Raw genomic sequence first — 52,261 nt, 5'->3', positions numbered from 1 at the left:
GGGGGGGGGGGGGGGGGGGGGGGGGGGGGGGGGGGGGGGGGGGGGGGGGGGGGGTGGGGGGGGGGGGGGGGGGGGGGGGGGGGGTTGTGGGGGGGGGGGGGGGGGGGGGGGGGGGGGGGGGGGGGGGGCGGGGGCCCCCCCCCCCCCCCCACGGGGACGCCGTGAGGGTTACGGCGCCCCGAAGGTCAGCACCAGCTGCGGGGTGTTCTCCGCGGCCGACGCCTCCCTGGACCACAACCACAGCGCGTCCGTCCCGGTGCTCGTGAGCGCCAGGTCGTAGCTGCCCCCCAGAGCGGGAGAGAGCGCCGAGGTGTCGAGCGTCGCCGAGTAGACCGTCGACAGGTCGGTGGCCCCGCTGAGGGTGCCGACCGAGGTCGAGGACAGGGCGGGCTTGGAGACGAAGGTGGTCCCCGCCTCCGTCCAGCTTCCGGTCACCGGCCGTACGGCGAAGTCGTCCGTGCTGCCCGCACTGCTCAGCGTGGTCGTCTTCACCGCGAGCCGCGCGCTCTTGAGCACGGTCCCGGCCGGGGCCGCAGGCAGGTCGAAGCGCAGATACGTCTCGTACGCCGCGCTGCCGCGCACCGCCAGCGAGGTGGAGGTGCCGTAGTTGGTGCTCGCGGCACCGGCGTTGACGTACGTGTCGGCCGTTGCGCGGACGGTCTGCACGCTGTCGGCCGGGGCCGTGGCCAGGGTGTAATGGCTCTGCACCTGGGTCGCGCTCAGCACCGACGGGTAGATCGCGGTCTCGTCGATCTGCCCGGCGAAGTAGTTGCTGGACGGCTGGTTCGGCCAGCCGTTGAGGTTGTCGCCGCCGACGTGCCAGTAGCCGCTGTAGACCTGGCTGTTGGACTCGGCGAGGGTGCCGATCTGGGTGCCGTCCACGTACAGCGCCATCCCGGAGGAGCCCTGGGTGGCGACGACGTGGTGCCAGGCGCCGTTGTTGTAGCTGTTGGGCGTGGTGATGGTGCGGGCCGTGCCCGTCCACACGCCGAAGACCAGCCGGCCGTCGTTGCGCATGTAGACGTGCTTGTCGTAATTACCGCTGGCCCGCGTGGTGTTGTCGCCGAACCCGACGAGCTTGCCGCCACTGGTCGTGGTCGTCTTGAACCAGGTCTCGATCGAGTACTGACTCGGCACCGTGGTGCGCTTGTCGCTGTAGACGATCTGGTCGCTGCCGTTGAAACCGATGGCGGTGGAAGGACCGGTCACGGCGGCCGGAGTCTGGCGCAGCGAGGGCCCGTTGACGTGGATGCCGCTCTGGTCGCCGGGCGAGGTGTCGCCGACGAACGGAGTGGCGGACTCGTCATAGCGCCAGTACAGGTTCGCGCCGTCGTCGAGCACCTTCGCCGGGTACTTCTGGGCGGAGGTCGGCACTGTCACAGAGGTCGTGGCGGACAGCGCGGAGGCGTTGCCCGCCCCGTCGGTCGCGGTCACCCGGTAGCTGTAGGTGGAGCCGGCCGTGACGTTGGTGTCGGTGAACGACAGCTGCGGACGCGACCACTCCACGGAGTCGCCGTCGACCGTGTACACCGGCGTGGAACCACCGTTGCGGTACACCTTGTACGTCAGCTTGGTGTCGTCCGTGTCGAGGCTCGCGCGCCAGCGTATGTGGGCCTCGGTCGGCTTGACCGACTCCGCGCTGACCGAGGGCACCGTCGGCGCACCGACGTCCGGGGTCGCCGCGAAGTGCGTCAGGCCCTGGGCCGCCGAGCCGTTGACGGTGGTGAACTCGCCGCCGACCCACATGTACTTGTTGTCGGACGTCTCGGAGACTGCCATGGCGCGCGGGCCGATGCCCTCGCCCAGACCGTCGTTGGTGTCCGGGAACCAGCCCAGCTTGTTGGTGCCGGTGGTCGGCTCCGCGAGCAGGTGGCGACGGCGCCCGTCGGGGTATTCGCCGACACTGGAGCAGTCGTGCGCGTGCGAGGCGCTGTACACCACGTTCTGGTACGACTTGACGGCCTGGGTGGCGCCCAGACAGGTGTCGCGCCAGCGCTGGTTCAGCGTGGACAGGTCCAGCGCGATGCGGCCGTCGAAGACGCCGCCGCCGGTGCCCTCGTTGCCGGTGTAGAAGCCGGTGGCGTCCGTGTCGAGCGCCTTGACCACCGAGTTGTTCTCGATGAACCCCGGGTAGGTGCGGACGTTGGCGCCCGTAGCGGAGTCGACGACGGCCAGGGCGTGCGAGGTCGCGCCGTTGACGGTGAAGAAGTCACCGCCGAGGATCACGTTGTTGCCGTCGGGGGTGACCGCGACGGCACGTCCGGGCGCGTCGACGTCCGCCTGGAAGGGCTTGACGGCGCCGCTGGTGGCGTCCACCGCCGCGTACCGCGCGTGCGCGCTGCCGCCGACCGAGGTGAAGTCGCCGCCCAGGTACACGGTGTCGTCGGTGACCGCGAGCGCCCGCACGGTGGCGGAGACGCTCGGGTGGAAGTTCGCCTTGGGCGTGCAGGTGGCGATGTCGATCGCGGCGAGGCTGCTGACCGGCGTGCCGTTGACCGCGCCGAAGTAGCCGCCCGCGTATAGCGTCTTCTTGTCCGGCGACACGGCGAGCGCGCGCACCGTCGCGCTGCCGCTGCCGATCGTGAAGGACAGGTTGCAGGACGTCGGGTTGCCGGTCGCCGCGTTCAGCGCGACGAAGTTCACCGCGTTCTGCGTGGTCCCGCCGCCCCCCTGGGGCGGACGCACCTGCGAGAAGGTGCCGCCGGCGAAGATCGTGCCGCCCGCCTCCGCCAGGGCCCACACGATGCCGTTGGTCTGCCAGGTCGGCAGGTCGTCGGCGGTGAAGGCGACGGGCGGGGTCAGCGCGGCAGCCGGCTGCGGCAGGGCCACAAGGCCCAGGCCCGCCGCGGTGGACAGGACGAGGGCGGCGCTGAGCCCTCTGGATCTTTGCATGTACCCCCCGGCTTCCGGGCCCGGTCGCGGGCCCTCTGCCTCATCGAGCCCGCCGGTGTCCCTCGGATCCGAACGGGCCGCTCGAATATGTTTGTTTGCGAACCATACGAGTACATGACACGCAATGGAACGCACTTGGCTCATCTAGTAGGAAATTTCAACGTGTTCACCCCGACCCCGTGCGTCCCGGACGTCCGTGTCGGGTATGCGCAGGCCATCACGGACGCACCCGGCGTCAGCGGTCTATGCGCACCGCGGCACCCGCGAGTTGGTCCTCCACCTGCCGCACATCGGCGTCGACCATGATCCGCGCGAGCTCGTCCACCAGGACGGTGGGTCTCCAGCCCAGCGTCTCGCGTGCCTTGGACGCGTCCCCTATCAGTGCGTCGACCTCGCTCGGCCGTTCGTACTTGGGGTCGTAGCGCACGTGCTCGCTCCAGTCGAGGTCGGCGTGGGCGAACGCGGTCTCCACGAACTGCCGGACGGTGGCCGGGACTCCGGTGGCGACCACGTAGTCCGTCGGCTCGTCGTGTTGGAGCATCCGCCACATCGCCTCGACGTAGTCGGGCGCGTACCCCCAGTCGCGGACCGCGTCCAGGTTGCCGAGGTAGAGACGGTCCTGGAGGCCGGCCTTGATCCGCGCGACGGCTCGGGTGATCTTGCGGGTCACGAAGGTCTCACCGCGGCGCGGGGACTCGTGGTTGAACAGGATGCCGTTGACCGCGAACATCCCATATGCCTCACGGTAGTTGACGGTGGTCCAGTACGCGAAGACCTTCGCGGTGCCGTACGGGCTGCGTGGGTGGAAGGGGGTGCCCTCGTTCTGCGGGGGAGGCGTGGACCCGAACATTTCCGAGGACGACGCCTGGTAGACGCGGGTCTCCACCCCGCTCGCCCGGACGGCTTCCAGCAGCCGCAGTGTGCTCAGGCCGGTCACGTCGCCGGTGTAGAGCGGCGCGTCGAAGGAGACCCGCACATGGGACTGGGCGCCCAGGTTGTACACCTCGTCCGGTTGGATGTCGCGCAGCAGGTTCACCAGAGCCACCCCGTCGGAGAGGTCGGCGTGATGCAGCACGAAGTGCCGCTCGGCCTCCTGGGGCCCCTGGTAGATGTGGTCGATGCGCTCGGTGTTGAAACTGGACGACCGCCGCAGCAGGCCGTGCACCCGATATCCTTTCGACAGCAGCAACTCCGCCAGGTACGAGCCGTCCTGTCCGGTCACGCCGGTGATCAGTGCGGTCTTGGTCATGCGGTGTTCCCCTCCCCGCCGGACCCGTCACCGGGACGGATCCGGCCCGTACGCCCGCCGAGTGCGGGTTGAATGTCGTGAACTACGGGAAATTTCGGCAAAGTTGATGGTCCGGGCGTTCCGATCACGCGGCTCCTGGCATGATCCGGCCCATGACCGCATCGCTGCTGCCCGAACGTGCCCGTGTCTTCGTCGCCGGCCACCGTGGCCTCGTGGGCTCCGCCGTGGCTCGCCGGCTCGCCGCCGACGGGCACGAGGTGCTTACCCGTAGCCGCGCCGAACTGGATCTGCGTGACGCCGCGCGCACCGCGGCCGAACTCGCCGCCCTGCGCCCCGACGCGGTGGTGCTCGCCGCCGCGAAGGTCGGCGGGATCATGGCCAACAGTACTCAGCCGGTGCAGTTCCTGGAGGAGAACCTCCAGATCCAGCTCAGCGTGATAGCCGGGGCCCACGCCGCCGGGGTGGGCCGCCTGCTCTTCCTGGGCTCGTCGTGCATCTACCCCAAGCACGCCGGCCAGCCGATCTCCGAGGACGCACTGCTGACCGGTCCGCTGGAGCCCACCAACGAGGCATACGCCCTCGCGAAGATCGCGGGCATCGTCCAGGTGCAGTCGTACCGGCGTCAGTACGGCGCGTCGTACATCAGCGCCATGCCTACCAATCTCTACGGCCCCGGTGACAACTTCGACCTGGAGACGTCGCACGTCCTGCCCGCCCTGATCCGCCGCTTCCACGAGGCGGTGGCCGAGGGGCGGGAGGAGGTCGTCCTGTGGGGCAGCGGCACCCCGCGCCGGGAGTTCCTGCATGTGGATGATCTCGCCGCCGCCTGCGCCGTGCTGCTGCGCTCCTACGACGGCGACGAGCCGGTCAATGTCGGCTGCGGCAGCGACCTCACCATCCGTGAGCTCGCCGGGACGGTCGCCGGGGTCACCGGGTTTTCCGGCCGTATCGCCTGGGACGCGACGCGGCCCGACGGCACCCCGCGCAAGCTGCTCGACATCTCCCGGATCGCGCGGCTCGGCTGGAAGCCGGCGATCCCGCTGCGCGACGGCATCGCCGCCACCTACGCCCACTGGCGCGGCGGGCTCGACGGCTGACGGGCCTCGCTCGTGTACGGGCCTCGGCGTGCGGCGCGCGCCGAGGCACTGTGCGGCCACGGGCGGCGCTCTCAGTACGCTCCGCGGCCGTCGACGACGGCGCGGAACGTGCGGGCCACGACATCGACATCACTGGTGAACGACCAGTTGTCGACATAGCTGAGATCGAGCTGGACGGTCTCGTCCCAGGACAGTTCGGAGCGTCCGCTGATCTGCCACAGCCCCGTCATGCCCGGCCGTACGGTGAGCCGCCGCCACTCGACGGACGTGTAGTGCGCCACCTCTTCCGCCAGTGGAGGCCGCGGGCCCACCAGGGACATGTCACCCTTGAGGACGTTCACCAGCTGGGGCAGTTCGTCGAGCGACGTACGGCGCAGCCAGCGACCGACCCGGGTGACCCGGGGATCGCGGCGCATCTTGAACATCAGGCCGTCGTTCTCGTTCTCATGGGCCAGGGCGGCCTTCTGGCGGTCGGCGCCCACCCGCATGGTGCGGAACTTCCACATCACGAAGGGGCGTCCGGCCCGGCCGATGCGCTCGTGGAGATAGAGGACCGGTCCGGGCGAGGACAGTTTCACAGCGGCCGAGACCAGCAGCAGCAGCGGTGCCAGCACAAGCAGGCCCAGCAGGGCGGTGCAGCGGTCCAGGACCCCCTTGAGCAGAGGCTGCATGCCCTCCCGCACCGGCGGGGCCACGCGCAGCAGCGACATCCCGCCGGCAGACCCGGTTTCCAGACGCTTGACGGACACCTCCACCAGGCCGGGCGCCACGAACAACTCGATATCGGCGTCGTGCAGGCCCCAGGAGAGGCGGCGCAGCCGTTCCCCGGACAGCGCGGTGCCGGGGACGACGAGCGCCAGGTCGGCGCGGAGCCGGTGCACCGCGCTGATGACGAGGCTGGCGTCCTCCGTGGGGGACTCCGGGGCGGTGGCGGCGAGCCGTTCCCCGGTCCGGACCCCTGACGCGAACGGGCCCCGTCCCGCGGGAACGGCGCCCACCGCCACGTACGGGTGGTCGGTGCGCGCGGCGAGATGTGCGGTGACCCGGTCCACCGCGGTGGGCTCACCCACCACCAGGACCCTGATCACCGCCTGCGCCCTGCGGCGCACCGCCGTGAGATGCCGGTGTACCGCCTTGCGGCACACCAAGGTCAGCGGCAGGGCGGGCAGCAGCGCGGCCAGGCACAGCGGCGCGCGCAGCCGTATCCCGGCCCCGGCGTGTACCACGGCGAGCACCCCCAGCAGGATGAACCAGTCGTGGAGCACCGGCAGCGTGCCCCGGCTCTCGCCGATGGCGCGTGCCGCATAGCGCGAGCGGAACAACTGGACCCCCGCCCAGGCGAGTCCCGCAACGATGCCGCTCGGCATCGCCCACGGCTGGTGGGCGGCGGAGAGCACCAGAGCGACCGGCACCCCGGCACCGACGAGGTCGGTGATCAGGGAAGCCGGAAGATACCAACGGGACTTGCGTCCCATCCACGGTGAGGTGCGCGCCCGCGAGCGCGCCTTGCGCGATCTGTCGGATTCAGCGGCCTGAACATCCCACATGTACCCCCCCAGGCACGTTTCGCGACACGAGCGGCTTCATGTCGCGAACATCCGTCCGTCGAACATGAGGCACGATGGTGAACAGTACGGCAAACTTGTGCTCGCATGGGAGCGTTTACGTGAACGCCGCGAGAAGTGCCGATCCGTACGAAATCCCGCTCGGGGTCCTCTGGTTGGTCCGGCGGGGTCGATGGACTGGCGGAAAGCGATGCGAACGTCGAACGTGCTGGCTACAGTGTGCGCCCGGTGCGGAAGGGGCCGTACCGCGTCGATGTGGGGGGTTGTGTGGTGGGAGACAAGAACACGGCCGAGGCCGAAGCCACCGGTCGGGACGACGTGGTAGGGCGGGAGGAAGGGGCGGGCAGAGCCGGTCCGGCGGGCCCGGACCCGGTCGCCGACGTTTACGATTCCTCAACGGGTCCTTCACAAACGGAGGTTGACACTTCCGGAGTTGCGCCGACTCGATCCCCGCGCCGCAGGAGCCGTGCGCGTCGGGTGCTCCTCGGGGCGTTCGCGCTGCTCGCGGTGGGGCTGCTCATGGTGGGCGGGGTCACCTGGTGGGCCGTCGAGCACTACACGGGGAAGGTCGACCGTCTCTCCGGTGTCTTCCCGACACAGGTCCCCGCGGCGGCACAGCCGGCACCTTCCCGCGGCGGGCAGACCTTCCTCCTTGTCGGCGTCGACAGCCGCTCCGAGCTGCCGACCACGGGCCGTGACGCCAAAGCCCCCGAGTGGAAGTACGGGGCCCAGCGCAGTGACACGATGATGCTGGTCCACCTCCCCGCGGACCATTCCGGCGCTTACGTCGTCTCGCTGCCGCGCGACGCGTGGGTGGACATCCCGGGACACGGCAAGGCCAAGCTCAACGCCGCCTTCTCCTGGGGCGGCCCGCCACTGCTCATCGACACCGTGCAGCGGCTGACGAAGGTGCGCGTCGACCATCTTGCCGTCATCGACTGGGACGGCTTCAAGAAGCTCACCGACTCCGTGGGCGGAGTGGACCTCGTCGTGAACGGCGCCAGCCGCCGGATGAACGGCACCCAGGCCCTGGCCTATGTGCGTGAGCGCTACCACCTCGCCCGCGGCGACTTCGACCGCACGCACCGTCAGCAGTACTTCCTGCGCACGCTGCTGGCGAAGGTCATGCGACCCTCGACCTTCTCCAACCCCTTCAAGGCCGCCGAGGTGCTGGACGACCTCACCGCCGCCGTGAGTGTCGACGACCAGCTAGACGACGCCGACCTGCGTGCCCTTTTGTGGGACAGCAAGAAGGTCCGTCCCGGGAACATGGTGTTCATGAACGCGCCCGCCAGGGGGACCGGAACGATCTCCGGGCAGTCCGTGGTCCTCCTGGATCCCGGCGCCGGCGCCGAGTTGTGGCGAGCCATGCGCGAGGACGCCGTCGATATCTACCTGCAGTCGCACGACGCCGACCGGCTCGGGGCCACGACCCCCTGACGGGACGTCGGCGATCGCCGGAGATGTCTGGCTGATGATGGTTTGCCGGACAACGGGCCACTCGTGCAGTAGAGTTCGCACCAGCGGCCCCTCGGCGTCCGCGGAGGACACCCATGACGGATCATCCCGCTCGTCCGACGCACGGGCACCGAAGGTCGCCGGGCCGACGGCGTGCCGTGGTCGGTGCCCTGTTCGGCCTGCTGCTGATCGGACTGATCACCGGTGTCGGACTGGCCCGCGACCGCGAGGACGTCGCGCCCCGCGCAGCGCGGGCGAGCGCGACGCTTCCCTTCGACCTGCCGGCCGCCGGCGTGTTGCGCGACAGCCCGCATCTGGTCTTCGCGCACTACTTCCCGCCGTATCCGCCCTCCCTCGACAACCAGTCCGCCGCGCACGACTACTACGCCCGTAACTACCTCACGCCGCAAGGCGAGCGGGGCAAGCACGCGGCCTACGGCGGACTGCTGCGCGACCGGCCCCTGCCCGTGCCGCCGTCCAGGGGCGACTGGCAACTCGCCAACCTCGAACGGGAGGTGAGAACCGCACGGGACGCCGGGCTCGACGGGTTCACCGTCGACATCCTCTCCCTCGACGGCAACAACCGTCAGCGCGTCGACCTGCTGCTGCGCGCGGCGCAGCGCGTCGACCCGGGCTTCCGGATTGTGCTGATGCCGGACATGACGTCCCTGCACACCGACCCGCGCACCCTCGCCGATCAGTTGGCCCGGCTCGCCGCGTCCCCGTCCGCATACCGGCTGGCCGACGGTCGCCTCGTGGTCTCCCCGTTCAAGGCCGAGGCCCAGGACCCCGCCTGGTGGAGCCAGGTCATCGCCCGGCTGCGCGACCACGGCATCGGCACCGCGCTCGTCCCGGTCTTCCTGGACTTCCGCGCCAACGCCGAGAGGTTCGCGCCGGTCAGCCATGCCTTCTCGTCCTGGGGCAATCGGAGCTACACCCGCCAGGAAAACGTTCCCGGCGACATCCGGCTCGCCCACTCCCTGGGAAGGAAATGGATGCAGGCCGTGTCCGTGCAGGACGCCCGGCCCAACCAGGGTGTCTACGACGAGGCGGGCAACACCGCCACCCTGCGGTCGACCTGGAACCACGCGATCTCCGACGGTGCGGACTGGGTGCAACTCACCACCTGGAACGACTACTCGGAAGGCAGCCAGTTCGCCCCCTCACTCCACAACGGCCACGCCTACCTGGACATCTCCTCGTACTACCTCACCCGCTTCAAGACCGGGGCCTGGCCGCGGATCGTCCGCGACACCGTGTACGTCACCTCCCGCGTCCAGTTCGCCGAGGCCGGCGGTGCCCCGCTCCAGCCCCGGCTGATGCGCCCGCGGCCGGGCACCGCGCCCCCGCGCGACCAGGTGGAAGTGCTCACCTTCCTGACCGCGCCCGCCACGGTCTCGGCCCGCGTGGGCACCGTGCCCCACACCTACCGTGCCCCCGTCGGCGCGTACGCCCAGGACCTGCCTCTGTCCCCCGGCCGCAGCGAGGCAGTGGTCCGCCGCGCGGGGGCCACCGTCGCCGCCGTCACCACCCGCTATCCGGCGCGGCGGACGGTCACCGTGCAGGACCTTCAGTACTACGCGGTCTCCAGCGGCCGCCGGTGAACCGGACGCGCCCCGCAGCCGTCTGGAGGCCGCCCTCGCGGACATCTGGGCCGACGTCTTCGGCCTCGACGAGGTCGGTGTCCACGACGACTTCCACGATCTCGGCGGTCACTCGCTGCTGGCCGTGCGGATCACCAACCGGGTCAGGGACGAACTCGGCTTCCCGCTCACCGTCCGCGGGCTCTTCGAGCATCCGACGATCGAGGAGCTCAGCCGGCTGATCGACGGGACCGGCGCGGAGCACTGACCTGTCTGGGAGAGATCACTCGGGGCGCGGCATCTCTTCGGTCCGCGGGGCCTGCCGTACCACGGGAAGCGCGGTGACGACAGCGGCCAGCACGACCATGAAGACGGCGTACGCCACCAGCGTGCCCCGCGCCCCCAGCGACTGGAGCAGGCCCCCGGCGGCCAGTGAGGCGAGATCGATGATGACGAGGGCCGGCGGCTGCTGCGGATCATCCGCAGGGGGAACCGTAGCGACCGCGCCTCCCGCCGCAGCATCGAAGGGGAGGGCCGGACAGTCCAGCCCTCCCCCCCGTGTACCGGGAGTTACTCGGTGACCTCGTGGTCGTGGCCCTCGTGCAGGCCACCGCCGCTGCCCGCCGAACCCTGGGTGTTCTGCGGCGCCACCGGCTTACTCAGAAGGCTGGTGTCCCAGGCGTACTGGCCCACCGCGTTGGCGATGACGTCGACATTGACGTCGAACGCCTTCATGTTGATGTTCTTCAGTGTGTCGCAAGCGGCGTGGTAGCAGGCGTCGTACGCGACACCGGCCTTACCGCCGTACACCTTTGCCTGCTGGGCCGTCTTGATGCCCTCGGCGCCGGTGAAGGTGCCGCCCGAGGGGATGCCCACCTCGATGAACGGCCCGTAGTCCGACCGGCCGGTGAAGTCGGTGCCCTCGTGCGGGACGCCCCGGCTGTCCAGGTAGTCGGTGATCTGCCGCTCCAGCTGCGCCGAGCCCTCCGGGCCGGGACCGGCACCGACCTGGTCGGAGTCGTCGCCGTCGTAGACGAACTGGGCGTAGTTCGGCGAGGCGATCATGTCGAAGTTCAGGTACATCTTGACCTTGGCAAGGTCCGCCGCCGAGAGGCTGTTGACGTACGCCTCCGAGCCCAGCAGGCCGAACTCCTCAGCCGACCACCAGGCGAAGCGCACCTTGTTCTTGACGTTCTCGTGGGCAGAGTTCAGGGCCACGTCGAGGATGCCGGCGGAGCCGGAGCCGTTGTCATTGATGCCCGGGCCGGCCGCCACCGAGTCCAGGTGGGCGCCGAACATCACCACGTTGTCGGCGTCGCCGCCCTTGGTCTCGGCGATCACGTTGTAGGTGTGCCGGGTCTCCGCGAAGGTGCGGATCTCCAGGTTGACGGTCACTGCGCCGGCGGCGGCCTTGGCCGCGAGCGCCTCGCCGTCCGCCTGCGTGACGCCGCCGGCCGGGATCTTGGCGACGGACGGGTCTCCCAGGGTGCCGTTGAGCGCGCCCTCGGTGTTGTTGTAGATGATCGCGCCGACCGCGCCCGCACCGGCGGCGGTCTCCTGCTTCTGCGCAAAGGAGCAGCCGCCGCGCTTGATCAGCGCGATCTTGCCGGTGAACGTCCCGGGGGCGTAGTCCTTCGGCTCGCAGCCGGTGGTGGCGTTGACCGGCACCACCGCGACCGGGGCGGTGATGCCGCCGACCGGGCTGCTGGCGGAGTACGTCATGGCGATCAACGGGACGTCCTGCTGCTGCGGCGACACCACCCGCAGGCTCTGCGCCAGCGTCTCGGTGAACGGGTAGTCGAACTCGTTCCGGGTCACCGAGTACCCGGCCTTCCTCAGCAGGCCTTCGACGTACTCGGCCGACTGCCGGTGCCCCTCCGACCCGGCCACCCGGGTGTTCCCGTTCTTGTCAGCGATCCGCTGGAACTGCTTCAGATGCTCGTAGGCATCCTCGGCGTTGCTCTTCTTGACGAGCTTCTTTGCGAGCTTGGCACCCTCCTTGGCAGGGTCGCTGTGGGCGGAGGCGGTGCCCGATCCGATCAGCAGCAGCGGCGCTATGAGCCCTGCGACGGATACGGCGGCTACCGTGGTGCGGCGGTTCCGAGCGTTCAAAACGCTTCCTTCCGGCGGTCCATGAGAAATAGGCGTAATGGCCGAAAATGGGCCGAACGACGTACGGCGGTACTCCGGGGCAGGCAGGGACGGCTGGATCGCTCCGCCCCCTGCCACCGGCAAGGAGAAAGGTATCTGCTCAGTAAACGATTGGTAATGGGTTGACGGGAATCTTTGGCGCCGGCGCCGTCCGTGCGCGGTACCGAGCACATCGATCGGCCGCTGACCCAACCGAAGTTGGCTGGAAGTCACCGGTGCCCGGTGCGGCCGCCCCTCGCATGAGGTCCCTGGCGACTCGGGTGGCTTACCGCAGGAGCAGTCCAGATCCGTGCCGACGATCGGCAGGCCGCGTTCCGGGTCCGACAGCAGATTGGTGACCTGCGGTTGCATCAGCCTCCGTTCAGGCCGCCCTTTCAACTCGGCGAAGCGCGCGCCGTTATGGAGATGCGGGCAGCTCCTGTACTCAGTGCCGCAGAGGTAGGGCGGAAGGGCGGCCCGCGCTTAGCGGTCGAGTGGCTGATGGGTCCGCCCCTCGATCACGCCACTGACGTGCCCGGCCTGAATCGCGGACAGCAGCTTCAGATCCTCGGGAACGGCGTTGTGCCGCAACAGGCGACAGCCGCGTTCGCGGCGCTCGTCGACTCGGGGATGTAGTGCCGAACTGGGCTTCTTCCAGTAACCGGACAGCAGGGTTGTGAGTTCAGGTGGGTACGCGAGATCGTTTGAGGCGATACTGCCGGTGTCGTCTTTTGGAGGACCTCCGTGACCGATCTTGCGCCCGCGTCGCTGCCCGCCCCGCCCTACTACGCCGTGGTGTTCACCGCCGTGCGGACCGCTGGCGACAACGGCTATGCGGAGAGAGACGAGCGGCTGCTGAAACTGGCTGCCGACCAGCCGGGATTCCTCGGTGTCGATTCCGCTCGCGGTGCGGACGGCCTGGGGATCACGGTGTCGTACTGGAGGGACGAGGAGTCGATTGCCGCTTGGCGGGATCGCGCAGAGCACGCCCTGGCCCGTGCGCACGGACGCGAGCACTGGTATGCCTCGTTCGCGCTCCACGTGGCCAAGGTCGAGCGCGCCTACGGGTTTACCCGCCCGGCAGATCTGTAGGTGCCACCGCCGCATGGGCACTGGAGGCGGTGAGGCGCGTGTGCTGCGCGGCCCGCTGGACCGGGAGAGCCTGCGGCTCGGTGGTGTCCAGCTGCCGGATGCCGCGGAAGATTTCAAGTCCAATGAGACGTTCGTGACGCTATGAAGTTTGTGGTGCGGGTTCTCTGCGCTTGGCTGGGTCGTTGATCCACGCCTGCTGGGGTATTTCGGGTGGTCTGGGGCGGCGGCCGAAGCGTTCGGGGTACCGGGCGTATGCCTCGGTGAGAGTGACGGCCCGCTGGTCGCGGACCTCTTCGGCGGTGCCGAAGTGGACGCTGGCCGGCGTGTGCCATCCGATGCCCGAATGCCTGTGCTCGTGGTTGTAGTACGAGGTGAACGCGTCAAACCATTCGCGGGCATGGGCCAGGGAATCGAACCGTTCGGGATAGTCGGCCATGTACTTGGTGGTCTTGAACTGGGCCTCGCTGTAGGGGTTGTCGTTGGAGACCTTGGGGCGTGAGTGACTGCGGGTGATGCCGAGGTCGATCAGGAGCTGGGAGACCTTCTTGCTGGTCATGGAGGTTCCACGGTCGGCGTGCACGGTCTCGGGCACGATGCCGTTGCGCTCGATGGTTTCCCGGATCAGCTCCTCTGCCCGTTCAGCTGATTCGGCGCGCTCGACGGTGTGGCCGACGATGTAGCGGCTGAAGATGTCGATGATGACGTAGGCGTGGTACCAGATGCCCCTGGCCGGTCCGGCCAGCTTGGTGATGTCCCAGGTGAAGACTTGAGAGGGTGCGGTGGCGACCAGTTCGGGCACGGCCTTGGCCGGGTGGGTGGCCTGACGGCGCCGCTCGCCGGACTGGCCCTTTTCGCGCAGGATCCGGTACATCGTGGAGACGGAGCAGTGATAGCGGCCCGCGTCCAGCTCACGGGCCCAGATCTGTGCGGGCGGCAGCTCCGCGTACTCGGCGCTGTTCATCAACTCCAGTACCGCCGCCCGCTCTTCGCTTGTCAGAGCCGACGGTTGCACCTGAACACTGGAGCGGGGTGTGCGGGGCGGTGGGGGCTTCAACCTGCGGTAGTGGGTGGCCCTGGAGCGGCCGGTCAGCCGGCACGCGGCCGTGATGCCCAGCTGGTCCTCGACGCCGGTGAACGCGGTGTCCACCACGGGGTCGGCCGCGTGCTTCAGTCCGCGCTCTCGGAGATCATTCCCAAGAGCGCGGAAGCTTTTCCCATCACCTCGAGTGCGGCCTTGTTCCGGGTCAGATCCTTCTGCAGCCGCTCCACCTGCTGCCGCAGCTTCTCGTTCTCCACCTCCGCGGCGGACTTCTTCGCACGGGCCGGACTCGTCCGGCGGTCGACCAGGCTTTCCAGGGCCCCGGCATCCCGGGCGGCCCGCCACTCCTTGACATGCGAGTGGTAGAGCCGTTCCCGGCGCAGGACTGCGCCCTTCTCGTTCCTGGGCGCGGCGTCGTACTCGGCGACGATCCGCAGTTTGTACTCCGAGGTGAAGGTACGGCGCTTCGGCCTCGGCGCCGGATCGGACCCGACGGGCTCAGTGCTTGGCATAGGGGCGATTCTCCTGTCGTGCCCTCTCAGGCTAACCCCGCAGAACGGGACGTCTCACCCAAGGCTGACAGAGAGGGACTCGCTCTGGTCCATTACTTGCTGGTGGAGCTCAGCGAAGTGGAGGAGATTCGACATCGCGGTGTAGCTCCCCGAGCCTCCGTGAGGCGTCGAACCGGGCTGATTCGAGGCCTCACACGCGTGTCCGGGGGATTGTGGTCAGCCGCCAAGGTGCGGTGATGGTGAGGTGAACGGTGACGGCAGGGCAGCCGAGACACGGGGCGCCGTGGTGTGACGAAGGAGAGATCGCGCGCCTCGCTGCTGGGCTGCGGGCCGCTTGTGTGACGGTCGGCGGTACGGCGATTGCCCGGACGTCGGCCGGTCAACCGTGTCCTCGAAAGCGTGGGACGGTCTCCCGGCTGTGAGGCGATCGGAATTTTCCTATATGATTTTTGGTTGTTGAGGGGATGTCAAGATGTGGGGCAGAAGGGATTCGGGCACCCGGAGGCAGTTGAAGCCCGTCGCCCTGCACAGGTCCCGGCGCGTGGACCGCGTCAGGCGCCCTCGCCGTAGCGGCTGCGGTAGCGCCCGATGCTGAGATCCAGATGCTCGCGCATGGCCTCTGCGGCGCGGTCTGGACTGCGCCGCAGTACCGCCCGCAGGATGCGGCTGTGTTCCATGACCGTCGACGGGCTCCCGCCGGTCACCGCGCTCAGGCGGAAGAGATGGAGATGTGAGTGGAGCCGCTCCACGGCGCCGGCGAGCATGCTGCGTCCGGTGGCGGCGGCGAGCCCCTCGTGGAACTGCTGGTCCAGTGCCACGAACCGGCCGTACACCGCGTAGCTGTCACCCCCCTCGGGTAGGCCCTGCATCTCCTCGACCAGCGTTTCCAGTCGGTCCAGTTGGGATTCCTGCGCGTGCTCGGCCGCCAGCGCGACGGCCTTCGGCTCAAGTAGTAGCCGCATCTCGAAGAGCTCCTCGACGCCCTGGCGCGAGAGGAGTTCGGTGGCGCGATATCCGGAGAGCGAGCGTTTCACCACCAGGCCGTCGGCCTCCAGTCGGGCAAGGGCCTCACGTACAGGGGTGGGGGAGACGCCGAGCGAGCGCGACAGTGCCTCGATGCCGACGCGAGCTCCTGGTTGGATCTCGTGATCCATGACCATGGCTTTGACGGCTTCGTACACACTGTCGGCCAGCGCCTGCCGCCTGGGAAGTCCGGGGGCTGCCAAGGGCGTTCGGTCCGGCCTCCTGGGTGCCGGGCGTACCTCCGGCGGCATGCTCACCCCTCCCTTCGGTCGTGAATCCTATGTGATTGTACGAAAGCATGTGCTTCTTGCTGGAGGAGTGGATCGGTTCCCCGCGTGACTGAGGGGCGGGTCGCCCAAGGCGGTGTTTCCTATGTGATCCAAAGCGCCTGATGCTGGTCACCCTACACAGCAGCTCCGCCATCGGCCCGGCGTTTCATAGCTGCCCGCTGGCGCCGGCCGCCCCCGGATGCTGCCGCAGGTCAATCGAACAGGCACGTCAGACGTAGTCCTGATCAGCTGGCGGCGGTGTGGGACGAAACTTCTGCACGGAGCGGCTGCGCAGGTCAACTCACCGAACCCTGCCAGCAGCCCGTCGACGAGACCGGGCCCGGCGAGTGGTGGGCCTCCATGGAACAGGTCTTCCTCATGGAATAAGAGCCGCACCACCAGTCCGTCCCCGCACACGAACCACTCCCGCGAAGCGCCCCGAGGTCGCTGCGGTGAGCGGCCAGCAGGGCAAGGTCAGCAGCCAGTTGCGCGGGCACATCGACCACAAGGTCGCGCCGGTCTCGTCGACCACCGCCGCCCAGTGATGGCCTTGCCCGCGTCGATCCCGGCCCACACCTGGGCCCGTTGCTCGCTCGCTCTCCCCTCCTCAGCTCCAACCGCATGCCGTCGACCGAGGAAAACCCCGCTTTCATCTCCGTGATCAGCGACCGAAGCGCACATCCCGATCACCAGCAAGGGCGCCCCGGAGAGCCGGACGGCCACTCCTCGGGAGCCGCTGAAGGCAAGACCCCATAAGCCACATCCGGCCCTCCCGGGCCACCCGACAACTTACGGAGAACCCCCATGAAACTGATGCGCCTCGGCGCCCCGGGCGAAGAGCGCCCCGCTGTCCTCGCCCATGACGGACGCACCCACGACCTGTCCGGGATCACCGGCGACATCGACGGGCACTTCCTCGCGGGCGGTGGTGTCGAACGTGTCCGAACGGCGCTGGGTTCGGCGGCCCTGCCCGTCCTCGACCCCACCGGCATGCGCGTCGGGGCGCCGGTGGCCCGTCCCGGCAAAGTGGTGTGCATCGGCCTCAACTACCGCGACCACGCCGAAGAGACCGGGGCCGCGGTCCCGGCCAGGCCCGTGGTGTTCATGAAGGACCCCGGCACCGTTGTCGGTCCCTACGACACCGTGCTCATACCGCGCGGATCCGCCAAGACCGACTGGGAGGTCGAACTGGCGGTGGTGATCGGCAGAAGGGCCCGCTATCTGGCCGGTCCCTCGGACGCCGTCGGAGTGATCGCAGGCTTCGCGGTCAGCAACGACGTCTCGGAGCGCGCCTTCCAGCTCGAGCTCTCCCACCAGTGGGACCTCGGCAAGTCGTGCGAGACGTTCAACCCGCTCGGTCCCTGGCTCGTCACCGCGGACGAGGTGCCCGACCCGCAGGCCCTCGGCCTACGTCTGGCCGTCAACGGGGTGCCCCGGCAGAACGGCACCACCGGGAACATGGTCTTCGACGTCGCGTACATCGTCTGGTATCTGAGTCAGTACATGGTGCTGGAGCCCGGCGATGTCATCAACACCGGCACCCCCGCCGGCGTCGCCCTCGGTCTTCCGAACACGCCCTACCTCCGCGCAGGTGACACGGTCGAGCTCGCCATCGACGAACTCGGCAGCCAGCGGCAGACATTCGAGAATGCGTGAATGGCCCGATATGAAAAGACCTGTGGCGCGTATCACGGACGTCGATGTGGCCGACGTCTGTTGCCCCACCTCGCGCGAGCTCGATGGCTCTGACGCGATGAACCGCGCCCTCGACCACACCGCCGCGTACGTCATCCCGCGGACCGAGGATCCGGATGGCGTGGTGGGCCTCGCCCGTACCTTCATCACCGGACATGGCAACGGCGCCGCAGCGTGTGAGGCGGAGCTGCCGGCACACGACTGTCCCACCAGCCCCGACGACGCCGGTTCCTTGTGGACGGCCGGCCGTTCCTACCGTTTCCACCGCGAGGAGACCCACCGATGAGCGAACTGTCCGGCCTCAAAGCTCTGGTCACTGGAGGTGCCTCCGGCATCGGACTGGCCACGGCTCTCCTCCTGGCCGAACGCGGCGCGGAGGTCGCTGTGCTCGACCTCGATCCGACGGCGGTGGACAAGCCGCTGCGCGGGTACGTCGCGGACGTGTCCGACGACGCCTCGGTGCGGGCCGCCGTCACCGCTGCCGCCGAGGACCTCGGCGGGCTGGACCTCCTCGTCAACAACGCCGGCATCGGAGCTGTCGGCACGGTCGAGGACAACGACGACGCCCAGTGGCACAGGGTGTTCGATGTGAACGTCGTGGGCATGGTCCGTACGACCCGCGCCGCCCTGCCGCATCTGCGGTCGTCCCCGCACGCCGCCGTCGTCAACACCTGCTCCATCGCGGCCACCGCAGGGCTGCCTCAGCGTGCCCTGTACAGCGCGAGCAAGGGAGCGGTCCTGTCGCTGACGCTGGCCATGGCGGCAGACCACGTCCATGAGGGCATCCGGGTCAATTGCGTGAACCCCGGCACGGCGGACACCCCCTGGGTGGGGCGCCTCCTGGATCAGGCGGCGGACCCGGCCGCCGAACGGGCGGCGCTGGACACCCGGCAGCCCATGGGCCGTCTGGTCACGGCCGGCGAAGTCGCCGCTGCCATCGTCTACCTGGCCAGTCCTGTCGCGGCCTCCGTCACCGGCACCGCCATCGCCGTGGACGGCGGGATGCAGGGACTGCGACTGCGAGCGGAGGCGCGGTGAGGGACAACAAGGAGAGCGGCGGCGATACGGTGCTGCGGTGCCGCACCCTCGGGCGGAGCTCAGTTCAGGTCACCGCCCTGGGGCTCGGCGCCGCCGCCATCGGAGGCCTCTACGAACCCATCGGCGAGGAAGAATCGGCCGCTACGGTCGAAGCGGCCTGGGACGCGGGCATCCGCTACTTCGACACCGCCCCCCACTACGGCCTGGGCCTGTCGGAACGCAGGCTAGGCGCGGCACTGCGGACCAGACCCCGGGGTAGCTACACCCTTTCCACCAAGGTGGGGCGGCTGCTCATCCGCCAGGACGTCGGCGGCAGCGATATCGCCAACGGCTTCGCCGTCCCAGCCACCCACCGCAGGGAATGGGATTTCAGCGCCGACGGCGTCCGCCGCTCTCTGGAGGAGAGCCTGATCCGCCTCGGTGTCGACCATGTCGACCTCGTCCTGCTGCACGACCCCGACAACCATGAAGAGCAGGCGTTCCAGGAGGCGTATCCGGCGCTGGAGGAGTTGCGAGCACAGGGGGTTGTCCGCGCCATCGGCGCGGGCATGAACCAGACCCGGATGCTGACTCGTTTCGTCCGGGACACGGATGTCGACGCCGTGCTGTGTGCCGGCCGCTACACCCTCCTCGAACAGTCGGCTCTCGATGAGCTGCTGCCCGCCGCGGCTGCCCGTGGTAAGAGCGTCATCATCGGCGGAGTGTTCAACTCGGGGCTGCTGGCCGACCCTCGGCCGGGAGCAACATACGACTACGCGGTGGCGTCGGCGGACCTTGTGAGCCGCGCCCTGCGCATGCGCGGCGTCACCGAGTCGCACGACGTGCCGCTGCGCACCGCCGCCCTCCGTTTCCCCTTCGGGCATCCCGCGGCCCTCTCCGTCCTCGTCGGAGCACGATCACCGGCGCAGGTCCGCGATGCGGTCGAGCAGTTCCAACGTCCTGTTCCCGACGGTGTGTGGCAGAGACTGCGGGCCGACGGTCTGCTGTCCGGCCATGTGCCGGTGCCCTCGGCGGGGCAGCCATGCGCTTGATCATCACCACACCACACGACCACACCGCGGACGGCGCGCGTGCGCCGCTCCCCTCCGTCCGGAGGCTGTGAGCCGACCATGCAGATCATCGACGCCCACCACCATCTGTGGGACCTCGACGTACGCGACCAGGAATGGACCACCGTTCCCGAACTCGCGCCCCTGAGAGCCTGTCGGGTGACCTCTGATCGGGCGGCCACGCCCTGGCACGCACGCTTCCCGCGTTGCCGAAATGCCCTAGTAGCTCCGCTACGAGGACCTTCCAGCGCCTTGGAATCGCACGCACCAGACCGCGTCCGCTTTCCGATCGAAGGTCACCCGACAGGCTCTGAGGCGCTCCTTCCACCCCGCCGACTTCGAAACCGAGACACGTGCGGCAGGTGTCGCGGCCTCGGTGCTGGTGCAGACGGTCACCATCCCCGAGGAGACTCCGGAGTTCCTGGCCCTTGCCGCCGACAGCGCCGTTATCGGCGCAGTCGTCGGTTGGACGGATCTGACGTCTCCCGGCATCGCCGACGAGCTGGCCCGGCTCCGCTCGCTGCCCGGTGGCGAGTTCCTCCGGGGTATCCGGCACCAGGTCCAGGGCGAACCCGACCCGAACTGGCTCACCCGGCCCGACGTGCTGCGCGGGCTGAGGGCCCTCGCGTCCGCTGGGCTCGTCTACGATCTCGTCGTACTGCCCGATCAGCTTCCGGCGGCGACCAGGGCAGCGGCGGCCGTGCCGGAACTCACCTTCGTTCTCGACCACCTGGGCAAGCCTCCCATCGCGTCCGGAGAACGGGAGCCGTGGTCCGCGCAGGTACGGGAGCTCGCTGCCCGGCCGAACACCGTGTGCAAGCTCTCCGGCATGGTGGCCGAGGCTGACTGGCGGTCGTGGACCGTCGACGACCTCCGCCCCTACGCCGACACCGTGGTGGAGACGTTCGGACCCTGGCGCCTCATGTTCGGTTCTGACTGGCCCGTGTGCACACTCGCCGCGACCTACGGCGACGTGGTCGATTCCACCCGCGCGCTCACAGCCACGCTCTCCGAGCCCGAACGATCGGCTGTCTGGTCCGGCACCGCCCGGCGCGTGTACCGGATGGCGGCCGAGCGCCCGGGCCTGTGACGGGAAACCGCGGTGGGACGAGAGTTCAGGTCTCCTCGAAATGACCGAGCTGGCGCTCCAGGCTGCGTGTCAGGTGCTCCGCCATCGCCTTGGCGGCGCGGTCGGCACTGCGGCGCAGTATGGAGCGCACCACGCGGTCGTGTTCCGCCAGGGTCGCCTCGCCCGCGCCTGGCACACTGCTGAGCCGGAAGACGTGCAGATGCGAGTGGAGCCGCTCCACCGCGTCGGCGAGCAGGGGTCGGTGCGCGGCCTGCGTGATCGCTTCATGGAAACTCTGGTCCAGGGCGGCGAAGTCGCGGTAGGACGCATAGGGGCCGACAGGGCCCGGATGCGACTGCATGGCCTCCAGGATCTTCTCGATGTCGTCGAGCTGTGACTCGTCGGCGTTGAGCGCGGCAAGAGCGGCCGCGCGAGGCTCCAGGAGCAGCCGCATCTCGAACAGCTCCTCAACTCCCTGCCGGGTCAGCAACTCGGTGGCCCGATACCCGGAGAGGGAACGCTTCACGACCAGGCCGTCCGACTCCAGCCTGGCCAGTGCCTCCCGTACCGGCGTCGGCGAGACATCGAGGGTGCGTGAGAGTGTCTCGATGCCCACGCGGGCGCCTGGGGCGATCTCATGGTCCATGATCATCGCCGTGATGTTCTCGTAGACGCTGTCGGACAGGACCTGGCGTGCAGGAGGAGACTGCTCCGCCCCCCTCGCGGCCGCCCCGGAATCGGACGGGTCGTGTGCCGACATCCGGTCTCCTTTGCTCGGGGTGTGGCGCGCATTCGTAGTCTAGTCAGGTGGGAGGCGGCGTGGAGGGCCCGGGAGCGGGGCCTCAGGCGGTGGACGCACCCTCCGCTCCACCGGGCTGCGAGACGCCCGGGAGCGCGGGCTGAAGCCCGCCGCCGACCAGCTTCTCCAGGGCCCCGGCGTCCCGAGCGGCCGGCCACTCGGTGACGTGCGAGTGGTACTCACCGCGGCGCCACCGCGCGGCAGATCGCTCGTGCCATAGGTGCTCATGAGCAGGTCCAATGCGAGCGAACTTGGGAAAAAGGGCGCCGAGACGCGTTGTCATCGTGTATGGGGCCAGTTCACGGGGGGTTGCCGGCGGATCGCCGGACGGGGCCCGGCGCGACTGTGGGCCCCGTGGCAGAGTGCGGATTAGGTTGGCACGGAATAGTCTTCGGCAGCCGGACTCGTGATGGGGGCGAGCATGACCATGCAAAAAGGAGCCAATGTCCCAGTGGCGGCCCAGGCCGTGCGGGTCGAATTGGGGTGGCGTACCGCCCCGGGGGCGCCGGACGTGGATGCATCGGCGCTCCTTCTCGTGTCGGGAAAGGTGCGCAGCGACGCGGACTTCGTCTTTTACAACCAGCCGGTGCATGGCTCCGGCGCGGTACGTCATGAGGGCAAGCGGAACGCCGCCGGTGGTGTCACGGACAGTCTTGCGGTGGATCTGGCGCGGGTGGAGCCCGTCATCGAGCGCATCGTCCTGGCCGCCTCCGCGGACGGTGGCAGCTTCGGGCAGGTGTCAGCCCTGTACGTACGGATCACGGACGTGTCGAACGGCTCGGAGATCGCGCGCTTCGACAGTGCGGACGCGACGGTGGAGACCGCGTTCATTCTCGGTGAACTCTACCGTCGGCAGGGCGCCTGGAAATTCCGCGCCGTGGGGCAGGGATACAGCAGCGGCCTCGAAGGTCTCGCCACGGACTTCGGCATTTCCGTCGACGAGCCCCAGCAACCCCAACAGCCTCAGCAATCGCACCAGCCTCTTCAATCTCAACAACCCCAAGGGGCAGCACGGGTTGACCTGCCGCCCCCGCCCCGGTTCCCCCCGCACGTCCAGCCCCCTGCCGCGCCGCCCGCACCGCCGTCCCCCCAGCCCGTCCGGCTCTCCAAGGTGACGCTCACCAAGGACGCGCCGTCCGTCTCCCTCGCCAAACAGGGCGGCACGTCGGGAGTCATGCGCGTCAATCTCAACTGGGAAGTGCGCAAACAGTTCAAGAGCTGGGGCAGCAAACTCGGCAGGGCCGTCGCCAACCACGCGGATCTCGATCTTGATCTCTGCGCCCTCTACGAACTGACCGACGGCAGGAAGGGAGTTGTGCAGGCACTCGGAAACGCGTTCGGCGCTCTCGGGCAGCCCCCGTATATCCATCTCGACGGGGACGACCGCACCGGCGCCGTCTCCACCGGCGAGAACCTGACCATCGACCTCGACCACAAGGACCGGCTCCGCCGAGTCCTGATCTTCGTCACCATCTATGAAGGCGCCCGGAGTTTCGCCGATCTGCACGCGACGGTCACCCTGCAGCCGCAGCACGGCGCCGCGATCGACTTCTCGCTCGACGAATGCACCGTTCCCTCCACCGTCTGCGCACTCGCACTCATCACCAACAACGGGGGAGACCTCACCGTGCAGCGCGAAGCCCGCTATCTCGTACCCGAACGCGGGGTGAGTCCGCAGCGCACCATCGACTACGCCTATGGGTGGGGGATGAACTGGACACCCGGCCGTAAATGACCCCCGGTCCGTCCGGGTCCCGCCACCGCGGACAGACCGGTGTTCCCTCCGCTCATCGGTCCGGTGCGGCCTCGGGACGGGCGTAGGTTCGCCCCTTCCAGGCCGCGCCGCGGCCGCGGTGGTGCTGCACCGCCGAATCCACCGTCATCAGCAGATACAGCACGGCGGTCAACGGCAGCAACGGCGCGAGCCACATCGACTGCCGGTAGTAGCCGAGCATCGGCATGTACGTCCCCGCCATCACCGCCCACGCCGTGCCACCCGCCCACGCCGCCGGCCGATCGCCGCCCAGCAGCCCTGCCGCCAGTGTGACCGGCGGGGCGAGATAGACGAGCGCGAGACCCAGCACCGTACCGATGAGCAGAACCGGGCTGTGCCGCAACTGCGCGTACGCGCTGCGCGAGACCATCCGCCACAGATCCGCCAGCCGGGGATACGGCCGCACACTGTCCACCCGCTCCGCGAGCCCCAGCCAGATCCGCCCGCCGCTGCGCTTCACCGCACGCGCCAGCGACACGTCGTCGATGACCGCCTGCCGGATGGACTCCGGAACCCGCGCCCGCTCGGCGGCCCCGGTCCGCAGCAGAACACAGCCGCCCGCCGCGGCCGCGGTCCGTGCCTTCGCCCGGTTCACCCACCGGAACGGATAGAGCTGCGCGAAGAAGTACACGAACGCCGGCACGACAAGGCGCTCCCAGACGCTCGCCACCCGCAGCCGGGCCATCTGCGAGACCAGATCGAACCCGCCGGAACAGGCGGCGGCGACCAGCTCCCGCAGACTGTCCGGCTCATGCGCGATGTCCGCGTCCGTGAGCAGCAGAAATTCCGGCGCCGGCTCCCGGGCCCGCGCGAGCGCGATCCCGTGCCGTACGGCCCAGAGCTTGCCCGTCCAGCCGGACTCCGGCTCCCCGGGAGAGACCACCGTCACCGGCAGCCCGCCGTACCGCACGGACAGCGAACGGGCGAGATCACCGGTGCCGTCCTTGCTGCAGTCGTCGACCAGGAAGATCTCCGCTGCCCCCGGATAGTCCTGCGCCTGCAGCGACGGCAGGCTCACCGGCAGCATGTCGGCTTCGTCACGCGCGGGTACGACGATCGCGACCGACGGCCAGCGGTCCGGCCCCGCACGCCGAGGCAGCCGCTGGTCGGTCCGCCAGAAGAACCCCTGTCCCAGCAGCAGCCACACCCATGCGGCCAGCGAACCCACGGCGATCCAGGCAACGGCGCTCATTCGCCGCAGTCTGCCCCACTCCGACGAGACCGCAAGGGCGGTCGACTATGGTGACCGGGTGAAGATCGCGCTCATGGACTCAGGAATCGGCCTGCTCCCGGCGGCCGCCGCAGTACGTCGGCTGAGGCCCGACGCCGATCTGGTGCTCTCCTCCGACCCCGAAAGCATGCCGTGGGGGCCGCGGACACCGCAGGACCTGACCGCGCACGCGCTGGCCGTGGCCCGCGCGGCCGCCGCTCACCGGCCCGACGCACTGATCGTCGCCTGCAACACCGCCTCCGTACACGCCCTGCCGATGCTCCGTGCCGCGCTGGAACCCGCGCTGCCCGTCATCGGCACCGTCCCCGCGATCAAGCCGGCCGCGGCCGGCGGCGGACCCGTCGCCATCTGGGCGACCCCCGCCACGACGGGCAGTCCCTACCAGCGCGGACTCATTCGCGAATTCGCCGGCTCCGTCGACGTCACCGAGGTCCCCTGCCCCGGTCTCGCCGACGCCGTGGAGAACGCGGACGAAGCCGCGATCGACCGTGCCGTCGCCGCGGCCGCCGCGCTCACTCCACCGGGCGTACGGGCCGTCGTTCTCGGCTGCACCCATTACGAACTGGTCGCCGAACGGATCCGTGCCGCCGTACAGCAGCCCGGCCTGCCGCCCGTAGCACTGCACGGCTCCGCCGGGGCCGTCGCCGCCCAGGCGCTGCGCCGGATCGGGGTCGCACCCGCCCCGTCGGCCGAACCGGCCACCTCCCTCACCGTGCTCCTGAGCGGCCGTGACGCCGAGCTGCCGGAAGCCGCCCTGACCTACGCCGAGGGGCGGCTGCTGGCAGCCGTCAGCCCCGCCCGCTGAGAGCCTGTCGGGTGACCTTCGATCGGATAGCGGACGCGGTCTGGTGCGTGCGATTCCAAGGCGGCGGGATGTCCTCGTAGCGGAGCTACTAGGGCATTTCGGCAACGCGGGAAGCGTGCGTGCCAGGGTGTGGCCGCCCGATCAGAGGTCACCCGACAGGCTCTGAGCCGTCGCCGACTCGGCGAGGGCCGTTGGGCCCATCCCGGATGCCCGGATTCTGAGTACCCTGCTGGCATGAGGGACCACCCCCGGAAACCGAGCGAGACCGGCGCCGAGGCGGCTCCCGCCGTCTGGACCGGCCGGGCCACGAACAAGGCGCAGTGGGTTCTCGCCGCAGCCGGTGCGGCGTGCCTCGCACTGGGTGTCGAGCTCGCCGTGACCTCCGACTGGACCTCCGGCATCGCCCCTCTGCTGATGTCGGTGATCGGCTGCGTGGCGGCCGGACTGCTCATGCTGTTCGGGACGCTCGCCTTTGTGAACGTGGCCGTGCGGGTCGACGGAGACGCCCTGGAAGTGCGCTGCGGCCACATGGGTCTGCCGCGCCGACGGATCCTGCTCACCCAGGTGGTCGGGGCGGAGTTCGTCCCCCGGGTCACCCCCCGCCACTGGGGCGGCTGGGGCTACCGCTGGCGCCCCGAGCAGGGGACGGCCGTGGTGGTCCGCAGGGGAGAGGGTCTGGTGCTCGAGCTCGGCGACGGCAGGACGTTCACCGTGACGGTGGACGATGCGGAAGAGGGCGTACGGTTCATCCGCGAACGGCTCCACCTGCCGGCGGCCGACGCGGCTGCCGGGGGCTGAGCGGTCAGCAGTGCCGCACCCGTCAGAGGGGGGTGCGACCGGCCCGCGGACGGCGTCCGGCCGCAGGCCCCGTCCCGTACGCGGCACGGTCCGCATCCTCGTCACTCTCGGTACGGGATGTGCCCGGCGTGCCGTCCCCGATCGGCTGCCGGGCCGAGGCCAGCCCCGCGAGCAGCCCCACGCCCGCCGTCACCGGCGTGAAGCTCAGCGCGTTCCCGACACTCGCCAGCGCCGCCAACGCGGTGAGCGCGGCGCCCGCCGTCAGGACGACCGCTGTGGCGCGGGGAGAGCGCCACAGCACGTACAGCAGCCAGCCGAACGCCGCCCCCAGCAGCGCCACCCCCACGATCCCCTGCTCGGTGGCCTGCTGCAGCGGCGCCGAGTGGGGTTTCCCGTCCGACTGCACGGTCTGCTGGGCGGTGGGGCTGAGCTCGGCGAACCGGCCGGGTCCGATGCCCAGCAGCGGATGCTCCTCGGCGAGATCCACCGCGTCCTGCCAGAGCAGCACCCGGTTCCGGGTGAGCTGCCCCTCCAGGGAGACCATCAGCCCGTCGGGCAGTGCATCCTCGGCCACCGCCCATGACGTACCGACGACCAGCGCCGTGACCAGCGCCAGCCCGGTCAGACCGAGCAGTCTGCGGCGCATTTTGACCGCGGCCAACGAACTGAGCAGCACCCCGAACGCCGTGACGAATCCGGCCACCGAGTGCATGGCCGACGCGGCGCAGGCGGTGCCGAGCGCGAGCAGTCGCAGAGTGAGACGCACCGGTGGCCGGCGGGCCGCCGCGGCCGCACAGCAGGCGGCGCCCGCGGCCAGCACCAGCAGCGCGGCAGCCGCCCCGGTGTGACCGGGCGCGACATCGGCAGCGGCGGTGGCACCCGGCATACCACCGCGCGAGGCGAGCACCAGGGCGAGGGCGGCGACGGCGGCAACCGCCGCGGTGGCCACCGGCAGCAGCGTGCCGCAGATCCGGCCGCAGACGAACCCCGCGGCGACGGCCAGCAGCGCCAGCAGCACACCCTCCGGCCTGGTCTCCCGTCCGGCCGCGCTGATCAAGGACCAGATCGCGCAGGCGGCGAGGATCACGGCTCCTGCGACATCGGACGCGTTGCCGCCTTCCCGAGCCCCGTGCCGGCCCGCCCGTGCAGTCATCGTGTTCGACCCCCCGAACTGTGACCGTCCCGTCCACGACGGCCGGATCCGGCCGGTCGGCGGGGGACTGGCGCACACGGTAACGGGAGTGGTGCGGGTTTGTGGAGGAAATGCGCAGGAACGATCCGGCAGGAACCATTCCGAATGCATTCCGGCACCGCGCCGGGGCTGCACGGCGCTCGCCTCACCCCCGTAGACTCCGCCGGGTGAGCACCACCATCAGCCCAGTCGACGACTCGCAGTCCTCCGCCACTCAGCCGCAGGGGAGACGGTTCCTGCCGCGGCTCGTACGGCCGGCCGCGGCCGCGCTGTCGGGGGCGCTGCTGTATCTGAGTTTCCCGCCCCGACCGCTGTGGTGGCTGGTTCTGCCCGGTTTCGCACTGCTCGGCTGGGTGCTGCACGACCGTCGGCTGCGCGCCGGATTCGGCCTCGGCCTGCTCGCCGGGCTCGGCTTCATGCTGCCGCTGCTGCACTGGACGGGCGAGGAGGTCGGCCCGGTGCCGTGGCTGGCGCTCGCCGCTGCCGAAGCGCTGTTCGTGGCCGTGGGCTGTATCGGGATCGCCGCCGTGTCCCGGCTCGCCTGGTGGCCGGTCTGGGCCGCCGCGGTCTGGGCCTTGGACGAGGCGGTCCGGGCCCGGGTGCCGTTCGGCGGGTTCCCCTGGGGCAAGATCGCCTTCGGGCAGGCCGACAGTGTGTTCCTGCCGCTCGCGGCCGTGGGCGGCACTCCGCTGCTCTCGTTCGCGGTGGTGCTGTGCGGCTTCGGCCTCTTCGAAGCGGTGCGTTCCTTCCGTACGTACCGCACCACCGGCCGGATCCCCCGCGCCGCGGTCGCCGCCGCGGCCGCGACCGTGTTCGTACCCCTGGCCGGTGCGCTGGCGGCGCGCCCGCTCGTCGACGACTCGGCGGAGGACGGAACCGCGACCGTCGCCGCGATCCAGGGCAATGTGCCGCGCCTCGGACTCGACTTCAACGCCCAGCGCCGCGCCGTTCTTGACAACCACGCACGCCGCACCGAGCAGCTCGCCCGCGAGGTGAAGGCGGGCAAGGTACCGCAGCCCGACTTCGTCCTGTGGCCCGAGAACTCCTCCGACCTCGACCCCTACCGCAATGCCGACGCGCGGATCGTCATCGACGAAGCGGTGAAGGCGATCAACGCCCCCACCGTGGTCGGCGCGGTCATCGAGCCCGACACCGGCAAGCTGCGCAACACCCTCATCCAGTGGGATCCGTCGGGCGGCCCCGTCGCCACGTACGACAAGCGCCATGTCCAGCCGTTCGGCGAGTACATGCCGATGCGTTCCTTCGTACGCATCTTCAGCTCTGACGTCGACCGGGTGCAGCGTGACTTCGGACCGGGCAAGAAGGTCGGCGTGTTCGACCTCGCGGGCACCAAGGTGGGGCTCGTCACCTGTTACGAGGCCGCGTTCGACGACGCCGTCCGGGACACGGTCGAACACGGCAGCCAGCTGATCGCGGTCCCCAGCAACAACGCCACCTTCGGGCGCAGCGAGATGACGTACCAGCAGCTGGCCATGAGCCGGGTGCGGGCCGTGGAACACAGTCGGTCCGTCGTCGTCCCCGTCACCAGCGGCGTCAGCGCGGTCATCCGCCCGGACGGGACGATCGCCCAGAAGACGAAGATGTTCACCCCGGACGCGCTGGTGGACAAAGTGCCGCTGCGCTCCTCGCTGACCCCCGCCACCCGGCTGGGCACGCTCCCCGAGGAGCTGCTCGTGCTGATCGCCGCAGCGGGACTGGGCTGGGTGACCGTCAGATCGGTACGGGCGCGCCGAGGACGCTGAACGGTGGCGCGGGCCACGTAGGGTCGGCGCATGGCCATTCCTGACTTCATCCGTGAAATTCGTGCCACGGCGGGCACCCAGCTGCTCCTGCTGCCGGGCGTCAGCGCCGTGGTCTTCGACGACGAGGGCAGGGTTCTGCTCGGCAGACGCTCGGACACCGGCAAGTGGGCGCTCATCGGCGGCATTTGCGAGCCGGGGGAGCAGCCCGCGACGACGGCGGTGCGCGAGGTGTACGAGGAGACCGCCGTGCACTGTATGGCGGAGCGGGTGGTGCTCACCCAGGCGCTGAACCCCGTGCAGTACGCCAATGGCGACCGGTGCCAGTTCATGGACATCACCTTCCGCTGCAGGGCGACCGGCGGTGAGGCGCGCGTCAATGACGACGAGTCCCTGGAGGTGGACTGGTTCCCGCTCGACGCCCTGCCGCCGCTGAATGAGTTCGGTCTCTTCCGGATCAAGCAGGCCCTGACCGACGAACCGACCTGGTTCGAACCGACGGTCCAGCCGTGACGCGGTAGTACACGCACCGTGGCCGGACGGGCCGGTTCCCTGGCCCGTCCGGCCACCGGAACTCAGGCGGTACGGGCATCGGCGGGCAGCGCCGCGGGCGCGTCCGGCTCCGCCGTCGCCTCGATGTCCGTGAGGTCCCGGTGGCGGGTCTCCTTGGCGCACACGACCGCCAGCACGGTGATGAGCGCCGCGGCGATGACGTACAGCGAGATCGGTGTCGAGGTGTGGTGGTCCGCGAGCAGCGCGGTGGCGATGAGCGGCGCCGGAGCACCGGCCGCGACCGATGAGAACTGCGCACCGATCGACGCACCCGAGTACCGCATGCGGGTCGCGAACATCTCCGAGAAGAAGGCCGCCTGCGGTGCGTACATCGCCCCGTGGAGGATGAGCCCGACCGTGACGGCGAGCAGCAGGCTGCCGAAGCTGCGGCTGTCGATCAGTGCGAAGAACGGGAACATCCACAGCCCCACACCGACCGCCCCGATCAGATAGACGGGCTTGCGGCCGATCCGGTCCGACAGCGCACCCCACATCGGGATGACCGTGAAGTGGACGGCGGAGGCGATGAGTACGGCGTTCAGCGCCGTCTGCTTGCTCAGGTCGGCGGCCGTTGTCGCGTAGACGAGGATGAACGCGGTGATCACGTAGTAGCTGATGTTCTCCGCCATCCTGGCGCCCATGGCGACGAGCACATCCCGCCAGTGGTGCCGCAGCACGGCGACGAGCGGCATCTTCTCGGCGGCCGCCGCGGCCGCCTTGCGCTCCTCGGCCTGCGCCAACGCAGCCTTGAACACCGGCGATTCATCGACAGAGAGACGAATCCACAAGCCGACGGCCACCAGCACACCGGAGAGCAGGAACGGGATACGCCAGCCCCACGCCCCGAAGGCCGAGTCCGACATCAGCGCCGTGAGCGCGGAGAGCACCCCGGTGGCGAGCAACTGCCCGGCCGGCGCCCCGGTCTGTGGCCAGGAGGCCCAGAACCCGCGCCGCTTCGCATCCCCGTGCTCCGACACCAGCAGTACGGCCCCGCCCCACTCACCACCGAGGGCGAAGCCCTGCACCAGACGCAGCACGGTGAGCAGTACGGGAGCGGCGGCGCCGACGGTGGCATGCGTGGGCAGCAGCCCGATGGCGAAGGTCGCACCTCCCATCAGCAGCAGGCTCAGCACCAGGAGCTTCTTGCGGCCGAGCCGGTCGCCGTAGTGCCCGAAGACCAGGGCACCGAGCGGCCGGGCGGCGAAGCCGACCGCATAGGTGAGGAAGGAGAGGAGCGTTCCGACGAGCGGGTCGGAGTCGGGGAAGAACAGCTTGTTGAAGACCAGCGCGGCTGCTGACCCGTAGAGAAAGAAGTCGTACCACTCGATGGTGGTCCCGATCAGGCTCGCGGCGACGATGCGCTTGAGCGAGCGGGTGGTCGGTGGGGCGGATGCCGAGGCAGCCATGGATACCACTTCCGGACGGTTGGCGGGGACAGTTCGTGTCGCCACACCGTAGGAACGGGCAGGTCAGAGGCGTATGTGGTGGGAGACCATAGTTCCGGAGGCTGCTGTGCGCGCGGCCACCATGAGGCAGAGATCCGCGCTCCACGGAGGGCAGCCGAGCGGGGCACGGGCGCCCGTCCGAGTTGCGTCATTCGGTAACACCACCGGCGGCCAACTCGCCGACCTCGAACTCCACCGCCGCCGAGCCCGCGCCGAGGACCGCATCCGCGCCACCCGCACCACCGGCCCGCGCAACCTCCATTCCACGACACCGCACAGAACCAGGTCTGGCTGGAGATCGTCTCCCTCGCCCTGGACCTGCTCGCCTGGCTGCCCCTGCTCGCCCTCGACGGCGAAGCCCGCCGCTGGGAGCCCAACCCCCGAACCGGCGAGCGGGTGCTCTTCAACCAGCCGCAAACTAACCGCGGGGTAGCTGCCGGACGCGCCGGCCGCCCGTTTTCCTCCCGTCGACCGCCTCGTTGGGCCGAATGGGTGAGGCCGCGAGAGAGAAGAGGCGGGGCATGCGGCAGGAGGGGAGCGGGCGTCCTGCTGACGCTGGTCAGTTGGAACGCCCGCTCACCGTCGCTCCTCGCCGTCGCGATCGGCCTCATCGCACTGGGATATGCCGTGAAGCCCACGAGTTGAGCCCACCGACCGGAAGTCCTCCCAAGGCCGGACGCCAAGCCGGACGTGGGCCGTGTGCCCGAAGGGAACACGCAGGGCCCTGAGGTGAGTTGTGGGCCCTGGGCTGGGGCTGGAGCGTCAGTCAGCTCGGAGTTGCCGGAGGCTCCCGCCGCTGCGGCTCGTACAGGGCCCCCGACACGTACTCCATCGCACGGGTAAACACGGGATCGGTCAGCCGTCGGCCCATCTCCTCCTCGTCGACGTCCTCGATGTGGGTCTGGATCCACCACAGGTTCCCGAAGGGATCTCTGACCCGCCCGACCTTGTCGCCGAAGAAGAGGTGTGTGACCTCCGTGACCGACGTTCCGCCTGCCTCCACCGCCCGCCGGTGGACGGCCTCCGCGTCCTCCACGTACAGCCTGACGAACGCGGGCGTCGGCTCCCAGTCGGGCGGACGGTCGAAAGCCATCAGCCGCCCGTTCCCGATCCGCAGCCCGGCATGGCCGACGGTGCCGTCCTCCAGGACGAACCGTCCGAGGTCCTCGGCGTCGAAGGCCCTGACCAGATAGTCGATGAGTCCCGCGGTGTCGCTGCCGATGATCCAGGGCGTGATGGTGGTGTAGCCGTCCGGGACGGCCTCGACCGCATTCCTATCGCTCATGGGGGAGGCTAGGCGGCATACAGGTCAGTTCTTGACCTGTATTTGGAGGACGGCATCAGGTGATCAGGCCCCGAACTCCCGCGCATCAGCCGACGATAGGACTGTGCGACGGCCTACTGGTGAGCTCGCGTATTCAACTGTCGCGTGTTGACCTGTCCGGTTCTGGAATTGCTACTGATCGTGGCGCCTGCCGGCGGGCGGCGGATGTCAGAGGCATCCGGTTGGATGAGCCCATGACTGTCTATGACGTAGCCCGCCGGCTTCCCGCCATCGCCGACCTGCGAGACCTGTGCCGCTCGCTTGCGATGCTCGATGCGATCCTGAGCCCGGACTGGGAAAGCCGGTACTACTCGTTCAACGCCGCTTGGGCTGAAGGCGAGGAGATGGCTTCGATGCGCAACGGGTCGGGAGACGAGTACTCCATCGTGTTCTCGGCGGCCGGGACCTATGTCCGCGGCTTTGGGCACGAGTCACCGATGAGCCCGTATGGCCACGATGGCGAGCCCTGGCCGGGAGTGATCGACGATGTTCCCGAGGCCTTCAAGCCCTTCGTCGAGGAGCCTGCGTTCACCGACGAGGACGGCGTGCCCGTCGTAACGGCCTGCTTGTGGCGTGAGGCGACGGACGATCAGTGGCACCACGGCACGATCGACTTCCCCTCGGACCATGCCGACCCTGACGGGGCGACGAGGCTGTTCGAGCTCCTCGTCGACCGATCTCCCGAAGCATTCCAGCGCTTCGCCGAGGACTATTACGAAGTCTCTGTGGACCTGGGAGCCGTGAGCGACGTGTAAGCCCAGCGACCGCTGGGCCAGGAACTCGTCTCGTCGTTGAACATAGAGATCAGCCTGGCGGACCTGGCCCAAGACATCTCGGAAATCGGCTATCCACAGCCCCGTGGCAAGTCGACCTGACTGCCCGGCAGCTCATTCGCAACAGTTGTTAGGCCTTCGCTCAATCTCGGCTGGTATTGGTGAGTTCCTCTTCTCAACTGTCACTGTCCTGTCGGGGAGACCAGCCTGCTGGTGACCGCCAGTGGTCTCCGGCGGCGTATCGGCTCCACGTGCCTCCGGCCTCGGAGGCGAGCTTGGCCGTGGTGACCCGGTGGTAGCCGAGAGCTTCAGCGACGACCGGTGCGGGCATCTCCAGAACGTTTTGTCGGATCGCGGCTGTACGGCCGGCGATGGTGGGAATGCCGATGTCGTTGATGAGTGCGGCCAGAACGTCAGGGTGCATCGGTTGTCCGGCCCGGCGGCCGGGGAACAGCCACCGGGACGCGTGGTTGGTCGCGGTGTTCATGTTGTTCCGACTACCGATCCAGCGATGCAGCAGTTCCGCGACCGGTTCGGGCACTGGGGACGGCGGTTCGCCGAGGCGGAGAGATGTCTGCTCGCCGCTGTGGCCGATGTCGTCGAGGGTGAGGCGCACGACTCGGCTGAGTGGTTGGGCATGGAGCAGGACGATCACGCCCGCGACCCGAGTGCGAAGCGGCAGGTCCGGGTCGGTGAGAAGACGCCCGATCAGCTCCAGTCGCTCGGGTTGGGGCATCGGAGCGGCCCGGCGGATCTGGACCGGAGGAAGCCGGAAGGGCCGGGTGGGCTTGCTGGCCGAGCACCAGAGCAGAAAGGCCCGCGTGGTGTTGCGGGTGTACTCGGTCTGCTCGGCGTGGCCCGCAACGGCTGGGAGTTGCGCCGGGCCGGGCGGTGGTCGGCCCGGCTTCGGCGGCCGTACCGCCCAGCTGGCCCAGGGCCTGGAACGGCTGACGGACGCGCTCGAGGAAGCCCGCCGCTGAGCCCTTCCTCACCTGGAATCCCTCGCGCGAGTGATGCCCCACCCCTCGCGCGGGGGAGCGGGTGATCACTGTTCCGGGGGACGCCCGCGCGGAGGGCCGACTGCCATAATGGCCGGCGTGAACCGTGCGACTGCCTGGCGTGACAGCTGGACCGGGGTGTTACGGCGGGCCGCGGAACTTCCGCGCAACGCCGTGGTTCTCTCGTCGCTGTGCGTCCTCGCGGTCGCCGAATCGCTCACCGAAGTGGTCGCTCATCAGGGTTCCATCCCGCGGATGTTCGCGGACACAGCCCAGAACGCGGCCCAGGGCAGTGACGTCGGCATCCAACTGGCCATGATCATCGGTCTGTTGTGCCTGTGCACCACACTGCCGCTGGCCCTGCTGCGGCCCCTTCTCGCCGGGCTCACGGTGACCGTCGCGACCTTCGGATCGCTCACGATCTTCCACACGCTGACGCTGGCGGGATTCGCCGCTCAGCTCATCGCCCACTACCGGCTCGGCCGCTGCGGACACGCCCTGGCGGCGACGCTCAGCACCGTTCCCTTCCTCGCCCTGGCCCTCGCCGGGTCCACGGACGCCGACTACCGGGTGCGCACGGTGCTCCTCGCCGTACTCGCCCCGATGGCTGCCTTCGCGGGTCTCTCCAGGCGCGCGGGCGAAGGCGACCGGGAACAGCACGCCATTCGCGAAGTCATGGTCGACACCCAGTGGGAGAACGCGGCACGCGCGGAGCGCGCCCGTATCGTCCGCGAACTGCACGACGTCGTGGGCCACCACATCTCCATGATCGCGGTGCAGGCCGAGACGGCCCGTGTGGCCACTCCCGGTATGCCCGCCGAAGGCGGCAAACGGCTGCTCGGCATCGGCGACACCGCCCGCGCTGCCCTCACCGAGATGCGCCGGCTGCTCGGCGTGCTGCGCGACGACACCGAGTCCGCCACCGGACGGGAGCGCAGGCCGCAGCCCGACCTGACCCAGCTCAACGAACTGCTCGACGAGGCCCGCAAAGCCTCCACCGGCTCGATACGTCTCATCCTCAGCGGTGCCCCGTACTCCCTGGGGCCGGGGACCGAGCTCGCCGCCTACCGCGTCATCCAGGAGTCCCTTACCAACGCTCGCAAGCACGCCGGAGGTGCCCCGGTCGACGTGGAACTCCACTACGCCTCCGACGCCCTGCACCTCAGCGTCCGCGACAACGGTCCGGGGCCGCCCCTCGTGACGCCGGACGCGGGACTCGGCCTCCTCGGCATGCGGGAACGCGTCTCCGCGGTCGGCGGACTGATCCGCACAGGTCCGGCGGACCGCGGTGGATTCCTCGTCGAAGCCAGATTCCCCGCCAAGACAGAACGGTCCACGTGAGCTCCCCGCCCGCACCGATCCGCGTCGTTGTCGCGGACGACCACCTGGTGGTCCGCACCGGGTTCTCCGCTCTCCTCGACTCCCAGCCGGAGTTCACCGTCGTCCAGACCGCCACCACCGGCGTCGAGGCGGTCCGCGTCAGCCGCGAGGTGGCCCCGGACGTCGTCCTCATGGACATCCGCATGCCCGAGATGGACGGCATAGAGGCCACGCGACAGCTCGTCGGCGACGCACCCGACGGGGCGCGGGCCCCACGCGTCCTCATCCTGACGACGTTCGACCTCGACGAGTACGTCTACGACGCGCTGCGCGCCGGAGCCAGCGGCTTCCTGCTCAAGGACGCCACCGCGGAACGGCTCTTCGACGCCGTACGCGTCGTCGCGGCCGGAGACGCCCTGCTCGACCCCGGCATCACGCGTCGGCTGATCAGCGAGTTCACCCAGCTGCCCGCCAAGGCCCCGCTCCAGCCGCCGCCCGGTCTGAAAACGCTCACGGCACGCGAGACCGAGGTGCTGCTGCTCGTCGCCGAAGGCATGTCCAACGGCGAGATCGCAGCGCGCCTCGTCGTCACCGAGGAGACGGTGAAGTCACACGTCAGCCGTACGCTGACCAAACTGGGCCTGAGAGACCGCACCCAGGCCGTGATCGCGGCGTACGAAACGGGACTTGTCGTCCCGGGAATCCGCAGAACCGACTGAGGGCCCGCCAGCCGCGTCCCCAATCTCACAGGGCAATACATGTAGGGGGGAGACACCCCCACCCCCTGGGCATCATTCTCCGGTAGGAGACCGCCCCTCCCTCACACGAGGGAGGGGCGGTCCGCTTCGTCCCTCACGCGAGCACGGTAGAACTTCGCTCCTTGCCGTGACGACCCGACCCCCTCCTTCTCCCTAGCCTTCTCTCCATGGAGAAGACGAATGGCGGGTCGGACGCCATGATCGAGGTCAGGGACGTTCGCAAACGCTTCGGCAGCACCCAGGCGCTGGACGGCATGTCGTTCGTCGTCAGACCGGGGCAGATCACCGGCTTCGTCGGCCCGAACGGCGCCGGGAAGTCCACCACGATGCGTGTCATCCTCGGTCTGGACAAGCCGGACCAGGGCAGCGCGCTGGTCGGCGGGCGGCCCTACCAGTCGCTGAGCACCCCGCTCAGGCACGTCGGCGCACTGCTCGACGCCGCCGCCGTGCAGCCGAGCCGGACCGCTCGCCACCACCTGCTGTGGCTGGCCCACTCGCAGGGGCTCGGCACCGCCGCGGTCGACGAGGTGATCCGAAGGGTCGGCCTCCAGGACGTGGCCCAGCGCAAGGCAGGCGGCTTCTCCCTGGGCATGCGGCAGCGGCTGGGCATCGCGGCCGCGCTGCTCGGCGACCCGCCGATCCTCATGCTGGACGAGCCGTTCAACGGCCTGGACCCCGAAGGCTTCATGTGGATGCGGGGCTTCCTGGCGTCGCTCGCCGAGCAGGGGCGCGCCGTGCTGGTGTCCAGCCACCTGATGAGCGAACTTCAGGACTCCGCCGACCATGTGATCGTCGTCGGGCGCGGCAAGGTCGTCGCCGACATGAGCGTGCGCGAACTGCTCGCGTCCGTGTCCGAGGGCCGTGTGTCGCTGCGTACGTCGGCTCGTACGCAGGCGATGGAGGTGCTCGCGCGGGCCGGTGCCACGGTGAGTTCCGCGGGCGTCGACACGATCAGCGTCACCGACCTGCCCGCCGAGAGCGTCGTGTCGGTGCTCGGTGCGCACGCGGTGCCGTTCTCCGAGGTCTCCTCGCACCGCGCCTCGCTGGAAGAGGCGTACATGGAACTGACCCGCGACGCCGTGCAGTACCGCGGGGTCGTCAGCGAGGAGGCCGGACGATGACCACCATGCTCTCGCCGCCCCCGGCCACCCACCGCCCGGAACGGGGCGGCTTCGGGCGCGTACTGCACGCCGAGTGGACGAAGTTCAGGACGGTGCGCGACTGGGTGCTGAGCACGGTCGGTGCGATGGTCGTCATCTGCCTGGTCGGACTGCTCGCCACGGCACAGAGCAACGACGGCGGCGCGCAGGCGAAGCTGCCGGTCGGCCCCGGCGGCGAGGCGGTCAACGACAGCTTCTACTTCATGCACCAGCCGTTGAAGGGCGACGGCACCATCACGGTGTCGGTGTCCTCGCTGACCGGTCAGGTCGCGACGACGCCCACGGAGAACAAGCCCGGCCTCGCACCCTGGGCGAAGGCCGGAATCATCCTCAAGGACTCTCTCGAGCCGGGGTCGGCGTATGCGTCGATGATGGTCACCGGCGACCACGGCGTGCGGATGCAGTACGACTACACGCACGACACGGCCGGGCTACCCGGCAAGGTGACGCAGGATGCGCCGCGCTGGCTCCGGCTTCAGCGTACGGGCGACACCGTCACCGGCTACCAGTCCGCGGACGGCAGCAAGTGGACCGAGGTGGGCACCGCGAAGCTCACGGGTCTCTCGGAGTCTCCGCAGGTCGGGCTGTTCGTGACCTCGCCGTCGGCGACGGAGGAGACCGGTACCGGAACGGGATTCAACCCCGCTGTCGCCACCGGCACCTTCAGCGCCCCCACGCTGTCCGGCCAGTGGAGCGGCGGCACCTGGCAGGACCGGCAGGTCAGCGGCGGTGCGGGCACGTCCGGCAGCTACAGCCAGTCGACCAAGGGGGAGGTAACCGCGACCGGTACGGGCTACAGCATCACCGGGGCGGGTGACATCGCGCCGGTGGTCGGCGGACCGGCCGCGAGCGGCGTACGCATCGTGTCGAACTTCCTCGTCGGCGCGTTCGCGGGACTGATCATGATGGTCGTCGTGGCCGCGGGCTACATGACCGTCGAGTACCGGCGAGGACTGATCGGCGTGACCTTCGCGGCCAGCCCCAGCAGAGGCCGGGTGCTGGTGACGAAGGCCTTGGTGGTGGGCTGCGCGGCCTTCCTCGTCGGAGCGACCGCGGCCGCCGTCATGGTGCCCTTCGGGGGAGCGCGGTCTGTCGCCAACGGCTTTCCCGTTCTGACGGTGCCGGCGGCGACCGAGCTGCGGGTCATCGTCGGAACGGGCCTGCTGCTCGCGGCGGCCAGTGTGTTCGCCCTCTCGGTCGGAGCCATCCTGCGACGCAGCGCGGTGACCATCACCGTGGTGGTCGTCGGCATGGTGCTGCCCTACCTGCTCGCCACCGCGTCCGTTCTGCCCCCCGCGGCCTCGGCCTGGTTGCTGGAGGTCACCCCGGCCGCCGGGTTCGCCGTCCAGCAGACCGTCGAGCGCTACGACCAGGTCGTCACGGTCTACTCGCCGATGCACGGCTACTTCCCGCTGGCGCCGTGGGCGGGCTTCGCCGTCCTGTGCGCCTACGCCGCGGCCGCGTTCGTCGCCGCCTGGGTCCTGATCCGCCGGAGGGACACATGAGCACCACGGGCTTCAGGAACGCGGGACGCGCGGAGTGGACGAAGCTGCGCACGGATTCCGGCAACACCTGGCTGCTGCTCGGCGTCGTGGCCCTGACCCTGGCGGTCGGCGCGGCGGTGGCGATGACGTCCCGGTGCGACGCCATGGGCTGCGGAGAGGACGCCACGAAGCTGAACCTCACCGGCGTCATGGTCGGCCAGGTCGTCGTCTCGATCGTCGCGGTGCTGATGGTCGGCAACGAGTACAGCACCGGCATGATGCGGACCACGATCGCGGCGGTGCCGCGCCGGCTGACGGTCCTCCTCTCGAAGGCGACCGTCCTGAGCGCCGTGATCCTGGTGGCGGGCGCCGTCGGTGTCCTCGGGTCCCTGCTGATCGGCGGGCTGGTCCAGCCGGGCCGGGGCTTCACCGAGGCGCACGGCTACCCGGGGATGTCGCTGAACAACGGTCCGATGCTGCGCGCGGCCGTCGGCTCCGTGCTCTATCTCGCCCTGGTCGGGCTGCTCAGCCTCGGCATGGCACTGATCGTGCGGAGCTCGGCGACGGCCATCGGGATCGTGCTCGGACTGCTCTTCTTCTTCCCGATCCTCACCCAGGTGATCACCGACCCCGACTGGCAGCGATTCCTCCAGCAGATCGCCCCCATGACGGCCGGTCTTTCGGTGCAGACCACCATCGGCGTGGATCAGCTCCCGATCGGTCCCTGGGAGGGCCTCGGCGTACTGGCCCTCTGGGCGCTCGGCGCGCTGACCGCCGGAGGAATGCTGCTGCGTTCGCGAGACGCATAAGCGATCGAGACTGCCCGCTAGTAGGGCTTTGTTAGGTTCTGTGGTGGGGTTCGGGTGTCGGGGCAGGTTGGCCGCATATGGAGCAGGCGCCGGTCCAGGTGGCCAGGAGGGCCTGGAGTTCGCGGAGGACCGCGTAGAGGGTCAGGCCGGCGCAGGGGCTTTTGGGTCGAGTCTGAGCAGGGTGCAGAAGGCCTGGGCGAGGGAGGCGAGGGTGACGTGGCGGTGCCAGCCGAGGTAGTTGCGGCCCTCGAAGTGGTCCAGGCCGAGGCCGTCTTTGAGCTCGCGGTAGTCGTGCTCAACTCGCCAGCGGATCTTGGCGATTTGGACCAGCTCGCGCAGTGGGGTGTCGGTGGGCAGTGTCGAGAGCCAGTAGTCGGTGGGCTCGGCGGAGTCGGGTGGCCACTCGACGAGCAGCCGGCATTCGGGCAGGGAGCCGTCGGCGGCGCGGCGGATGTGCCGGTTGGCCGGGCGGACCCGTAGGGCCAGGAATTGCGAGCGCATCTCGGCCCGTGGGTTGTGTTTGGTGGCCTTGCTGCCCTGGCGCCAGGTGACGGTGCGGGTGGCGGTTTGTCCGGCGGCCAGGGCCAGGGCGCGCAGGGTGGTGTGCGGCTGGGGGTAGGCGGACACGGGAGGGCGGCCCTGCCCGGAATACGGCGGGCGCTCGGGCGTGGCGTCGCCCGGGTGCGCGGTCGTGGTGGCCTCATGGCCGCGCACCCTCGCCCACGTGGTGCTGCCCAACCTGCGCGGGGCGCTGCTCAACACGGCGTTCCTGACCCTGGCACTCGTGCTCGGCGAGTACACCGTCGCAGCGGTTCTCGGCTACCAGCCGTTCGCCGTGTGGATCGTCGCCATCAGCGGCTCGCAGGCGCAGATGTCGGTGGCCGTGTCGATGGTCGGCCTTCTCGGCACCTGGATTCTGCTGCTGGCGATCAGCGCCACCGGACGCACGCGCCGCCCCAAGGAGACCTCATGACCGACCTTCTCACCGATCCGACAACCATCAGCCCGACACGAGCCGGCTCCACTGTGGAGTTCCGGGGGCTGCGCCGCGCCTTCGGCACCACGACGGCACTGGACGGACTGGACCTGGACGTCCGCCCCGGCGAACTCCTGGCACTGCTCGGCCCGTCCGGCTGCACCGCACCGGCGGCCCTGCGGCCCCCGATGCCGGCGCGCTCGCCACCGGCCTGGACACGGCGTTCGCCGCGCTGGTTGCCCGCGACATCGTGCCGCGCCCGGGCGTACCGCGCCTGCTGGACGAACTGGCCGCGGCCGAGGTCCCCACGGCGATCGTCTCCGCGTCGCCGCGCCACGTCGTCGACCTCGTGCACAAGGCCCTGGGCGAGGAGCGGTTCACCCTGACATTCGCCGTCGAGGACACCGCCCGCACCAAGCCGGCACCTGATCCCTACCTCGCGGCGGCCGCCGCCCTCGGCGTTGATCCGCGCGCCTGCGTGGTCGTCGAGGACACGCCCACAGGCGTCGCCGCGGCCGAGGCCGCCGGGTGCGCTGTGCTGGCCGTTCCCTCCACCGTACCGATCCCCACCGTGGCGGGGCGGACGGTCCTCGACTCCTTGGAGCGGGCAGATCTGAGCCTGCTCGCGTCCCTGCTCACGTCGACGGAAAGGAACTGACACCATGGACGACATCCGCCACGTCGTGATCCTCATGCAGGAGAATCGCAGTTTCGACCACTACTTCGGCACGCTGAACGGCGTACGCGGGTTCGGAGACCGTCAGGCACTGATGTTCCCGAACGGCGACAGCGTCTTCCGCCAGCCCGCCCTGTCCCGCACCGACGGTGGTTTCCTGCTGCCCTACCGGATGGACTCCACGAAGTTCAACGCGCAGAACGCCGACGGCCTGCCCCACGACTGGGAGTCCGGTCACGAGGCCATCAACAACGGAGCGATGAACCGCTGGACCTCAGCCAAGGGTGAGCAGAGCATGGGCTATCTCACCCGTGAGGACATCCCCTACCAGTACGCGCTGGCCGACGCCTTCACGCTGTGCGACGGGTACTTCTGCTCCCTGGCCGGGCCCACCAGCCCCAACCGCCTCTACCTGTGGACCGGCACGGTTGGCCCAGGCCGCGACGGCACGACCGGGCCGTGGATCGACAACACCCCGCTGCCCGAGAGCCCGGTGTGCGACTGGACGACCTACGCGGAGCGCCTTTCGGAAGCCGGCGTCTCCTGGCGTGTCTACCACACACCCGGGCTGGACGAGCGCGACGGCAACTACGAGGACAACGCCCTCGAATACTTCAGCCAGTTCCATGCGTTCGACAAGGACGACCCGCGCTACGTCAACGCGATGACGAAGTGGGACCTGTCGGCCTTCGACGCGCACTGCAAGGACGGTACGTTGCCGACGGTGTCCTGGCTGGTCTCGCCGTACCTGTTCTGCGAGCACCCGACCGCCAGCCCCGCCTACGGCGCGCACTGGGTCAACACCGCTCTTCAGTCGGTGTTCGCCAACCCCGACGTGTGGCGGCACACCGTCTTCCTCGTCATGTACGACGAGGACGACGGCTACTTCGACCACGTCGTACCGCCCGTCCCACCCGCGGGCACCCCCGAGGAGTTCGTGGACGGGCAGCCGATCGGACTGGGCAACCGCGTGCCCCTGTGGGTGATATCACCGTGGTCGCGCGGCGGCTGGGTCCGACCGACGACGGCGCCGCAGACGGGCGTGCCAGGGCACGCGAGCCCGGCATGGTTCAAACGAGTGGCCCTGGGCCTCATGATCCTGGAACTGATGGCGCTGGTTGCCCTTGAGGTCGCTGGTCCGCAGGTCCAGTCGCCGGGCCCCACCGTGTCGGTGGCGCGGCGGGGGCTGCCCAGGAACCGGCGGCCACCTCGTCGGAGTTGAGCACGTCCTCGCCGTACAGATCCTGCAGCCAGTTGGTCTGGTAAATGGTGTCGAGGTACCGCTCGCCGAGGTCCGGGCCGACGGCCACCGCGGTGAGATCGCGCGCGTCATGCCGGGCCAGCCAGGCCGTCGCGCCGCTGACCACCGTGCCGGTGGAGCCGCCGAACAGGAATCCGCGCCTGGCCAGACGATGGCAGGTACGGACGGTGTCCGCCTCCTCGACACGTATCACCTCATCCACATAGGACTCGTCGAGCAGCGGCGGGCGCATGCTCATCCCCAGGCCGGGAATCATCCGGCGGCCCGGCGAACCGCCGAAGGACACCGAGCCGACGCTGTCCACTGCGATGATCCGTACCGGCCGGTGCCACTCCCGGAAGTAGCGCGCGCAGCCCATCAGGGTCCCGGTGGTGCCGGCCCCGACGAACAGCACGTCCAGCTGCGGGAACTGGCGGGCGATCTCCGGTGCTGTCCTGCGGTAGTGCGCCTTCCAGTTGCTCGGATTGGTGTACTGACTGAGCCACACGTACCGATCGTCGGAGGCGCACAGCGCACGGACGTACTCGATTCGCGCGCCGAGAAAGCCGCCATTGGCCTCCTGCCCGGCGATCATGTGCACCTGGCTGCCCAACGCCTCCATCATCATCCTGGTCGTCAAGTTGCCGCGGGCGTCGGTCACACACAGGAACCGGTAGCCCTTGCTTGCCGCGATGATGCTGAGTGCCACGCCGAGGTTTCCGGACGAGGACTCGACCAGGACCGATTCAGGCGTCAGAATTCCATCCTGCTCAGCGGACTCCACCATCTCGGTCGCGGCCTTCAACTTGATCGAGCCGGCGAAGTTGAAGCCCTCACACTTCAGGAAGAGTGGGTGCCCGAAGATCGACCGAAGGTCGACATAGAGCTCCTCTTCGTTGTAGGCGTAGGGAACGGATACGACGGGCACGACGGTCTCCTCTGTCTGGAGCAGAGCACTTTCGGAACGCCCGTCCGGCCGCGGGCGGGCTTCTCGCTCTTGCGGGCGGGAGCCAGTGGCCAACCGGGCCGGACGGGGCTCTGCGTCAGCGGTCGCTGTCTCGTACGCCCTGACCTGCGGCGACTTGACCGGCGATCTCTCCTGGGATGAGTCCTGGGCAAGCCTCCTGGGCTCCGGGCCGGCTCATCCGTACCGGCTCAGTTCGTGGAAGAAGTCGTCGACGACGCGCAGCTCTCCGCGGCGGCCCACTTCGTCGTAGACGTCCTTGCCCACCGCGAGGTCGAGCACCCCGAGGCCGAAGGGCGAGAACACCACCGGCCGGTCCGCCGGCACCGCCACGCGCCCGGCCATCACGTCGTCCAACGTGCCGTGCAGGAACTCCCGGTTGCCCGTGAGCTGCTCGGCCAGATGCGGCGAGGTGTCGGCCTTCAGGCAATGCTCGATGTCATCGACGATGTTGGCCGAGGCGAGCAGGATCTCCGGCGCGAGGTCGCGCAGCGACACGTGCAGCACCAGCGGATTGTGTGCGAACCATGACAGGTCGCTGACATGCGGCTGGCCGGCGACGGTGGCGAAGACCACCAGGTCGCTGTGTCGGATCAACTGCTCGGCGCTGTCGTGCACGGTGATCCGGCCGGTGGTCCCCGACTGCTCCAGGTAGCACCGGAAGCCTGCCGCGCTGTCGGCGGACAGGTCGTGCACACCGATCTCGTCGAACGACCAGCCGGTGCCGACCAGGAAGGTGTGGATGTAACGGGCGATCAGGCCCACCCCGAAGAACCCGACACGCATCGGTCGCGGCCGGTCGCGGCTGAGCCAGTCGGCCGCCGACGCCGCCGACGCGGCCGTCCTGGTGGCGCTGATGATCGAGCTTTCCAGACACGCGAACGGGTAGCCGGTGTCATGGTCGTTGAGGATCAGCACGGCCGAGGCTCTCGGGATGCCGGCCGTCACGTTCTCCGGAAAGCTGGAGATCCACTTCAGGCCGTCCACCCGCACCTCGCCGCCGATCGAGGCGGGCAGCGCGATGATCCGGGAGGACGGGCGGTCGGGGATGCGCAGGAAGTACGACGGCGGGTTCACCGAGTCACCGGCGCCGTGCACCCGGTAGGTGGCCTCGACCAACTCCACGATCTGCTTCTCGCGCCCGTGCAGTGCGCGCTGGACCTGGGCACCGGAGATCACGGCGAACGGTGGCACGGTGACCGGAGCGGACATTGCGGACTCCATAGCGGTGGAACCGATGGTGGTCATCCTGCGGTCACCTCGACGGTCGGGGAGCAGTCGGCCAGACGCACCGGGTCGGCCATGGCGACGAGCACTTCGCGCGGCCCTTCGAAGGGCTCCCTGCTGTGCGCGGTGCGGACGTTGTCGACGAGCATCAGGTCGCCGGCCTGCCACGGTTCGCGTGCGGTGTTGGCCTCGTAGACGCTGTTGAGCAGCTGCACGACATCCTCACCGATCGGGTCGCCGTTGCCGAAGCGGGTATTGAACGGCAGCCCGTCGGCGCCGTAGACGTCCACCAGGTACTCGCGCACCTCGGGGGCCATCGTCCACTCGTTGAGGAACGCGATCTGGTTGAACCAGCAGCGTCGGCCGGTGACCGGGTGACGCACCACGGCGCTGCGGCGCTGTCCGGTGCGCAGTCCGCCGTCGGGCTGCCACTCGAACATGATCGCGTTGGCACGGCAGTAGCTCTCGACGGCGCCACGGTCCGCGGTGCCGAACGCCTCGGCGACGGACGCCCCGATCTCGTCGTTGTAGCTGCGGGTGAGCAGCCAGCCCTCCCGCTCGAACCGCTCGGTCAAGTCGGCGGGCAGCGCGTCGAGTACGGTCGGTGAGTCGGCCACCGCGGTTGCCCCGCCGTCGGTGGGCGCGCTGATACAGGCGAACATCATCAGGCCGGGGAACTCAAGCGTGTAGCTCAGTTCGTGGTGCATGCACATCGGCTGGTTCGGCGGCCACTGCGATGAGGAGTACACGCCGTCGGAGTAGGTCCGTCGGGGTGCGAAGACCTCCTTCTCGGTCATCAGACCGGTCGCCAGCCTCGAGAAGACGGCGCCGGTACCGTCCACGTCGCGCAGCCCGAGGCCGCGGACCAGGACCGAACCGTGCTCGGCGACGACAGCGCGCAGCGCGTCCCGGTGCTCGGCCGCCCAGCTCGGCGCGTCGCCGGTGGCCTCGGCCCGGAGAAGGGGAGTCTTGCCGGGTTCGAGTTCGACGTCGACCGGCGACGCCGTGGATATGGAAGACATCTCGGTTTCCTTTCAGTTGCCGGTCAGGAAGAAGCGAACAGTTCGGCGGCGCGCAGCACGGCCTGTGCCGCCTCGGTAGGACGGGTACGCAGGAAGTAGTGGCCGCCGTCGGCGAGTTCGTGCAGGTCGACCTGCTCGGTCAGGAGCTGCCAGTCGCGGTACCGGCGCGGGTACTCCGCCGTGCTCGGGTCGTCGGCGGCAACGACCACGGTGACCGGCGCGGACAGCTTCAGCGCCGGCGGGCTGTCCAGGGCGTCGGCGAAATAGCGGTGTGCGGCAAGGCAGTCGTGCCGGTAGGCGGCACCGATGTGCTCGGCGTGCCGCGCATCCAGCTCACCGAGCTCGGGGTACCCGCTGTCCGCGCTCAGCATGCCGGTGATCTCGGCGTCGCTGCGCCCGGTCAGGTCGGTGATGCCGGCGCGCCGGTCGGCGGCGTTGCCGAGCAGCTGCGCGCCGAGGAACACCCGCTGGACGTCCACCCCGCGCCCCTGCAGCTCTCTGGCCGTCTCCACGGCCAACGCGGCGCCCGAGGAGTGGCCCCAGAGCAGGACCCTGGTCAGGCCACGCCGGATGATCTCGACGACGACCTGCTCGACCACCTGTGCCATCGGGGCGAACGGCCCGCTCCCGGCGGCCACGTCGTGACCGGGCAGCTCGACGGCGTAGACCGCCGGCCCGCCGACCGGCAGCGCCCCGGCCATCGGCCGGAAGTTCACCGCGTTGCCGCCGGCGTAGGGGAAGCACACCAGGGCAGCGCCCTGCGTACCGTCCGATTCCGACAGTGACTGAAGCAGCCCGGAGTGCCCGGAGCGCAGCTCGGACCTGCCGTCGACCAGCCCGGCCAGATCGGCCAGGATCGGGTGACGGGTGACGTCCTTGAGGGACACCGCACGGTCCAGGGTGATCGCCAGCTTCACTGCCGACAGTGACGTGCCGCCCCGGTCGAAGAAGTGGTCCCGCCGTCCGATCTGGTTCTGCGGGATGCCGAGCACCTTCGCCCATGCGGCCGCGAGCTGCTGTTCGGTCGGCGTATTCGGCGCGCGGTAGTCGTCCTGGACGAGGCCGAGTTCTCCGGCGAGCGCCTGCAAAGTCTTCCTGTCGATCTTGCTGTTGGCCGTCAGCGGCAGACTCTCCCGCCAGTGGAAGGCCGACGGGACCATGTATTCGGGCAGCGACTCACCGAGCCGGTCCAGCAGGACGTCTTCCTCGAGTGGCCGCCGACCGGAGTAGAACGCCACCAGGTGCTTGCTCTGGTCGGCCCGCTCGGTGACCACCACTGCACCGTCGCGCACACCGGGCACCCGCAACAGGGTGTTCTCGATCTCGCCGATCTCGATCCGGAAGCCACGGATCTTCACCTGGTTGTCCCGGCGGCCGAGGAACTCCAGCTTGCCCTCGGGCTGCCAGCGGCCGTAGTCGCCGCCCCGGTAGAGCCGGGCGCCCTCGCGGTGCGGATCGGCCAGGTAGGCCTGCCGGGTGCGCTCGGGGTCGTTGACGTATCCGCGGCCGACACAGACGCCGGAGAAGACGATCAGACCGGGGGCGCCGAGCGGCACCGGGGTCAGGTGCTCGTCGACGACATAGACGTGCACGTTGTTGACCGCGGGACCCAGCAGGACCCGGTCCCCGCCGGGCACGCGGTCCATGACCTCGTGGTTGGTGTCGTCCGAGGTCTCGGTCAGCCCGTAGGCGTTGACCAGCTTGATCCCGGGCTGGGCGGCGAACCAGCGCTGCGTGAGCTCCTTCTTCAGCGCCTCGCCGGTGACCGACACGCACCGCAGGTCCGGTAGTTCGCGGGGGTGCTGCTTCAGACACGACACGACGACGTCCAGGTAGGAGGGTACGACCTGGAGGACGGCGACCCGGCCGTCGATGATCTTGTCGACGAACCGCCGGACGTCCAGGATCACCTCCTGCTCCACCAGCAGGGTCCGCCCCCCGACCAGGAGCCCGGACACCAGTTGCCACAGCGAGATGTCGAAGCACTGGGGTGCGGTCTGGGCGACCACGTGTCCCTCGCCGATCTCCAGGTCGTCGATCTTGGCGTAAAGGTGGTTGAGCATGCCCGCGTGCTCGCACATCGCGCCCTTGGGCTCCCCGGTGGACCCCGAGGTGAAATAGATGTAGGCGAGCTGGTCCGGTGCGACGCGGATCCCCAGATCGTCGTCGGCATGGTCCTCCTCGTAGGCTGCGCCGACGAAGAGCTTCTGGACCCCGGGCAGCGAGCCGAGGGCCTGGTCGAGCGTGGAAGTGCTGCCGGGTTCGGTCAGCACGAGCCCGCATGCGGCACGGGAGAGCATGGTTGCGAGGCGATCGGCCGGGAAATGGGGCTCGATGGGCAGATACACGCCGCCGGCCTTGAAGACCGCGAGCACGGCGGCCATCCAGTCCAGGTTGCGCTCGGTCACCACCGCGACGACACCCTCGGGGCGAAGCCCCCGCGCCAGCAGGGCCCGTCCCAACCGGTTGGCACGCGCGTTGAGTTCCCGATACGTCAGTTGCCGCTCACCGTGCACCGCCGCGACGGCGTCCGGGTGTGCCGCCACCCGTTGCTCGAACAACTCGTGGAACCGGCGGTCCGGGAGCTCCCGGCGCGGACCGGCGAGCCCTTCGAGCTGGAAGCGGAGTTCCTCCGTGGAGAGCAGGCTCTGCCGCCTGTGCTCGGCGTCCGGATCGGCGGCGATCAGCGCGAGCGCGGTGAGGTGATATCCGGCGATCCTGACGGCGTGGTCCGCGTCGAGTGCGTCGGTCCGGTACCGCAGCCGCAGCACGAGCCGACCGTCACGTTGCGAAAATCCCACCCACAGCACGGTGTCACCGGCGAGTTCGCCGCCCGAGCCGTGCGGATCGAAGACGGTCTCGATCGACGGTTCGGCCAGGCCCAGTTCGCGCCTGAGCTCATCGACCGGAAAGTCCTTGTGCACCAGCAGATCTGACGCGACTCGATGGGTGTCCAGCAGCAGCGTCCGCCACGAGTCGGGTTCGGTCGTCAGCCGGCAGGGCAGCGGCCGGCCGCCCTCCGCTGTGACGTAGCCGGTCGCGACCTCGTGCTCGCCGGACAGTGCGGCGAGCACCTTGGCGTGCGCGGCCAGCAGCACCGAGTCGAGCGGCATCGCCAGGTTCTCGGCCAGCCGGCCCAACGCTGCCACGACGTCGTCCGGAATTGTCGCCTCGTGTTCGCCGACGCCCGTCACCGGATTGAGCGTCCACCGCGGTATTGCGGTGAATCCACCGGCGACGAGCACCGCGCGCCAGAACTCCCGGTCGCCCTGCACGTGCATTCCCATCTGGTCGTCCCTCTCCATTCACCGTCGCCACCGTGCTGTTCTACGCCGACAAGGGCGGCGCTAGGCCTTCCGCGCCAGTGCCTCGGGCTGATCAGGGGCATCTCGCGTCTCCGTGGCGGGATTTCCTCCCCAGCGTGCTCGCTGCGGGACTTCCTCGCCTTTCATGAGAAAGGAGTCCGGGGCGAGCACCGCGCCGTCGCCCATCGTCACGCCGTAGTGGACGTGTGCTCCCACACCGATGGTGCAGCCGGCGCCGATGGTGCTGCGATCGGACTTGAAGGTGCCGTCCTCCTGAGAGTGGCACTGGATCTTGCTTCCCGCATTGAGCGTGCAGTCGCTCCCGATGGTGGTGAGCGTCCGCTCCGTCAAATAGCAGCCGTCATCGAAGACCCTGCTGCCGATCCGAACCCCCAGCATCCGCCAGATCACGTTCTTGAAAGGGGTGCCGTTGAAGACGTTGAGGTACGCGTCAGGCACCTTCCAGAGGCGCTCGTGCCACCAGAAGTACGGGTCGTAGATGGAACACAACCGCGGTCGGAGCGCGCGGAATGCCGCGATGCCGCGCTCCACCAGTACGAAGTAGACAGCGGTGAACCCAAGGCTGAACACCAGGAACACAGCGATCAGCACATGCCCGTAGGAGTCGTACAGATCGACATTCGCCAGGGCGAGCATCGTGAGCACGAAGAAGTGCAGCCACCGCACGAGCAGGAAGAAGACCATCGAGCGGATGTTGTAGCGGTTCTTCGCTGCGAGGCTTCGACGCAACTCGTCGCCGGTCCGGAGATGGTCGAACCGGGAGTCGCGCTCGACCGACCGGGGAATCTCGAAGCATGGTGAGCCGAGCAGGCCAACCCCCTCGCGTACCTCGCCGTCGAGCGGAATCATCACCTTCGTTGCGAGGAGACAGTTCTCGCCCGTCCTGGCCCCTGAGGGATAGGCGATGTTGTTCCCGAGGAAGTTGCGTGGACCGATCGAGGCCCGGGACACCCGGAAGGACGTGCTCGAGAATTCCGCGTTGATGATGGAGAGCCCGTCAGCGACCATCGTTCCGCTGCCGACCGAGCACAGAAACGGGGACTCGTGTTGCACTTCCGTGCCGAAGTTCGACCCGGTCTGCTCGACCCGGGACAAGTCGTATCCGAGGCCCCGTAGATAGTGGACGATGTAGGAGCTGTCACCGAACAGCCATGAGAAGAACTTGATGTTGGTCATGTGCCCGATCGCCCGGTGCATCGAGTAATGAAACCCGTACAGCGGATAGACCTTGTCCGGTTTGACGGCCAGGTTCAGCAGTCGCGGAACGGTGAACAGGACGGCAAGGCCCACGACGACGAAGCCGAAGAACAGCACGAGGGAAAGGATCAGCGCGTCGATGTAGAGATCCGGCGAGGTGAACCCCACAGCACCCGGGCCCAGCCGGTTGTGCAGCGCCGGGACCAGGGTCACCAGCATGTACGCGCCCCCGACGGCCAGCGGCAGGTAGAGGAAGAACAGCTGAAGCACGGTGATGAGACCGAAGCCGGCCCGACGCAGCGTGCCGCACTTGGCCGGCCCGATCCTCAGGTAGTCATGCTCGGTGGGCTGTGCCGGTGATCCGTGCCAGCGCTGGCCGTCAGGGACCGCCTGGCCTCTGTACAGCGTGGAGGTGTGGCCGAGTTGCGCTCCGTCGCCCATCGACGTGTCGATGTCGAGCACGGTCTTCTCGCCGATGAACACCTCGCGGCCAAGGGTGACCGGGCCGGTCTGGATACGGCTGGCGTGTGCCCGGTAGCAGAGCAAGAACGAGTCTTTGCGGACCACCGTGCCGGCGCCGATCGTGAGCAGGTCGGTGCAGACCGGAACGTTGCGGGAGAGGATCGTGACCCCCTTGCCGATCCGTGCTCCCAGGGCTCGCAGGTAAAGCACGTACAGGGGATTGCCGACGAAGAAAATCATGGGGTTGGCGTGTATCAGCACCTTGATGGTCCAGAAGCGCAGATACGTCAGACCCCAGACCGGGAACTCGCGCGATTTCCACCGGCCGATCAGGAGCCATTTGGCCACGATCGGGAAGGTGCACAGGCCGATGAATCCGACGCCGCCGAAGACGAACGATCGCAGGTAGATGCCGATCACATCCGAGCCGGCGGAGACCCATGCGTAGCCTCGGTCGGCAAAAAGTCCGGCGAGGAAGGAATATCCCAGGAAAAGCAGGAGTTGCAGCGTTCCACAGAGGGCGTACCGCACCGTGCCGGCAGGGGGTATGACCTCGGTCGACACCGGGACCGACGACTCGACAGGGGTGGGCGCGGCGTCCGCGAGCCCCGTCGCCAGACTTCGGATCGTGGGGTGCCGGTAGATGTCCTTCATCGACGCCGAGGGGAGATCCGTCCGCTTCCTGAGCCGTGCGCAGTAATGGGCCATCACCAACGAGTTGGCGCCGAGGTCATCGAAGAAGTGGCTGTCGACCGACACCCGTTCGACGCACATGACGTCAGCCAGCACCTCAGCGAGGTCTCTCTCGATGCCCGTCCTCGGGCCGGTGTACCTGCGCTTTTCGATCGCAGATTCATCCGGCCCGGGCGTCAGGACGTCGACGGATTTCTCCTCCATGCGAGCTCCTTGAGGAACATTCGAGCGCGATCGGCCATGACGATCGGCGCCCTGATACTCGCGCTTTCGATGGCCGGAGCGATTAATCCGGAATTCTGAGGCCGGGATCCGTTGTCCAGTTCCCAAACCGTTGCCCAGTCTCTGCTGTTCACCGTCGGGCTGCCACTCGAACTCGATCACGTCGGCGCGGCTGTAGCTCTCGCCGGCGCCAGGGGGTCCTCGCTACCGGAGGCCTGGCGGCGGGAGAGCGGCGCACTCGCTGTCCGATTTCATTCCTCACCCACGATCCCGCCCAAGGGGACGGCGATGAGCTGCACACGGGTCTCGCCCTACTGCATTCGAGTGGCGTGGGCCTGATCCGGGAGGGGCTGCGCCGGTGGCGCGCATGCGATCGATCGGCGTCCCGTCCGCACGCTGCCCGAGGGCGCCGGCCCATGAACCTCATGTATTCAGCCGGGAATGCGTTCTGATGCCCCGACAGCGGAAGGGTGCCTCTCACCTGCGATGATCTGGACTGTCTAGATCAAGAACA

41 protein-coding genes and 7 pseudogenes are annotated in these 52,261 nt (G+C 69.2%); 29 read left to right on the top strand and 19 right to left on the bottom strand.

The features are described from left to right. Nucleotides 1-168 precede the first annotated feature (168 nt). Nucleotides 169-2,892 (bottom strand): LamG-like jellyroll fold domain-containing protein, encoded by a 2,724-nt coding sequence (locus ACGFSA_RS28680; RefSeq protein ID WP_393308957.1) that lies wholly within the window; start codon nt 2,890-2,892, stop codon nt 169-171. A 235-nt stretch (nt 2,893-3,127) separates the two neighbouring features. Then, complete coding sequence (gene gmd / locus ACGFSA_RS28675) at nt 3,128-4,141, bottom strand: GDP-mannose 4,6-dehydratase (protein WP_393308956.1); 1,014 nt, start codon at nt 4,139-4,141, stop codon at nt 3,128-3,130. Between the two features lie 152 nt (nt 4,142-4,293). On the opposite strand from gmd, the gene ACGFSA_RS28670 reads away from it, so the two are divergent. Next, the gene (locus tag ACGFSA_RS28670) at nt 4,294-5,238 is read left to right on the top strand and encodes a GDP-L-fucose synthase family protein (RefSeq protein WP_393308955.1); all 945 of its coding nucleotides are present in this window, start codon (nt 4,294-4,296) and stop codon (nt 5,236-5,238) included. Nucleotides 5,239-5,309: 71 nt separating this feature from the next. Here the strand turns inward: ACGFSA_RS28670 and ACGFSA_RS28665 are convergent, their stop codons facing one another. Beyond that, nucleotides 5,310-6,713, bottom strand: coding sequence for an exopolysaccharide biosynthesis polyprenyl glycosylphosphotransferase (locus tag ACGFSA_RS28665; RefSeq protein WP_393308954.1), 1,404 nt, complete (start codon nt 6,711-6,713; stop codon nt 5,310-5,312). Nucleotides 6,714-7,280: 567 nt separating this feature from the next. On the opposite strand from ACGFSA_RS28665, the gene ACGFSA_RS28660 reads away from it, so the two are divergent. From ACGFSA_RS28660 to ACGFSA_RS28650, 3 genes are all read left to right on the top strand, one after another. Further along, complete coding sequence (locus tag ACGFSA_RS28660; protein WP_393308953.1) at nt 7,281-8,243, top strand: LCP family protein; 963 nt, start codon at nt 7,281-7,283, stop codon at nt 8,241-8,243. Nucleotides 8,244-8,356: 113 nt separating this feature from the next. Continuing rightward, complete coding sequence (locus ACGFSA_RS28655; protein WP_393308952.1) at nt 8,357-9,865, top strand: glycoside hydrolase family 71 protein; 1,509 nt, start codon at nt 8,357-8,359, stop codon at nt 9,863-9,865. Further along, nucleotides 9,798-10,112 (top strand): phosphopantetheine-binding protein, encoded by a 315-nt coding sequence (locus ACGFSA_RS28650; RefSeq protein ID WP_393308961.1) that lies wholly within the window; start codon nt 9,798-9,800, stop codon nt 10,110-10,112. Before ACGFSA_RS28655 ends, ACGFSA_RS28650 begins: the two co-directional genes overlap by 68 nt. Nucleotides 10,113-10,414: 302 nt before the next feature. On the opposite strand, the gene ACGFSA_RS28645 is transcribed toward ACGFSA_RS28650, so the two are convergent. Continuing rightward, a complete protein-coding gene (locus ACGFSA_RS28645) occupies nt 10,415-11,956 on the bottom strand; it encodes a M28 family metallopeptidase (protein ID WP_393308951.1) in 1,542 nt (513 codons plus the stop codon). Between the two features lie 762 nt (nt 11,957-12,718). Here ACGFSA_RS28645 and ACGFSA_RS28640 point away from each other — a divergent pair. Together ACGFSA_RS28640 and ACGFSA_RS28635 are read left to right on the top strand one after the other, a co-directional pair. Beyond that, on the top strand, nt 12,719-13,066 hold the full coding sequence (locus ACGFSA_RS28640) for an antibiotic biosynthesis monooxygenase family protein (RefSeq protein ID WP_393308950.1): 348 nt from the start codon (nt 12,719-12,721) through the stop codon (nt 13,064-13,066). Nucleotides 13,067-13,079: 13 nt separating this feature from the next. Then, nucleotides 13,080-13,211, top strand: a complete 132-nt coding sequence (locus ACGFSA_RS28635; protein WP_393308962.1) for a hypothetical protein — start codon at nt 13,080-13,082, stop codon at nt 13,209-13,211. Here ACGFSA_RS28635 and ACGFSA_RS28630 read toward each other — a convergent pair. The 3 genes from ACGFSA_RS28630 to ACGFSA_RS28620 all read right to left on the bottom strand — a co-directional run bounded on the left by ACGFSA_RS28630 (nt 13,206) and on the right by ACGFSA_RS28620 (nt 15,891). Beyond that, nucleotides 13,206-14,216 (bottom strand): IS3 family transposase, encoded by a 1,011-nt coding sequence (locus ACGFSA_RS28630; RefSeq protein WP_393308949.1) that lies wholly within the window; start codon nt 14,214-14,216, stop codon nt 13,206-13,208. The genes ACGFSA_RS28635 and ACGFSA_RS28630 overlap by 6 nt on opposite strands. Before the next feature lie 17 nt (nt 14,217-14,233). Beyond that, nucleotides 14,234-14,617 (bottom strand): hypothetical protein, encoded by a 384-nt coding sequence (locus ACGFSA_RS28625; RefSeq protein WP_393308948.1) that lies wholly within the window; start codon nt 14,615-14,617, stop codon nt 14,234-14,236. A gap of 551 nt (nt 14,618-15,168) precedes the next feature. Continuing rightward, nucleotides 15,169-15,891 (bottom strand): GntR family transcriptional regulator, encoded by a 723-nt coding sequence (locus ACGFSA_RS28620; RefSeq protein WP_393308947.1) that lies wholly within the window; start codon nt 15,889-15,891, stop codon nt 15,169-15,171. Between the two features lie 822 nt (nt 15,892-16,713). On the opposite strand from ACGFSA_RS28620, the gene ACGFSA_RS28615 reads away from it, so the two are divergent. The 6 genes and pseudogenes from ACGFSA_RS28615 to ACGFSA_RS28590 all read left to right on the top strand — a co-directional run. Continuing rightward, on the top strand, nt 16,714-17,565 hold the full coding sequence (locus ACGFSA_RS28615) for a fumarylacetoacetate hydrolase family protein (protein WP_393308946.1): 852 nt from the start codon (nt 16,714-16,716) through the stop codon (nt 17,563-17,565). A gap of 22 nt (nt 17,566-17,587) precedes the next feature. Further along, nucleotides 17,588-17,890 carry a hypothetical protein gene (locus ACGFSA_RS28610; RefSeq protein ID WP_393308945.1) on the top strand — a complete coding sequence of 101 codons (303 nt, stop codon included), beginning with the start codon at nt 17,588-17,590 and terminating at the stop codon, nt 17,888-17,890. Further along, nucleotides 17,887-18,642, top strand: coding sequence for an SDR family NAD(P)-dependent oxidoreductase (locus ACGFSA_RS28605; RefSeq protein ID WP_393308944.1), 756 nt, complete (start codon nt 17,887-17,889; stop codon nt 18,640-18,642). Before ACGFSA_RS28610 ends, ACGFSA_RS28605 begins: the two co-directional genes overlap by 4 nt. A gap of 32 nt (nt 18,643-18,674) precedes the next feature. Next, nucleotides 18,675-19,673, top strand: coding sequence for an aldo/keto reductase (locus ACGFSA_RS28600; protein WP_393308960.1), 999 nt, complete (start codon nt 18,675-18,677; stop codon nt 19,671-19,673). A gap of 78 nt (nt 19,674-19,751) precedes the next feature. Continuing rightward, nucleotides 19,752-19,835 (top strand): annotated as a pseudogene (locus ACGFSA_RS28595) (amidohydrolase); the annotation flags it as partial. A 166-nt stretch (nt 19,836-20,001) separates the two neighbouring features. Then, nucleotides 20,002-20,781 (top strand): annotated as a pseudogene (locus tag ACGFSA_RS28590) (amidohydrolase family protein); the annotation flags it as partial. 25 nt (nt 20,782-20,806) lie between these two features. On the opposite strand, the gene ACGFSA_RS28585 reads toward ACGFSA_RS28590, so the two are convergent. Next, nucleotides 20,807-21,520, bottom strand: coding sequence for a GntR family transcriptional regulator (locus ACGFSA_RS28585; protein WP_393308943.1), 714 nt, complete (start codon nt 21,518-21,520; stop codon nt 20,807-20,809). 490 nt (nt 21,521-22,010) lie between these two features. Between ACGFSA_RS28585 and ACGFSA_RS28580 the strand changes: the two genes are divergently transcribed. Then, a complete protein-coding gene (locus ACGFSA_RS28580) occupies nt 22,011-23,294 on the top strand; it encodes a TerD family protein (protein WP_393308942.1) in 1,284 nt (427 codons plus the stop codon). A 52-nt stretch (nt 23,295-23,346) separates the two neighbouring features. Here the strand turns inward: ACGFSA_RS28580 and ACGFSA_RS28575 are convergent, their stop codons facing one another. Beyond that, on the bottom strand, nt 23,347-24,525 hold the full coding sequence (locus ACGFSA_RS28575) for a glycosyltransferase (RefSeq protein WP_393308941.1): 1,179 nt from the start codon (nt 24,523-24,525) through the stop codon (nt 23,347-23,349). A 58-nt stretch (nt 24,526-24,583) separates the two neighbouring features. Between ACGFSA_RS28575 and ACGFSA_RS28570 the strand changes: the two genes are divergently transcribed. Both ACGFSA_RS28570 and ACGFSA_RS28565 read left to right on the top strand, forming a co-directional pair. Further along, entirely contained in the window at nt 24,584-25,369 is a 786-nt protein-coding gene (locus ACGFSA_RS28570; RefSeq protein WP_393308940.1) for a glutamate racemase, read from the top strand. Between the two features lie 234 nt (nt 25,370-25,603). Beyond that, nucleotides 25,604-26,167, top strand: a complete 564-nt coding sequence (locus ACGFSA_RS28565) for a hypothetical protein (RefSeq protein WP_393308939.1) — start codon at nt 25,604-25,606, stop codon at nt 26,165-26,167. A gap of 22 nt (nt 26,168-26,189) precedes the next feature. Here ACGFSA_RS28565 and ACGFSA_RS28560 read toward each other — a convergent pair whose 3' ends face one another. Further along, the gene (locus ACGFSA_RS28560; RefSeq protein WP_393308938.1) at nt 26,190-27,320 is read right to left on the bottom strand and encodes an O-antigen ligase family protein; all 1,131 of its coding nucleotides are present in this window, start codon (nt 27,318-27,320) and stop codon (nt 26,190-26,192) included. A gap of 206 nt (nt 27,321-27,526) precedes the next feature. On the opposite strand from ACGFSA_RS28560, the gene lnt reads away from it, so the two are divergent. Both lnt and ACGFSA_RS28550 read left to right on the top strand, forming a co-directional pair. Next, complete coding sequence (lnt, locus tag ACGFSA_RS28555) at nt 27,527-29,122, top strand: apolipoprotein N-acyltransferase (RefSeq protein ID WP_393308937.1); 1,596 nt, start codon at nt 27,527-27,529, stop codon at nt 29,120-29,122. Nucleotides 29,123-29,152: 30 nt separating this feature from the next. Beyond that, nucleotides 29,153-29,632: an NUDIX domain-containing protein gene (locus ACGFSA_RS28550; RefSeq protein WP_393308936.1), complete on the top strand. Its 480-nt coding sequence runs from the start codon at nt 29,153-29,155 to the stop codon at nt 29,630-29,632. Nucleotides 29,633-29,694: 62 nt separating this feature from the next. Here the strand turns inward: ACGFSA_RS28550 and ACGFSA_RS28545 are convergent, their stop codons facing one another. Beyond that, a complete protein-coding gene (locus ACGFSA_RS28545) occupies nt 29,695-31,077 on the bottom strand; it encodes an MFS transporter (protein WP_393308935.1) in 1,383 nt (460 codons plus the stop codon). Nucleotides 31,078-31,267: 190 nt separating this feature from the next. Here ACGFSA_RS28545 and ACGFSA_RS28540 point away from each other — a divergent pair. Further along, nucleotides 31,268-31,491, top strand: a pseudogene (locus ACGFSA_RS28540) (transposase); the annotation flags it as partial. Nucleotides 31,492-31,882: 391 nt separating this feature from the next. Here the strand turns inward: ACGFSA_RS28540 and ACGFSA_RS28535 are convergent. Then, on the bottom strand, nt 31,883-32,401 hold the full coding sequence (locus ACGFSA_RS28535; protein ID WP_393308934.1) for a VOC family protein: 519 nt from the start codon (nt 32,399-32,401) through the stop codon (nt 31,883-31,885). A gap of 233 nt (nt 32,402-32,634) precedes the next feature. On the opposite strand from ACGFSA_RS28535, the pseudogene ACGFSA_RS28530 reads away from it, so the two are divergent. After that, nucleotides 32,635-33,315 (top strand): annotated as a pseudogene (locus tag ACGFSA_RS28530) (hypothetical protein). A gap of 73 nt (nt 33,316-33,388) precedes the next feature. Here the strand turns inward: ACGFSA_RS28530 and ACGFSA_RS28525 are convergent. Beyond that, entirely contained in the window at nt 33,389-33,949 is a 561-nt protein-coding gene (locus ACGFSA_RS28525) for a hypothetical protein (RefSeq protein WP_393308933.1), read from the bottom strand. A 52-nt stretch (nt 33,950-34,001) separates the two neighbouring features. Here ACGFSA_RS28525 and ACGFSA_RS28520 point away from each other — a divergent pair, with 52 nt between their 5' ends. The 6 genes from ACGFSA_RS28520 (at nt 34,002) to ACGFSA_RS28495 (ending at nt 39,742) form a co-directional block, all read left to right on the top strand. Further along, the gene (locus tag ACGFSA_RS28520) at nt 34,002-34,193 is read left to right on the top strand and encodes a hypothetical protein (protein ID WP_393308932.1); all 192 of its coding nucleotides are present in this window, start codon (nt 34,002-34,004) and stop codon (nt 34,191-34,193) included. Between the two features lie 117 nt (nt 34,194-34,310). After that, complete coding sequence (locus tag ACGFSA_RS28515; protein ID WP_393308931.1) at nt 34,311-35,552, top strand: sensor histidine kinase; 1,242 nt, start codon at nt 34,311-34,313, stop codon at nt 35,550-35,552. Beyond that, a complete protein-coding gene (locus ACGFSA_RS28510; protein WP_393308930.1) occupies nt 35,549-36,250 on the top strand; it encodes a response regulator in 702 nt (233 codons plus the stop codon). Before ACGFSA_RS28515 ends, ACGFSA_RS28510 begins: the two co-directional genes overlap by 4 nt. 206 nt (nt 36,251-36,456) lie before the next feature. Then, the gene (locus ACGFSA_RS28505) at nt 36,457-37,410 is read left to right on the top strand and encodes an ATP-binding cassette domain-containing protein (protein WP_393308929.1); all 954 of its coding nucleotides are present in this window, start codon (nt 36,457-36,459) and stop codon (nt 37,408-37,410) included. Beyond that, nucleotides 37,407-38,954, top strand: a complete 1,548-nt coding sequence (locus ACGFSA_RS28500; RefSeq protein WP_393308928.1) for an ABC transporter permease subunit — start codon at nt 37,407-37,409, stop codon at nt 38,952-38,954. The genes ACGFSA_RS28505 and ACGFSA_RS28500 overlap by 4 nt, the downstream gene beginning before the upstream one ends. Continuing rightward, a complete protein-coding gene (locus tag ACGFSA_RS28495; protein ID WP_393308927.1) occupies nt 38,951-39,742 on the top strand; it encodes an ABC transporter permease subunit in 792 nt (263 codons plus the stop codon). Before ACGFSA_RS28500 ends, ACGFSA_RS28495 begins: the two co-directional genes overlap by 4 nt. Before the next feature lie 141 nt (nt 39,743-39,883). On the opposite strand, the gene ACGFSA_RS28490 is transcribed toward ACGFSA_RS28495, so the two are convergent. After that, nucleotides 39,884-40,456, bottom strand: a complete 573-nt coding sequence (locus tag ACGFSA_RS28490; RefSeq protein WP_393308926.1) for a transposase — start codon at nt 40,454-40,456, stop codon at nt 39,884-39,886. Between ACGFSA_RS28490 and ACGFSA_RS28485 the strand changes: the two are divergent. The 4 genes and pseudogenes from ACGFSA_RS28485 to ACGFSA_RS28470 all read left to right on the top strand — a co-directional run. Next, nucleotides 40,440-40,715, top strand: a pseudogene (locus ACGFSA_RS28485) (ABC transporter permease); the annotation flags it as partial. The gene ACGFSA_RS28490 and the pseudogene ACGFSA_RS28485 sit on opposite strands and share 17 nt — an antisense overlap. Then, nucleotides 40,712-40,900 (top strand): annotated as a pseudogene (locus ACGFSA_RS28480) (spermidine/putrescine ABC transporter ATP-binding protein); the annotation flags it as partial. The pseudogenes ACGFSA_RS28485 and ACGFSA_RS28480, both read left to right, overlap by 4 nt. Further along, nucleotides 40,876-41,376 (top strand): HAD family hydrolase, encoded by a 501-nt coding sequence (locus tag ACGFSA_RS28475; protein WP_393308959.1) that lies wholly within the window; start codon nt 40,876-40,878, stop codon nt 41,374-41,376. The pseudogene ACGFSA_RS28480 and the gene ACGFSA_RS28475, both read left to right, overlap by 25 nt. A 4-nt stretch (nt 41,377-41,380) precedes the next feature. Further along, nucleotides 41,381-42,409, top strand: a pseudogene (locus ACGFSA_RS28470) (alkaline phosphatase family protein); the annotation flags it as partial. A 76-nt stretch (nt 42,410-42,485) separates the two neighbouring features. Here ACGFSA_RS28470 and sbnA read toward each other — a convergent pair. The 5 genes from sbnA to ACGFSA_RS28445 all read right to left on the bottom strand — a co-directional run bounded on the left by sbnA (nt 42,486) and on the right by ACGFSA_RS28445 (nt 51,729). Beyond that, nucleotides 42,486-43,562, bottom strand: coding sequence for a 2,3-diaminopropionate biosynthesis protein SbnA (gene sbnA / locus ACGFSA_RS28465; RefSeq protein ID WP_393308925.1), 1,077 nt, complete (start codon nt 43,560-43,562; stop codon nt 42,486-42,488). A 213-nt stretch (nt 43,563-43,775) separates the two neighbouring features. Beyond that, nucleotides 43,776-44,846, bottom strand: a complete 1,071-nt coding sequence (gene sbnB, locus ACGFSA_RS28460; RefSeq protein ID WP_393308924.1) for a 2,3-diaminopropionate biosynthesis protein SbnB — start codon at nt 44,844-44,846, stop codon at nt 43,776-43,778. Continuing rightward, nucleotides 44,843-45,847 carry a TauD/TfdA family dioxygenase gene (locus ACGFSA_RS28455; RefSeq protein ID WP_393308923.1) on the bottom strand — a complete coding sequence of 335 codons (1,005 nt, stop codon included), beginning with the start codon at nt 45,845-45,847 and terminating at the stop codon, nt 44,843-44,845. The genes sbnB and ACGFSA_RS28455 overlap by 4 nt, the downstream gene beginning before the upstream one ends. A 23-nt stretch (nt 45,848-45,870) precedes the next feature. Continuing rightward, the gene (locus ACGFSA_RS28450; protein ID WP_393308922.1) at nt 45,871-49,134 is read right to left on the bottom strand and encodes an amino acid adenylation domain-containing protein; all 3,264 of its coding nucleotides are present in this window, start codon (nt 49,132-49,134) and stop codon (nt 45,871-45,873) included. A gap of 60 nt (nt 49,135-49,194) precedes the next feature. Continuing rightward, entirely contained in the window at nt 49,195-51,729 is a 2,535-nt protein-coding gene (locus tag ACGFSA_RS28445; protein WP_393308958.1) for a Pls/PosA family non-ribosomal peptide synthetase, read from the bottom strand. Between the last annotated feature and the right edge of the window lie 532 nt (nt 51,730-52,261).

Origin of the sequence: Streptomyces sp. NPDC048496 (genome assembly GCF_043200055.1) — a bacterium.
Lineage (GTDB): Bacteria > Actinomycetota > Actinomycetes > Streptomycetales > Streptomycetaceae > Streptomyces.
The sequence above is the reverse complement of the archived record's forward strand: the minus strand, read 5'-3'. Positions and strand labels throughout refer to the sequence as shown.

Coding starts and splice junctions, on each gene's coding strand:
- ACGFSA_RS28615 (WP_393308946.1), top strand. CDS start 16,714: ATGAAACTGATGCGCCTCGGCGCCCCGGGCGAAGAGCGCCCCGCTGTC.
- ACGFSA_RS28505 (WP_393308929.1), top strand. CDS start 36,457: ATGGAGAAGACGAATGGCGGGTCGGACGCCATGATCGAGGTCAGGGAC.
- ACGFSA_RS28560 (WP_393308938.1), bottom strand. CDS start 27,320: ATGACTGCACGGGCGGGCCGGCACGGGGCTCGGGAAGGCGGCAACGCG.
- ACGFSA_RS28605 (WP_393308944.1), top strand. CDS start 17,887: ATGAGCGAACTGTCCGGCCTCAAAGCTCTGGTCACTGGAGGTGCCTCC.
- ACGFSA_RS28680 (WP_393308957.1), bottom strand. CDS start 2,892: ATGCAAAGATCCAGAGGGCTCAGCGCCGCCCTCGTCCTGTCCACCGCG.
- ACGFSA_RS28620 (WP_393308947.1), bottom strand. CDS start 15,891: ATGCCGCCGGAGGTACGCCCGGCACCCAGGAGGCCGGACCGAACGCCC.
- ACGFSA_RS28545 (WP_393308935.1), bottom strand. CDS start 31,077: ATGGCTGCCTCGGCATCCGCCCCACCGACCACCCGCTCGCTCAAGCGC.
- ACGFSA_RS28625 (WP_393308948.1), bottom strand. CDS start 14,617: ATGCCAAGCACTGAGCCCGTCGGGTCCGATCCGGCGCCGAGGCCGAAG.
- ACGFSA_RS28455 (WP_393308923.1), bottom strand. CDS start 45,847: ATGTCTTCCATATCCACGGCGTCGCCGGTCGACGTCGAACTCGAACCC.
- ACGFSA_RS28665 (WP_393308954.1), bottom strand. CDS start 6,713: ATGGGACGCAAGTCCCGTTGGTATCTTCCGGCTTCCCTGATCACCGAC.
- ACGFSA_RS28670 (WP_393308955.1), top strand. CDS start 4,294: ATGACCGCATCGCTGCTGCCCGAACGTGCCCGTGTCTTCGTCGCCGGC.
- ACGFSA_RS28445 (WP_393308958.1), bottom strand. CDS start 51,729: ATGGAGGAGAAATCCGTCGACGTCCTGACGCCCGGGCCGGATGAATCT.
- ACGFSA_RS28495 (WP_393308927.1), top strand. CDS start 38,951: ATGAGCACCACGGGCTTCAGGAACGCGGGACGCGCGGAGTGGACGAAG.
- sbnB (WP_393308924.1), bottom strand. CDS start 44,846: ATGACCACCATCGGTTCCACCGCTATGGAGTCCGCAATGTCCGCTCCG.
- ACGFSA_RS28500 (WP_393308928.1), top strand. CDS start 37,407: ATGACCACCATGCTCTCGCCGCCCCCGGCCACCCACCGCCCGGAACGG.
- ACGFSA_RS28575 (WP_393308941.1), bottom strand. CDS start 24,525: ATGAGCGCCGTTGCCTGGATCGCCGTGGGTTCGCTGGCCGCATGGGTG.
- ACGFSA_RS28585 (WP_393308943.1), bottom strand. CDS start 21,520: ATGTCGGCACACGACCCGTCCGATTCCGGGGCGGCCGCGAGGGGGGCG.
- ACGFSA_RS28550 (WP_393308936.1), top strand. CDS start 29,153: ATGGCCATTCCTGACTTCATCCGTGAAATTCGTGCCACGGCGGGCACC.
- ACGFSA_RS28635 (WP_393308962.1), top strand. CDS start 13,080: ATGGGCACTGGAGGCGGTGAGGCGCGTGTGCTGCGCGGCCCGCTGGAC.
- ACGFSA_RS28535 (WP_393308934.1), bottom strand. CDS start 32,401: ATGAGCGATAGGAATGCGGTCGAGGCCGTCCCGGACGGCTACACCACC.
- gmd (WP_393308956.1), bottom strand. CDS start 4,141: ATGACCAAGACCGCACTGATCACCGGCGTGACCGGACAGGACGGCTCG.
- ACGFSA_RS28565 (WP_393308939.1), top strand. CDS start 25,604: ATGAGGGACCACCCCCGGAAACCGAGCGAGACCGGCGCCGAGGCGGCT.
- ACGFSA_RS28450 (WP_393308922.1), bottom strand. CDS start 49,134: ATGGGAATGCACGTGCAGGGCGACCGGGAGTTCTGGCGCGCGGTGCTC.
- ACGFSA_RS28655 (WP_393308952.1), top strand. CDS start 8,357: ATGACGGATCATCCCGCTCGTCCGACGCACGGGCACCGAAGGTCGCCG.
- ACGFSA_RS28525 (WP_393308933.1), bottom strand. CDS start 33,949: ATGCCCCAACCCGAGCGACTGGAGCTGATCGGGCGTCTTCTCACCGAC.